This window comes from Orientia chuto str. Dubai, from assembly GCF_000964595.1.
Taxonomy (GTDB): domain Bacteria; phylum Pseudomonadota; class Alphaproteobacteria; order Rickettsiales; family Rickettsiaceae; genus Orientia; species Orientia mediorientalis.
Map to the genome: position 1 here is coordinate 1 of NZ_LANP01000005.1, position 52,019 is coordinate 52,019.

The 52,019-nt window shown below is 28.2% G+C and carries 38 protein-coding genes, 3 tRNA genes and 3 pseudogenes; 30 read left to right on the forward strand and 14 right to left on the reverse strand.

Features of this window, described 5'->3' with window-relative positions; translation table 11 throughout:
• Positions 1 to 338, reverse strand: a pseudogene (locus tag OCHUTO_RS01120) (hypothetical protein); the annotation flags it as partial.
• A 704-nt stretch (positions 339 to 1,042) separates the two neighbouring features.
• Here OCHUTO_RS01120 and OCHUTO_RS01125 point away from each other — a divergent pair.
• The 6 genes from OCHUTO_RS01125 (at position 1,043) to OCHUTO_RS01145 (ending at position 10,876) form a co-directional block, all read left to right on the forward strand.
• On the forward strand, positions 1,043 to 2,311 hold the full coding sequence (locus tag OCHUTO_RS01125; protein ID WP_045797036.1) for an HlyC/CorC family transporter: 1,269 nt from the start codon (positions 1,043 to 1,045) through the stop codon (positions 2,309 to 2,311).
• Positions 2,301 to 4,163: a heme lyase CcmF/NrfE family subunit gene (locus OCHUTO_RS01130; protein WP_052694607.1), complete on the forward strand. Its 1,863-nt coding sequence runs from the start codon at positions 2,301 to 2,303 to the stop codon at positions 4,161 to 4,163. Before OCHUTO_RS01125 ends, OCHUTO_RS01130 begins: the two co-directional genes overlap by 11 nt.
• Positions 4,164 to 4,407: 244 nt before the next feature.
• Positions 4,408 to 4,995, forward strand: coding sequence for a hypothetical protein (locus OCHUTO_RS01135; protein WP_156961260.1), 588 nt, complete (start codon positions 4,408 to 4,410; stop codon positions 4,993 to 4,995).
• Positions 4,992 to 6,107, forward strand: coding sequence for a hypothetical protein (locus OCHUTO_RS01140; protein ID WP_045797038.1), 1,116 nt, complete (start codon positions 4,992 to 4,994; stop codon positions 6,105 to 6,107). The genes OCHUTO_RS01135 and OCHUTO_RS01140 overlap by 4 nt, the downstream gene beginning before the upstream one ends.
• Positions 6,108 to 6,962: 855 nt before the next feature.
• Entirely contained in the window at positions 6,963 to 7,142 is a 180-nt protein-coding gene (locus OCHUTO_RS06230; protein ID WP_232296911.1) for a hypothetical protein, read from the forward strand.
• A 50-nt stretch (positions 7,143 to 7,192) separates the two neighbouring features.
• Complete coding sequence (locus OCHUTO_RS01145) at positions 7,193 to 10,876, forward strand: pentapeptide repeat-containing protein (RefSeq protein WP_045797039.1); 3,684 nt, start codon at positions 7,193 to 7,195, stop codon at positions 10,874 to 10,876.
• A 45-nt stretch (positions 10,877 to 10,921) separates the two neighbouring features.
• Here the strand turns inward: OCHUTO_RS01145 and OCHUTO_RS01150 are convergent, their stop codons facing one another.
• The 7 genes from OCHUTO_RS01150 to tolQ all read right to left on the reverse strand — a co-directional run bounded on the left by OCHUTO_RS01150 (position 10,922) and on the right by tolQ (position 19,933).
• Positions 10,922 to 11,956, reverse strand: a complete 1,035-nt coding sequence (locus OCHUTO_RS01150; protein WP_052694608.1) for a polyprenyl synthetase family protein — start codon at positions 11,954 to 11,956, stop codon at positions 10,922 to 10,924.
• Positions 11,957 to 11,964: 8 nt separating this feature from the next.
• Positions 11,965 to 13,740, reverse strand: a complete 1,776-nt coding sequence (locus OCHUTO_RS01155; protein ID WP_045797040.1) for a hypothetical protein — start codon at positions 13,738 to 13,740, stop codon at positions 11,965 to 11,967.
• A complete protein-coding gene (locus OCHUTO_RS01160) occupies positions 13,722 to 15,272 on the reverse strand; it encodes an Npt1/Npt2 family nucleotide transporter (protein WP_045797041.1) in 1,551 nt (516 codons plus the stop codon). The genes OCHUTO_RS01155 and OCHUTO_RS01160 overlap by 19 nt, the downstream gene beginning before the upstream one ends.
• A 129-nt stretch (positions 15,273 to 15,401) precedes the next feature.
• Positions 15,402 to 16,955, reverse strand: coding sequence for an Npt1/Npt2 family nucleotide transporter (locus OCHUTO_RS01165; RefSeq protein ID WP_045797042.1), 1,554 nt, complete (start codon positions 16,953 to 16,955; stop codon positions 15,402 to 15,404).
• Positions 16,956 to 17,907: 952 nt separating this feature from the next.
• A complete protein-coding gene (locus tag OCHUTO_RS01170) occupies positions 17,908 to 18,792 on the reverse strand; it encodes a hypothetical protein (protein WP_045797043.1) in 885 nt (294 codons plus the stop codon).
• Positions 18,779 to 19,237, reverse strand: a complete 459-nt coding sequence (gene tolR / locus OCHUTO_RS01175) for a protein TolR (protein ID WP_045797044.1) — start codon at positions 19,235 to 19,237, stop codon at positions 18,779 to 18,781. Before tolR ends, OCHUTO_RS01170 begins: the two co-directional genes overlap by 14 nt.
• Before the next feature lie 6 nt (positions 19,238 to 19,243).
• On the reverse strand, positions 19,244 to 19,933 hold the full coding sequence (gene tolQ, locus OCHUTO_RS01180; RefSeq protein ID WP_045797045.1) for a protein TolQ: 690 nt from the start codon (positions 19,931 to 19,933) through the stop codon (positions 19,244 to 19,246).
• Positions 19,934 to 20,142: 209 nt separating this feature from the next.
• Between tolQ and hemB the strand changes: the two genes are divergently transcribed.
• Entirely contained in the window at positions 20,143 to 21,150 is a 1,008-nt protein-coding gene (hemB, locus tag OCHUTO_RS01185; RefSeq protein ID WP_045797046.1) for a porphobilinogen synthase, read from the forward strand.
• 154 nt (positions 21,151 to 21,304) lie between these two features.
• Entirely contained in the window at positions 21,305 to 21,472 is a 168-nt protein-coding gene (tatA, locus tag OCHUTO_RS01190; RefSeq protein ID WP_045797047.1) for a twin-arginine translocase TatA, read from the forward strand.
• Between the two features lie 3 nt (positions 21,473 to 21,475).
• Here the strand turns inward: tatA and OCHUTO_RS01195 are convergent, their stop codons facing one another.
• Positions 21,476 to 22,678, reverse strand: a complete 1,203-nt coding sequence (locus OCHUTO_RS01195) for a pyridoxal phosphate-dependent aminotransferase (RefSeq protein ID WP_045797048.1) — start codon at positions 22,676 to 22,678, stop codon at positions 21,476 to 21,478.
• 171 nt (positions 22,679 to 22,849) lie between these two features.
• Here OCHUTO_RS01195 and OCHUTO_RS01200 point away from each other — a divergent pair, with 171 nt between their 5' ends.
• The 6 genes from OCHUTO_RS01200 to OCHUTO_RS01225 all read left to right on the forward strand — a co-directional run bounded on the left by OCHUTO_RS01200 (position 22,850) and on the right by OCHUTO_RS01225 (position 29,584).
• A complete protein-coding gene (locus OCHUTO_RS01200) occupies positions 22,850 to 23,824 on the forward strand; it encodes a methyltransferase domain-containing protein (protein ID WP_232296912.1) in 975 nt (324 codons plus the stop codon).
• Positions 23,825 to 23,890: 66 nt separating this feature from the next.
• Positions 23,891 to 24,733 (forward strand): MlaA family lipoprotein, encoded by an 843-nt coding sequence (locus OCHUTO_RS01205; protein ID WP_232296913.1) that lies wholly within the window; start codon positions 23,891 to 23,893, stop codon positions 24,731 to 24,733.
• Between the two features lie 5 nt (positions 24,734 to 24,738).
• The gene (locus tag OCHUTO_RS01210; protein WP_232296914.1) at positions 24,739 to 25,320 is read left to right on the forward strand and encodes an MlaC/ttg2D family ABC transporter substrate-binding protein; all 582 of its coding nucleotides are present in this window, start codon (positions 24,739 to 24,741) and stop codon (positions 25,318 to 25,320) included.
• Between the two features lie 13 nt (positions 25,321 to 25,333).
• Positions 25,334 to 26,536, forward strand: a complete 1,203-nt coding sequence (gene hemW / locus OCHUTO_RS01215) for a radical SAM family heme chaperone HemW (protein ID WP_045797051.1) — start codon at positions 25,334 to 25,336, stop codon at positions 26,534 to 26,536.
• The gene (locus OCHUTO_RS01220; protein ID WP_045797052.1) at positions 26,533 to 27,045 is read left to right on the forward strand and encodes a pyrimidine dimer DNA glycosylase/endonuclease V; all 513 of its coding nucleotides are present in this window, start codon (positions 26,533 to 26,535) and stop codon (positions 27,043 to 27,045) included. The genes hemW and OCHUTO_RS01220 overlap by 4 nt, the downstream gene beginning before the upstream one ends.
• A gap of 2,083 nt (positions 27,046 to 29,128) precedes the next feature.
• Complete coding sequence (locus tag OCHUTO_RS01225) at positions 29,129 to 29,584, forward strand: hypothetical protein (protein WP_045797053.1); 456 nt, start codon at positions 29,129 to 29,131, stop codon at positions 29,582 to 29,584.
• On the opposite strand, the gene OCHUTO_RS01230 is transcribed toward OCHUTO_RS01225, so the two are convergent.
• Positions 29,568 to 30,743: a hypothetical protein gene (locus OCHUTO_RS01230; RefSeq protein ID WP_156961261.1), complete on the reverse strand. Its 1,176-nt coding sequence runs from the start codon at positions 30,741 to 30,743 to the stop codon at positions 29,568 to 29,570. The genes OCHUTO_RS01225 and OCHUTO_RS01230 overlap by 17 nt on opposite strands.
• Here OCHUTO_RS01230 and OCHUTO_RS01235 point away from each other — a divergent pair.
• Both OCHUTO_RS01235 and OCHUTO_RS05715 read left to right on the forward strand, forming a co-directional pair.
• On the forward strand, positions 30,721 to 31,887 hold the full coding sequence (locus tag OCHUTO_RS01235; protein WP_156961262.1) for a hypothetical protein: 1,167 nt from the start codon (positions 30,721 to 30,723) through the stop codon (positions 31,885 to 31,887). The genes OCHUTO_RS01230 and OCHUTO_RS01235 overlap by 23 nt on opposite strands.
• A gap of 181 nt (positions 31,888 to 32,068) precedes the next feature.
• Positions 32,069 to 32,398 (forward strand): annotated as a pseudogene (locus OCHUTO_RS05715) (DNA adenine methylase); the annotation flags it as partial.
• Positions 32,399 to 33,095: 697 nt separating this feature from the next.
• Here OCHUTO_RS05715 and OCHUTO_RS01240 read toward each other — a convergent pair.
• The 4 genes from OCHUTO_RS01240 to OCHUTO_RS01255 all read right to left on the reverse strand — a co-directional run bounded on the left by OCHUTO_RS01240 (position 33,096) and on the right by OCHUTO_RS01255 (position 36,489).
• A complete protein-coding gene (locus OCHUTO_RS01240) occupies positions 33,096 to 33,800 on the reverse strand; it encodes a ComF family protein (RefSeq protein WP_232296915.1) in 705 nt (234 codons plus the stop codon).
• 25 nt (positions 33,801 to 33,825) lie between these two features.
• Positions 33,826 to 34,860: a tRNA (adenosine(37)-N6)-dimethylallyltransferase gene (locus OCHUTO_RS01245; RefSeq protein ID WP_045797057.1), complete on the reverse strand. Its 1,035-nt coding sequence runs from the start codon at positions 34,858 to 34,860 to the stop codon at positions 33,826 to 33,828.
• A gap of 353 nt (positions 34,861 to 35,213) precedes the next feature.
• On the reverse strand, positions 35,214 to 35,867 hold the full coding sequence (locus tag OCHUTO_RS01250; RefSeq protein ID WP_045797058.1) for a septal ring lytic transglycosylase RlpA family protein: 654 nt from the start codon (positions 35,865 to 35,867) through the stop codon (positions 35,214 to 35,216).
• A 97-nt stretch (positions 35,868 to 35,964) separates the two neighbouring features.
• On the reverse strand, positions 35,965 to 36,489 hold the full coding sequence (locus OCHUTO_RS01255) for a VUT family protein (protein WP_045797059.1): 525 nt from the start codon (positions 36,487 to 36,489) through the stop codon (positions 35,965 to 35,967).
• 133 nt (positions 36,490 to 36,622) lie between these two features.
• Here OCHUTO_RS01255 and OCHUTO_RS01260 point away from each other — a divergent pair, with 133 nt between their 5' ends.
• The 14 genes and pseudogenes from OCHUTO_RS01260 (at position 36,623) to OCHUTO_RS01315 (ending at position 51,492) form a co-directional block, all read left to right on the forward strand.
• Entirely contained in the window at positions 36,623 to 38,056 is a 1,434-nt protein-coding gene (locus tag OCHUTO_RS01260; RefSeq protein ID WP_045797060.1) for an amino acid permease, read from the forward strand.
• Positions 38,056 to 38,132: transfer RNA gene (locus tag OCHUTO_RS01265), tRNA-Val, on the forward strand. The genes OCHUTO_RS01260 and OCHUTO_RS01265 overlap by 1 nt, the downstream gene beginning before the upstream one ends.
• Entirely contained in the window at positions 38,106 to 38,261 is a 156-nt protein-coding gene (locus OCHUTO_RS05720) for a hypothetical protein (protein ID WP_156961263.1), read from the forward strand. Before OCHUTO_RS01265 ends, OCHUTO_RS05720 begins: the two co-directional genes overlap by 27 nt.
• 900 nt (positions 38,262 to 39,161) lie before the next feature.
• Positions 39,162 to 39,608, forward strand: coding sequence for a dUTP diphosphatase (gene dut / locus OCHUTO_RS01270; RefSeq protein ID WP_045797061.1), 447 nt, complete (start codon positions 39,162 to 39,164; stop codon positions 39,606 to 39,608).
• Between the two features lie 80 nt (positions 39,609 to 39,688).
• Complete coding sequence (gene atpH, locus OCHUTO_RS01275) at positions 39,689 to 40,237, forward strand: ATP synthase F1 subunit delta (RefSeq protein ID WP_045797070.1); 549 nt, start codon at positions 39,689 to 39,691, stop codon at positions 40,235 to 40,237.
• 35 nt (positions 40,238 to 40,272) lie between these two features.
• Positions 40,273 to 41,814 carry a F0F1 ATP synthase subunit alpha gene (gene atpA, locus OCHUTO_RS01280; RefSeq protein ID WP_045797062.1) on the forward strand — a complete coding sequence of 514 codons (1,542 nt, stop codon included), beginning with the start codon at positions 40,273 to 40,275 and terminating at the stop codon, positions 41,812 to 41,814.
• Complete coding sequence (locus OCHUTO_RS01285; RefSeq protein WP_045797063.1) at positions 41,811 to 42,701, forward strand: F0F1 ATP synthase subunit gamma; 891 nt, start codon at positions 41,811 to 41,813, stop codon at positions 42,699 to 42,701. Before atpA ends, OCHUTO_RS01285 begins: the two co-directional genes overlap by 4 nt.
• A 1,518-nt stretch (positions 42,702 to 44,219) precedes the next feature.
• Positions 44,220 to 44,296: transfer RNA gene (locus OCHUTO_RS01290), tRNA-Arg, on the forward strand.
• 327 nt (positions 44,297 to 44,623) lie between these two features.
• A complete protein-coding gene (leuS, locus tag OCHUTO_RS01295; protein ID WP_045797064.1) occupies positions 44,624 to 47,137 on the forward strand; it encodes a leucine--tRNA ligase in 2,514 nt (837 codons plus the stop codon).
• Between the two features lie 18 nt (positions 47,138 to 47,155).
• Positions 47,156 to 48,160 carry a DNA polymerase III subunit delta gene (gene holA, locus OCHUTO_RS01300; RefSeq protein WP_045797065.1) on the forward strand — a complete coding sequence of 335 codons (1,005 nt, stop codon included), beginning with the start codon at positions 47,156 to 47,158 and terminating at the stop codon, positions 48,158 to 48,160.
• A gap of 70 nt (positions 48,161 to 48,230) precedes the next feature.
• Positions 48,231 to 48,321 (forward strand) — tRNA-Leu (locus OCHUTO_RS01305).
• 152 nt (positions 48,322 to 48,473) lie between these two features.
• Positions 48,474 to 49,717, forward strand: a pseudogene (mgtE, locus tag OCHUTO_RS01310) (magnesium transporter).
• A gap of 279 nt (positions 49,718 to 49,996) precedes the next feature.
• Complete coding sequence (locus tag OCHUTO_RS06755) at positions 49,997 to 50,131, forward strand: hypothetical protein (RefSeq protein WP_269745471.1); 135 nt, start codon at positions 49,997 to 49,999, stop codon at positions 50,129 to 50,131.
• Between the two features lie 971 nt (positions 50,132 to 51,102).
• Positions 51,103 to 51,492 carry a hypothetical protein gene (locus tag OCHUTO_RS01315; protein WP_045797066.1) on the forward strand — a complete coding sequence of 130 codons (390 nt, stop codon included), beginning with the start codon at positions 51,103 to 51,105 and terminating at the stop codon, positions 51,490 to 51,492.
• Positions 51,493 to 52,019 lie beyond the last annotated feature (527 nt).

Below are 52,019 nucleotides of genomic sequence, written 5' to 3' on the forward strand. Positions count from 1 at the left end.
GTCCTATTTTCAACCTCAATAAAACCAGCGTCTCTTAATTCTACTAGGCATTGTCTAACCCTGCGTTGACCAACATTTAACTTATCCTCAAAAAGCTTATAACTCTCCTGTAATTCCTCTATATCGTTGTTATAATAGCGCTGCAGTCTAAATACTATGAATGATAGGAGTTGTTTAGAGGTTTTACTTAAAGCTTTTTTATTATCTCCAATCAGATCCTTCCACTCTGCTGGTATAAAATTTCCAATAAAATGGTAAAAAATTGTGTCATTATTGGCACTGTTATTTTTAGTAAAATTACAACCATTGGTTAGAATATCGCGTACTATATGTTGCACTTTTTGCCTCCAAAAATACAGCTATAGCAGGTAGTTTTAGAAAATAATTTTTTATAAATTATTCTAAAATTTTTATTCAAAAGGTCGAATATAGGGAGCATAATTATTCTTATACAAAACCTATTTTTATCTTCATACTGATTCTATCTGCCTTACAAGACCAGTTTTACCTATAGGGAATGATACTCCATGATAAAACTTATTAAAAATTTTCAACATGTTAGTAACTTCAAAAAAGAGTCAACAGAAAAAAAATTTTGGCTTGAACTTGAAAAAAGTTGCAAGTTCATATAAGGTTATAAACAATAAAGATTTCATCAAAAAATATCTCAAAAAGCTCTGCAATATTTGTTATTACTAGCGTTAAGGCTTATTTTTTGCTTAATCTATAACAGAGCTTTTTCTAAAGCAAATTGATTTTATTATTTATAAACCATTTTGTTAAGCTACTTTTTCACAATTTACTTCTCTAGGATATCTACCTAATAGAAAGCTGAGATTTTTTGTAATATATATTTTTTTATCTATTATAATCTTAATGCTTTAAGCTATGATTTTAGATAATATAGTCGTTCAAGGTTGCTTATACGATAAATTAACTATTATAATATAAAAAGTATAATAGAATTTTCTAAAGTGCCTATAATAATCTAATACAAAATGTACTAGGCAGTATTTAGTGTTATAATAATTAAATTGAAATTATGTTATTAGAAACAGTAATTGTAATCTTATTAATTGTTTTTTCCTCAGTTTTATCAGCTATTGAAACAGCTGTTACTGCAACATCCATAGGTAAAGTACAGCAACTAAAATCTACTGGTGTTTTAAAAACAGAGTTACTGTTAAAATTAATAAAAAATAAGGAGCAGGTTATTAGTACCTTGCTCATTGCTAATAGTATAATAAATACAGTTGCTACTACTGTTGGTACTAGTATTGCAATAGCAATTTATAAAGAATTAGGCACTATTATTTCATCTATAGTAATGTCGGGAATAATAATAGTATTTGCTGAAGTAGTACCAAAAGCCATTGCAGTTTCTAAAGCTGAAACAATAGCTTTATTAGCTGTTGATATTATCCAATTCCTTTTAACGTTTTTAGCTCCTATTAGTTACTTGTTATCACGTATCATTAATTTTATCTGTTGGATGTTTAATATTAATCTTGCTAGTAGAGTTTCTGGTACAGAAGAAATTAGAGGGTTAATTGAGCATCAACATCAAGAAGGAAATGTTTTTGATAAAATGGATCGGGATATGCTTGGTGGAGTGCTGGATATTAAGGATATGGAAGTATCGCAAATTATGGTTCATAGAAGTAAAATGTGCACAATTAACTTTGATCTACCAATAGAAGAATTTATTGCTAAAGCGATTACTTTACAGTACTCTAAAATTCCTGTATGGAAAGAAAGTAGTGAAAATATTATAGGTATATTATACGTTTGGGATTTAATAAAAGAACTGCACAGTAATAAGTATAATGCTCAGTCTATAAAATTAAGAGATCTAATAGCTGATCCGTGTTTTATTCCTGAAAATGCTTTAGTATCTAATCAGTTGAGTAAATTTAAGGAAAAATATAGCAATATAGCATTAGTAGTTGATGAGTATGGAGTATTGCAAGGAATGATTACTAGACAAGATATCTTAGAAGAAATAGTTGGCCCAATTTTTGACAAGACTATCAATAATATTATTAACTTTAATAATACAACTTATATTATTGATGGTAGTAGCTCAATTAGAGACATAAATCGTAAGCTAAACTGGAACTTACCTGATGATGCAACTACTATTGCTGGTTTGATAATTCATCATATTCAAAAAATTCCACAGCAAGGTGACATATATTATTTGTTTGGCCTTAAAATAGAAATTGATAAAATGCATGCTCATTATATTCAATCGGTTAAAGTAGAAGTAGTAAATATAGATAATAATATGGAATTACATAATGTTAGCTAGTAGTATTGGTTCTTATTTATTAATTAGTGCAATAGTGCTTTATTCTATAAATTTAGGATATTTTTTTTTATGTACTAATATTAACCTGTTAAAAATTATCCATATTGTAGCTAGTGTAAATGTTATTTTAGCATTTTGTATTTTAGTTTTTAGTTTTATTATTTCTGATTTTACTATTCAAAATGTATTATTGAACTCCAGCGTAATTATGCCTTTAGTTTATAAGATATCTGGGGCTTGGGCAAGCCATGAAGGATCAATGTTATTATGGTCATCATTTTTGTGTATAGCTAGTATTTATTCGTTATTTACTTGTTATTTCAAATTTCAATGTGAAAAATTGGTTATTGCGTACCAAGGCTTGATTATACTTGTGTTCACTGGTTTAGTATACTTTGCTTTTAATCCTTTTATAGGTAAGTTATCTCGTAATGAAATTGGATTAGGGCTAAATCCTATATTACAAGATATAGGACTAGTATTTCATCCTCTAATTCTTTTTTTTGCTTATGCTTGTTATTTAATACCATTTGTTTATAATGTTATAGCTCTTTTATGTTATGACCACGCTCTAGTATTAATAGATAAAGCTATTTTGTTTTCTAAAATTGGTTGGTTATCTCTCACTGTAAGTATTGCTTTAGGGAGCTGGTGGGCCTATCGAGAACTTGGCTGGGGTGGATATTGGTTTTTTGATCCAGTGGAAAATATTTCTTTGATGCCATGGTTATCAGCTACTATCTATCACCATTCATTATTATACGCGCGATTCAATAATATACTGCTGCGATGCTCTATTTTATCGGCTATTACAACATTTTTACTTTGTATATTAGGTACATTTTTAGTTAGAAGTGACATATTAATTTCTGTCCATTCTTTTTCTCTAACTGATTCGAAAGTTAATTTTATATTAATTTTCTTTATTGTTTTGTCTGTTTCTAGTTTAGGGTTATATATCTTAAGAATTAGTAAATTTTTCAGTAATACTAATACTAGTCTTAGTATTAAAGAATTATTAATACTGTTAGGCAATGTTTTATGGTTATCAGCTCTGATAGTAATTTTAATTTCTATATTTTATCCCATATTTTATAAATTGATTTATGGCAATAAAATATCAATAGGATACTCTTATTTTATTAGTACTTTTATTCCGATAATATTACTAACAGCTTTATTAGCTGGTAGTATCTACAGTCAAAAATCTAATTATTATAGAGTTATAATTGCTCTTAGTATATCAGGAATAATTATTTATTTTAGCTACAGAAATTTAAGTATTGCTAGCCTAGCAATATTTTGCTCAATATATCTTATTCAAGAATCATTATGTTATTTAATAAAATCTTGCAATTACTTTACAATTAAAATTCCTTATAAAGTATTAGTTGTTACTATTAGCCATTTAGGATTTGGTATTCTTATATTATCTATTAGCCTTAATGCTAACTTTCAGCATGATACTGATTTTATTGGTAAAATTGGTAGTACAATTCATAATAATGGCTTAAGTATTACTTTAAGAAATATTAGCTATGCTAAAGGTCCTAACTATTTTAAGCAAATAGCGGAATTTTGGGTTGAAAACGATAAGGAAATATTTATATTAAAACCTGAAAATAGATATTATATTGTTGAGAGTATTGCAGTACCTGAAAGTGATATATATAGTACTTTACTATATGATATATATGTAGTTCTTAGCAAAGTAGATACTGATACAGTATATGCTAAAATATACTATCGTCCATTCATGGCTATGTTATGGATAGGAGTTGCTTTAATATCAATTGGAATGTTGTTTTCCGTAACTACTACTAGAAAAAATCCCAAATTTGATTCTAATTGAGCAACATAGTAAAATATTTATTTTACATATCTGAATTTATATAAACACATAAAATGTGTTATTTTTTTTAAAGATTGATAAAAAGGTATGATGATTTAGGTTATTATTTGTTTAGAAGGGGTTTTTATGTGTATTGAAGATGAACTCCAAGAAATATATCAAAGGTTAAAAATCTACTCTTATGAAAGCAATCTAGTACAACATTTTGAGTCTATTGATCGCTCAGGTAAGATAGACAATATAGATGTTGATGGAAGTTGGAGTTTGTCACACGTTATGTGGGTATAGAGCGCTTATTGATTGCTATCGAGTTTTATATAATAAAAATGATGTAGAGCTTCGGAAAATGAGTTTTCATCTTAAAGAAATGTTTAAAGCAAATTTTCCACTTGCAATGTTGAGGGAAAATTCTGAATTCCAAAAAGAACAGATAGCAAAAAAAATAATGGAAAATTTAAATAATACTGGAGTAGCATATATTTGTTGTAATGATTTTAAAGGTGCTGCTCATCAAACCATTGTTAAAATGGTTAAGAATGACACAGATAAATATTGTGTAACTCTTTATAATGCAGGTTTTGGAGCTCATAATGCAGAGCTGACAGATCTAGATGAATTATTGAAAATGAACGGTATTACTAATTATAGGACACAATCACTATATAATAGAATTAAATATTATATAAATGCATATTGGTATCATGAAAAACAACCTATATATAGTGGAATCAAATATTATATAGATGATATACCTCAACCTAAAGATCTAATCGAATCTGTAATATTACGTCAGACAAATAGTGTGAGTATAGATATATATATTCTGGTATGAAAGCAGAACCTGCAGAAGTAAAAAAATTAGTAGCTCCGCAGCGATATGGCAATTGTACTACCAGATCTATCAGAGAGATGTTAAGAGATAATCTTCCTGATAGTACATTTAGGGAATTATATGATTTTATTACTCTAGTCCGCTATTCAATTAAGTTAGAAATGTTGGAGATGGCTATAGGTAGATCGCAAAAGATAGCTGATCCTGTTTTAGGAAATTATACTGAGTTCTTTTCTTTTGAGAAAAGAGATGAAAAATTTTTCAGCATATTTCAACATAAGGTAAACAGTATTTTGGGTGTTGAGCCTAGCACTCCTATTCAAAATTTGCAAGCTATTGAATTTCTTGGCGGAAATAAGACAGTATTTAGTGAAAAAGATCTGCAATTCTTAGCAGAAATATATGCTAGAAAATATGTTGATGCTGAGTTAATAAAGTTAAATTCAGAGAAATCTCAAGCAATAGTACATTCTACAGTTGCATCCGATAATTCAAAATTTTGGGTAAGTGAAGTTTTGTATGACGAAGACGGATATAATGCTATTACTAAGCAGCAGTTGCTTATGGATGTCTTTATACCCATAAATACAACAAGCTCAAAATCTAGAGTTAGAAGTGTACTTGAACGTATCTTACCATTAAGTTACCATCCTCTGGATTGGGACTCTATATGTTTAAGTGATCAAATTGGTATTGTAAACGAAGTGTTCTTTGATGCAGTACAAGATTGTGATGCATATTTAACTCAACCATTGCTTTTACCAGTTAAGGAGAAACTTCTTCAATGTGTTAAACAATACTATAAAAGTGATTTGGTAGAAAATTCTTCGCTACCACCTAATATACGAAAGCATATTATTGACTCTTGGCGTGAATCTTGTTTGCAAGATCCAAAAATTAATCTTATTATTAAGGCTGCAATTACTCCCAATAAGTATTATTTTCATAACTACAAAATAGCTAGTGAAAGTTCTTTTGAAGATAAATTACAGACTTTAAAAAAGCGCGAAAGGTTAAATATTGAAACAAAAGTAATACCCAAAGGGCATGTAGCAAGAATAAAGCGTGAGCTGGAGTCTAAGCAGCTTGATAGAGCGATAAAAGGTAGGTAATTGTGTAAATGAAAATACTCAAAAAAATTCTCAGAGAAAATATCATGAAAGAAGATCTAACAAGTCTATATTGTTTTGTAGATTTAAATATCAATGAATTAATAGCTCATATTTATATGAAGAAATTCTACTATAATACCTGACATAAGTTATTCAGAAACTCTATAGCAGCAATTATTGTTATATCATCAGTTGATCTCAAATATATAAAGCATATACTCAAATATATAAAGCATATACTCAAATATATAAAGCATATACTCAATATATAATGCCTTCATTCATATATTATCTTCTTTAGTTGCTTATTGCTTTAGGCCTACTAAACCGTATATTAATTTTAAAATCCTTTATAATGCAATACTGAGGTTAGAAAATACTGTTATATTAAATTTCAGTCTTTTCTGCTATGTTTAAAGTAGTCTTCATTGCTACTGTTTTTAGCATTGATGTGTATTAATTATTTCATTTATAAAAGAGGAGGAATTTTTCTATTGGTGTAGCATTCTTGGAAGATGTTATTTTTTGATCATCAATATGCCAATAGGTATTATTATTTTCATATCTTTCAATTTTTTCTAGTTTTTCTGCCTGGAAAAGCCTTGGTAATGTTGCAAAGAGAGATCATATCCTAGTGAAAAAGGTTGAAAGTCATAATTCAATCTAAAGAATAAGGGAAGTTAATTTTTATTAACTTTCACACTTTATAGTTAATAGTATTATTAAATAGCAGTCATATTAAACTAGGCTTATTATCTATAGTTACAGGTGTTATATTATGTTATAGCTTTAAGAAATTTAAAAAGGTTTCAGATTTTGTTAAATAGTTGTTAATTGATAGAGCCTGATCGCAAAATGGTAGTATCGTCAAATAGCTATCATGAGACTTATTTAAAGGAATGTGCAATATCTGTAATGAAGGGATTATATTTATTACCTAATCAACTCTCTAATCTAAAACTGAAGTTATTAGAGATAAATATTGAGAGAAGAAAAAATTTATCGCTTGATTTATTGTTTTTGATAGTAATATAAATAATACTATACTAATAATAACACGGTAAGGTTGACGTTAACGATAAATTATGAATAGAATACTTCAGATTGATGTTTGCTTATCGAAGCAATTAAAAGCTCATTCTTATGCGTTACTACAGAATGCTTTTGAGCAAAATAATAACGGATTTACAGTAGATCATAGATTAAATTTAAAATCATTACAGAAAAATTTAGATTTATATCTAGAAAATGAAGATTTTAGGTCCAAAATGGAAGAGCAGTTTGGCTATTCTGATAAAAATCGTCTTAAAATGGTTATCAGCCAAATTCCTACCAATAGTGCTGAAAACGAAAATTATGAACTTGATAGTAAATATTTAAAACTCCAAAAAGGATTACGTAAATTTTTATATGAACCAGAGGATGGAATTGAATTATTATTAGAGTATCAAGAAAAATGTAGTAATGAACAGACGAATATTCCATTTAATGACTTTCTATCTGAGAAATTAAAAAATGTAAAGAACATATCAGAATTAGCGCAATCTCCTAGCCTTTATAGGAAAATTACATCATCTTATAAAGATATTGAATCATTACATAAAGATCTTCAAAATAGCACTGTAGTTGCTAATATTTGTCATAAACCTCAAGTGATGGCTGATGGTACACAGCAAATGCTTAATGATGATTTTCTTTTTGATGAGGTTCCAACAGTAGATTTTCAAACTCATATTTTAACTGGTACTGAAGATTTTCAGCCAGGAGCTAATGAGTGTCGTAAAGAGTTGTTTAATGGTGGTAATTTTCAAGGATCAACATTTCGTAATATTGAATTTGACTTTTCTCCTGAAGATATTAATTTCCGAAACTGCTTGTTTGATACAGTAGCTTTTAGCAATCATTCAATTAAAAACTTAGATTTAAGAGGAGTAAAATTACAAAAATTACTATTTAGTAATAATGGTTTAATAGACAATGTTTTCTTTGATGTTCAGGATCATAAAGTCTTAAAACAACTTGGCGTTCTTAGATTGGAGCAATCTGTAATCGAAGAACAAGTGCTACGTCAGAATAATACACAATATTATACTGAAGATAAATATACTCAAGATTTACAAGATTTAACTAAGCGTACTGCTGAAAAATTAGCGGCTCTTAAACCAGCTCCAGCTACTGGTTGGTATGGAAGTAGTATATTTAGCTATGTTCAATCTGCAATGAATTATTTGCAATCAGAAAAACCAAGTATTCAAACGCTTCAAGTATCTATAGAGAAAAACCTGCAAGAAATTGAAGCTGAACTTCAAAAATCTGGAAAACAGGATCCAGATTATAGTATTATGGTTGCTCATTATAATCAATTACAAAATTTGTATCATGCAAATAAAAGGCGTCAACAGCAAGAAGTTAATGCTGCTAAGGAAGTAACAATTACAAATGTTGTAAATGATCCAACATACTGCTGTAATCAATCAGAAGATCAGACATATAAAGTTAAAATTAAAGTTAATCGTCATGATCTTGAAGAATTTATAAAAAAAGGCGCAGGTCAAAGCTGCTGTGAATTTTTATCTAATAAATATGCTAGTGATATTCAAAATAAGAAAAATTCTATTAAAGAAGAAATAGGTGCTACAGATATAAAAATTGTTATGGTTCCTGATTTTTCTGGAGAAAATTTAAGCGGATTGGATTTTAGTGATAAAAATATGTCTGCTCTTAATTTAGCATATTGTGATTTAACATTTTGTAAATTTTCTAAAGCAAATTTAGATAGTAGCTGTTTAGAAGGGGCAAAAGTTACTGGTGCTAGCTTTTATAAAGCTAATTTAAATAATGCTAATTTGATAAAAGTATCTGGTAGTGGGGCTATATTTGATAAAGCTAAGGGAAATAATGTTAGGCTAATGGGAGCTGAATTAGGTACTGTTACTAATGGTGTTGGTTCAGTACCAGCTACATTTAAAGGAGCTCAATTATTTACTGTAGATAGCTCTTTTGCAGATATGAGTGGTTGTAATATGGAAGCAGCTATCTTAGAACAGGCAGATTTTAGCCAAGCTAATATGATGGGAGTGAAAGCAATTCAGGCTCAAATGCCAAATTCCACTTTTGAGCAAGCTGTTGCTAGTAGTATTAATCTATCAAATTCTAATCTAACAAACAGCTCATTTAAAGAAGCAGAAATGATTAATGCTAACTGCTCAAAAACTATATTACAAGATGCATGTTTAAAACAAGCGGATGCTAGATTAGCAACATTTGATGAATCTAATATGAAGGGGGTTATTGCCACAGAAGCGAATTTTACTGAAGCTAAAGCTAATAAAATTAGTGCCCAAAATGCTAACTTTGAAGGTGCTATTATGGAATGTATGCAAATGAATAGTGCAAATTTAGCTAATGCAAATATGAGCAAAGTACAGGCTAGAGAAGCTAGTTTTAATAATGCTAATTTAACTTCAGTTAATGCACAACAATCTAATTTTGTGGCAGCAAGCTTTATGGCAGCTAATCTGAATCAGATGAATATTGAAGGTAGTAACTTATCAGGCTCTGATTTAAGAGATGCAAATCTGAAGGATGTAATATTTTCTCCTACTACTATTTTAGTTGATTCTAATATAGAAGGTGCTGAAAACGTTAGTGAGGAATTAAAACAACATATAAGAGATCAAGACCAGAGGTTACTAACAGGGCTAGGATTAAATAGTAGATATCCAAGATGTACTCTTGTTGATACAGATGGCGTGAATATGAGGCTTAAGGCGCAAAGATTAGCATATGCATTGTTAGTTTCAATGCCAAAAGAAGCAGTTTCTTCTCTACCAGAAGCAATAAAGCTTTTACTGCCAAAATATATGGGATTTTCTGCGTTGGGTACTAGGAAAAGTATGCGTGAATTGATAGATAGTTTGATTTTTGCAATTGAGCATGGTGATGAAGGATTACCGCTTTCAGCGCAAGATAAAAAAGTTGGTTATATTGATAGTGCATATGGAGACTGGTTGGCATATGTTGGTGCTAATGCGCAGGCTATGATTAGTAATACTTTAGCAGAATGTACTAATTTAAAGACTTTAATTGGAGATAATTGGAATAAAGAAGGATTTCGCTTTGTTATAGGCGATGGTAATCAATCAGTAGTATCAAAAACATTAACTAACATATCATCTAAGTTACTAAATAAAGCATGGGAAGGAATTTTACAAAAAAAAATAAATCCAGAGTTGCCAGAGACAAGATATGCAAAAGCAAGCAAAATATGGAATAGAAAAATACCTATGGTTAAGCATCTACTGAATGGAGAATATATAAAATTGCTAGCACATACATGTAAAGAGTTCTGGCGTGAGAGTAAAGCAAAAACCAGATTAGCTGTTGTGGGTGCAGCTGTTGGAATAACAACTGCAGCAATAGTATGTGCTGTACCAGCATCATTAGCTTTGCTTTCATATAAAACTGTAAAGAAACTTAGTTCTGTAGTTGGCAGCATCAAAAATAAGCTAGTATCGTCACAATCAGCAAGTAGTACAATAAGTCAAATAGCAGATAATCATCAAGCTAAAAACACTGGGTTAGGTGCTAAAGATGATATAGCTGATGTAGATTTAGAAGTTAATCACAGGGGTAAGATTGCAGACATTAGCAAACAAGACCTTGAGATTATAAGGAATAGCATTGATAGCATTAGTTTTATTGATGAAACAATAATAATCCCACCTTTGTCAAGTAAACAGAAAAATAGATCAGTAAAGCAAAAATAAATTAATCAGTGTTATTGCTATTTTTATAGCTTTAAACTCAAATCATTAGTTTTGAAGGAGATCTATCCTGTTAATAATATATTTCATAAAATTAGCTAAATGATTTTTATATTCTGATGTTATATTTAACTTAGTAATAATATCATATGCTTGTTTTTCTAACTGAGTAATTTTTTGTTTTATTAATGCTAAAATGTTATGTGTATATAAAAAATTCAAAGCAGACTTAAAGTCTTCTGTTTGTTTCTCTTGATTTAAGAATACTCTATGCCAAAAATCTTTCTCATTCTGAGTAATTGCACAATTATATGCTATAATTACTGGTAATGTTACTTTGCTTTCTATAAAATCATCTCCAATATTTTTGCCTAAGCTATTAGAATTACCAAAATAATCTAATGTATCATCTATAATTTGAAAAATTAGTCCTAAATTAATGCCAAATGTTTTTACTAGCAAGCATGTTTGCTCACTCTGATTAGAAATTATAGCAGCAATTTCACATGAAGTTCCAAATAGCTCTGCTGTTTTAGCATGTATTATTTTAAAATATTCATCTTCAGTAATTATTTTTTTGCTGTGTAATTGTGTTAACTGTTTTACTTCTCCTGTAATAATAGTATTAAATGAAGATGAAAAACTTTTAAGTGCTTTCATAGAATTGCTTTTAATCATCATTTTAAATGATTGACTGAAAAGAAAATCACCAACTAGTATACTCGTTTTAGTATTCCACTTTAGATGAACAGTAGGCTGTGATCTACGCATTTTGCTTTCATCTACCACGTCATCATGTAATAAAGTAGCAGCATGAATAAGTTCTACGGCAGCTGCTAGATAATAGTGGGATAATCCTTGATAATTAAATAGCTTGCTAATAAGAACTGTTAACATAGGGCGTATTCTTTTTCCTCCTGCATTGAAAAAATATGTTCCTACTTGATGAATTAATGGCTCTTGAGATGAAAAAATACAATCTAATATTACATTATTTACTTCAGACATATCTTTATGTAGAAAGTTACTTAAATCGCTAATACTATTATAATCATTATTTACTTGCTTTCCCTTTAAGTTCATATACTTTTTTATTGCTTAATATTATCTGATTCTAGTAATGTTCCTAAAATTTCCATCCATAATTCTTGAGTTATAATTTCTGGAGAACGATTTATCTTATCTATTAAGTTAGTTTTTTTCTGCAGCTGAGGTAAAACTTTTAGTATCAGTATATTAGGAGTAATAGATTGATCAACTATCTTACGTACTTGATTGTATAGAGTTTTATAATATAATTTTCTTATTGCTAGCAAATCCAAGTTACTAATTCTTATTTTATTAGATATATACTGACAATTAATAGCTCTAATATTAGGAGAACTATGCAATGGCTTTGAAATTTTTGATAAAAAAGATTTTAAAATATCCTTACTAAGTGCGGTAAATGACTGATTTTCTTGTAATATACTGTCATCTATTTTTTGATTATCTGCTTGAAACTGATTTTCAATAATTGTTTTAATGTTATAAAAGTCAATAATAAAATCAATTAGATCCTTAAAATCTGATATATAAAAATTAGTAATAAATTTTGGATTAGTTGTATCATAGAGAAAGTCTTTAATATTAATTCCGAAATTATTTAATAAAATTTTTAAGACATTGAGTCTAAAAATATTACTTTTTCTATTGAAAGATAATTCAAAATCTAGATCAAATGTTATTTGTTTAGGTAAATTAATTGTATTAATTATATTATCAAAAAAATCTAATTTAGTTAAATATTTCTTTTCTGGGAATCTGTTATTATCAGCATATGTAAGCACAATGTTTTGTAAGGCTGTTCTATAATCAAAATTTGCAATTCCTTGTAATAACACAGTAAGATCAAAATTTGATTTTTTTGTCTCTGCTATACTTAAAATACTAGCGAGTAAAATTTTAGCAAAATATAACTTATCTTTTATAGTTATAAAATAAGATGTTGCTAGTTTATTGTCTTTATTTTCTCTATGAGCTAGATTTTGATAATCTAATTTACTGGTTACTGCTAACTTGTTATCCTCATAAGATAGTTTTTCGATATTTAATCTACCATTAAAGCTATTTTGTTCTATATTCTTTATTATAGAAGACCAAGAAACTTTTGGTAGTAAAAAGTGCAATGTTGATGTAAATTCAAAACTCCGATGTGTAGATGAATAATTCATATAGTCTACTGTAATTTTACTATCTACAGTATATTTTTTAGGTATATCGTTTTCAAAGTCATTAACATTGTAATAATATGGATGATTATCAAAACTAAAGTGAAAATGTGACTCTAGTACTTTGTTTTTTAGTAGATTTTTAACATTATCATAATCAGAAAACTCTCTAACACTAAATTTAAAATCATTTATGTAATTTATTAACTCAAATAAATTATGCTTTGTAACTATTTGAAATAGCCTCTTAGATAATGTTAGCTTACTGGAGATTGTAGCATCTATTTTAATAATATTATTGTTAAAATTTGATTCTTGAGTATACCTATAACATTGCCCCTTATACTCTATTAGCAAAATTTTAGATATTAGACTATATTTTATCTTAATTGGTTCAGTGCATCTTATTATTTCAGATATACTACTTATAGTAACATCTGAAACATTGAATCCTACACTAAATGGTGTGGTTGCTGCTGTAACATTTGAAAAACTAATCGTTGTACGAGATCCATCTTGTTGATACACAATAATATCTTGTTTTCCATATGTTTTAGTAATTTGATTGGCAAATATTTTCCATATTGCATACCAACTAATAAGTAAAAGCAATAATATTACAATACTAGTAATAAAAATTAGATATATTCTTCGCATCGTTTGCCTCTGAGTTTTTGTAAGTCATTATATTTATGATAAAGACTTACAACGTCAATCAACCAGATTAAAATGACTACTATAAATACTTTTATTAACACTGTTGAAATAGAGCTAATTGTTGATTCTGGATATAATGTTAAAATAAGAAATTGTATAAATGCTCCGCCTGATTTGCCAAGTTTAACTCCTACTACCTCAACTGCAGCTTTGCCTTTAATTTTTGTTTCTATGTCAAGTGGAATATATGCAATTTCTTTAGTTGCATCAAATAGAGAGTACTTACTTGATTTGCTTAAAATATTTTGTAGTGCTCCAACTAAAACAGCTAAATAGATAGGATTATAACTAATAGAGCTAAAAATTATACTTTTGCTTTCTCCGGCAATTATTAGCAGAAAGAATATTATTCCAGTAATTCCAATAATTAAAGGAGTAATTATTGCAGGAAATAGCCAGTTAAATTTATGCAATATACTACTACTTATTCCCATAAATAAAACACAAGTTATTCCCATAACAACATTGAACCTTCCCATAAAAGTAATGTACTCCTGTGTTGTTGGATATAATTCTTTAATTTGAGCTTTCCATGGGCCTTCTAAAATATTAATTGCCAAACCATAGCAAATTACCATAACTGCTATGCAACTAATATATTTAGATTTTAGAATTAACTTTATACTATCGTTTAAAGATAATTTAGTTCTACTATAATTATATAACTTAAAATTAGTTATTAGATTATTTTTGCTATGCATTATAGTAGTTTTACTTAATATTAGGTTATTTAAGTATTTAAAGGTAATCATTGCTATAATACCAGAAAAAGTAACAACAATAATAATATGTTGAAAAATTGTTTCAGAATTTTTTGTACAGCTACTGTCAATTGTAAAAATATCTGATATTCCTGAAGCACTAGCACACGATATTAATATATTACCAGCAACTATTAACCCTAGATTGCCAACCATTCCTAAAGCTGGATAAAACCTCTTTGCATCTTCAATATTAAACATATTATTTGCAAATTGCCAGTACATTAGATTAATTACTATAACGCTCCATAGCTCACAAATAATATACATTACAGCGTAACTCCATTTTCCACAAATCATAATAATCCATTGTAAATGTGGATAATTATATATTATCTCTTTAATCAATTCTTCAGATGGATGTAATAACACTTCATTTGGATAAATAATAAAAGCAAATAGTATAAAGAATGTTAAGAAAAATATTACTACCATATAAAAGATATTTTCCATAGAGTAGATATTAGATAATTTGATATATATTACAGTGAATATAATTGCAGAAGGTAATACTAACCATAATTTTAGAAAACTAATTACCTCAGCCCCTACTGAAGGTACTACTAAGCTATCTTTTACTGCTCTTAAAGTACCAAAGTTAAATAATAAGCAAAATATGATTAAGGCCATTGGCATAAATAGCTTCATTTCTTGAAACTCAATAGGCCATATAATCTTTGCAAATTTTTTCAAAATATTAATTACTGACATTGTATTAAATTAATTTGATAAAACAATAAGGAATAAATTTACTTTTACACCATAGAAATAAAAACAACATTGTAAAATGTATATTATTTTATAATGTTGCTAGGCTATAAATTTAATGTCAAATAAACATTACATTTCATAAGTGCTATTAGTGAGTTTTAAATATTCTTTATTGAGTTCTCTAATTACTAACATCCATACTATACATATTACAATAAATATCAGCATTAAATAAGGAGTTATAGACTGATAAGTAGCAGTAGGGATGAGCATAAAAATTAAAGATTGAACTAATGCACTTGCAGATTTACCAAGTTTTACTCCCATTACATCAGCTGTAGCTTTTCCCTTACTTTTTAATTCATTATTAAGTGGAACATATGCCATTTCTTTAGTTGAGTCAAAGAAAGTATATTTACTAGATTTTGTTAAAATATTTAATGTTACTCCAGTAGTAATTGCTATGTTCAGTGGATCGATTGTAGGCCAGAGTAACTCAAAGAATGATGAAAATGAAGTATCAAAGCTTGAGGCTATAAAAAATACTATACCTGTTAAGGATAACATAATAGGAGTAATCATTGCTGCTGTTTTCCAACCACAATATCGCACAATATTTGATCCAACTAAAACAAATAATATTGTACAAATTCCGGTATAACTTAAGTAAGAACCAACAAAAGCATTATATTCTTCTGGGGTATGATATAAAGTGCCTGCTTTATATTTCCAAGGTGCTTCAACTAGGTTAATTGCTACACCATAACATATTAGTAGAGTAATTACAAGCCTAATATAACGTGATTCAAGAGCTATTTTTATACCATCAAATATCGACATTTTATTAGACTTAACCTTAAAATTTATATCATCAATTTTAATTATATAAGCGTTTAATATTGCAAAAATAACCATAGATATACCACCTAATAGTAAAACTATTCCCATTATGATTTGAATATAAATAGTAGTTTTGCTGCATTGTAAATCATAGTTATTAATAAAGTAATTGCTTAAAGATGGCAAAAATGATATTAGTGTGCCGGAGATATATAACCCAGTTTGGCCAAATAAGCTAAATAGTACGTAAAATCTTCTAGACTGTTCAACTGTAGTTACCATATTAACAAATTGCCAGTATAATAGTGAAAAAACAGCATTAGGCCATAATTCAGCGATAATATAAAAAAGTGAGAAGCTCCACTTTGCTAACATTAAGATAATCCAGCGAAAATTTGGAAATTGGAAGATCAATTTTTTTATACTTTGATCGTTCAAATGTAAATATTGATAATTTGGAAAAATAACAAAACCAAAAGCAAAAAAAAATATTAAAAATGCTAACAATATTATATAGAATACTTTTTCGTTTTTAACGACATTTACTAATTTAATATAAACTATTGTCATTAAACATGCAGCTGGTAGTACGCCCCAGATTTTTAAAAAAGAAGTAGTTTCAGTACCAATCATAGTAATTACTATGCTATCTTTTAGAGCTCTAATTAGATTTTGAATTAAAAGTATACAAAACATTAGAGCAGTCATTAGTAAAAACCTTGGTAACTCACATCGGTGCACTGGCCATATATGGTTAAATATTTTACTAAAGTTCAAAGAAATAGAGCGACTAATGTTAGCTAATGAAGGAATATAGTACAATAAGCAATGATAAAGTTTCATTCTTTGTAGTTTCAAGAATTAATCTCAGAAATTATTATCATATGGATTTATTTATTCAAGTTAATTGTGATAAATTACTAAATTTAATATTAATTAAAATTATAGATATGTATCTTAGGTACGATATAAAGTTATATATAATGCTTTAACATCAAGAGTAGAAAAAAAGTTGGGAATAATTTGCTGGAAATATCATTATAAAACTCAGTTTTGAATTAGGAAGTATTGGGGAGAGGGATTAGATAGATACATTATGAATACAAAGAGTTTTACAAATGTTTTACAAATGATAAGAAATACAAATTTATCAAAGGAAGAAAATTTATTATGATAAAAATATTTAAATATTACTTGAATGGTATGTTATCTTAGTAAAGCTACTTAGTTACTATGCATATACTCCACATCAATTGCTGTCTATTATTAAAAGATCTTTAAAATAAAGTATTGGGTAATATTGCAGCTCTTAATAAAGCTAGGAAATATTGGCTTAAAATTACATTTGTTAATTTAATAAATGAGGGAAAATGCAATGCCTTAAATTAACTAAAGGAGATATAGATGATAGAGTTTAGGTTCCTGAATTTACGAAGCATATTACTAATTTGTTATTTGATAGTACGTCTATTAAAACAAGAATTGTTTTCTAATCTTTGTGATGCAGAATTATAGTTAGTAACCGGTGTAAAGAAAAATATGAGAAAATAAACTCTTGCATGTAGTTGAAAAAAATTTACTACGTAAATGTGCAATTATTGAAACTGTATTTAGTGTATCAAAATGTTATTTTGAGCTCAAATATACAAGATACTGTTCAGTATGGAATGCTTTCAAGCCTATATCTTTATTAGTTATTTATTGTCTTAAGCTTACTAAACCTTTTATTAATTCAAAATCTTAATCTTAATTCAAAACTGAGGTTAAACTGATTTAACAAAAAATAAAATAACACTCAACCTTCTGGACTAAATTCCAAAACAAGCTGTTGCCATGTATTATATTCTTCCTTTGGTAACTCCTGAAATGGACTTGCTGCCCAGATTGCTCGTTTGATATTTTGAACGAATAAATTGCAAACTGTAGTGTTATTATCTGGGCAATTACAGCTAATATCTGTGATCTTTTCAATGTTACCATCTAATGCTATGTTTATCATTAATACTGTGCTGATACCAGGAATAAACCCTATTGTATGGTTCCAATGCGCTTGAATTTGATACTTTATTGCATCTGTATAGTTTGTACTGTCAATGTTACTAGCATTCTGCTTATTAGTAATATTTTTAGCTATGTGTTGCTGTGTAGTTATTTTGGTTTTAGTTGAAGACAGATTATAGTTTGTATTATTTTCTTGCGTAATTGAGTGCTTTATATTAGTAGTAGTGGTAACACTAGACTTAGGTTCAGTAGAACTACTTTTTGTGTCTGTAACATTATTAATTACAGGTGAAGGAATTGTGGATACAGTATTTGAATCTTGCTTAATCAGATTATTTTTTAAAGTTTGCTCTTCAACTTTAGGAGTCACAGTTGGTAGAGAATTAGTATTTTTTTTTGAAACAACGGTTGAATCATTAGTGGAATTACTTCTAATATTAGGTTGTTTTATATTAGTTTTGTAAAGATTGTTTTTTTTTACCTGAAAAGTAGTTTTATTGGCTTTATTATTGCTTGTTGTTTTATTAGATACTTTATTAATTTGAACTAGTTCTAGATTAATTATTTTATTATTAGGTTTATGTTGTTGTGAGGCAAAAAGTATAACTACATAACTTAATATCAGATGGCAACTAAATGATATAAGTAAGAAAACATAAAAGCGATTACTTAGTTTCATTATAATTATCTGTAATTAAAGCTACTTTTGTAAATCTAGCACTAGTAATTTCTGCAAGAAGATTTACTATTTCCCCATATGGTAAATCTTTATCTGCCTTGATAAAAATTCTAGTGTTAAATTTATCCTTAGTTCTAGTTAGGGCTTCAAGTTTATTGATTAATTGAGTTCTACTAATTTTAGTTTTGAATATATATATATTATTGTTTTTATCAATGCTAATAGTTAAAGGTTCGCTTTGTTCTGATAGTGGTTGGCTTGAACTAGCTTTAGGTAAATTAATGTTAACACCAAGAGTAAGCATTGGAGATGTAACCATAAATATAATTAATAATACCAACATTACATCAACTAAAGGTGTAACATTTATATTGCTAATTAATACTTTCCTAGAGTGCTTCTTAAAAAAAATATTATTAATAGCATTTATTGATTTGCTATCCATGATTTATTATTTTTTATCTATAGTTTTACATAATACAGTATAAAATTTTCTAATAAAATTCTCTAGTTGCCCTTCTATTAAAGATAATTTATGAGTTAATAGATTATAAAATATTCCAGCTGGAATAGCTGCAAATAATCCAATTGCAGTAGCTAGTAATGCTTCAGCTATTCCAGGTGCTACAACTACTATGCTAGTATTTTTTGTAGCTGCAATTGATTGAAAGCTATGCATAATGCCCCATACGGTTCCTAATAATCCTATAAACGGTGCTGTGGAACTAATTGTTGCAAGAATGATTAAGTAAGTTTCTAGCTGTTGTGATATTTTATTTTTTGTTAGCTCTATTATATGTAAAATTCTATCTTTCAAATTGTTGTGACTATCTGAAGTAACGTTATGCTCGTGTTTACATTCATGTAACACTGTTACGAACATTGATGATATGTAATTATCACTATTTTTGCTAACTCTACTATATAGTTCATCTATTTGTTGATTAGATTGTAATAGTTGATTAAACATATTTATTTCTTTTTTTATACTACTAAAATGGTAGTATTTATAAAAAACTATAGCCCAGGTCCAAATTGATGCTATGATCAATGTAATCATAACTATTTTACAGATTATATCTGCTGATAAAAAAGCTGAAATAATAGAAGTTTGAGAAGTTATAGGAGAATGTGTTAGCATTAAAATTACTTAAATTCAAACATTATTTTTATCTTTGTAATTGAGACAAGAATTACTATTAAGTATACTTAAAGTATTTTCAGCATGCAATAAAGATTTTGTTAAATATAATTGTGAAATTAATTTTTCTAATAAAAACTGTTCAAAAATCTAAACTTAATTACTTTTAATGTTTAATGATCAATTAATTACTAAAAAAGATATTTGTAATGAATTATTCAAGTTGCAAATTTGTAAGATTAAGACGTAACCGACAACATGAATGGCTAAGAGATTTAGTTGCAGAGACTAACATTTTGTCTTCGGATTTAATTTTACCAATTTTTATTACTGAAGGTATAAATCAGGAAATAACAATTAACACCATGCCAAGTGTTAAAATACTTTCATCTGATTTAGCATTAAAGCAAGTTCAAGAGGCTATGAATTATGGTATAAAAGCTGTTGCATTGTTTCCTAGAGTCTCTATAGAAAAAAAATGTAATAATGCAGAAGAGGCTTATAATACTAATAATCTTATTTGTAACACTATTAGATTATTAAAGGATAATTTTAGCGAAATTGGAATTATTGCTGATGTTGCATTGGATCCTTACACTATACATGGCCATGATGGATTATTAACAGATAATTGCTCGGATGTAGATAATGATAGGACTTTAGTAGTATTATGTAAACAGTCTTTGGAATTAGCTGATGCTGGAGCTGACATAATTGCTCCATCTGATATGATGGATGGTAGAGTTAAGGCAATACGTAGTTCTTTAAATGATAAAGGGTATCTTAATACTATTATTTTGTCTTATGCTGTTAAATATGCATCAAATTTTTATGGGCCATTTAGGGATGCAGTTGGATCTAGATTATCTTTTAATTCAATTTCAAAAAAAACTTATCAAATGGATTATCGTAATGCTAAGGAAGCACATAAAGCAGTAGAAATTAGCATTCAAGAGGGGGCAGATATGGTAATGGTTAAGCCAGCTATGACATACTTAGATATAGTTTATAGTGTTAGAAATAACTTTAATATTCCAGTTTTTGCTTATCAAACTAGTGGTGAATATTCTATGATAAAACATGCAGCACTTAATGGTTGTATGAATTTTGATCATGCGATGTTAGAGTCAGTACAATGTATAAAAAGAGCAGGAGCAACAGCAATTTTTACTTATGCAGCTCTTGAAATAGCCAAGTTTTTAGCTACCAATCATTAAAAAATATGTTTAGCTAAAATTATCATGTGTTTTTTATAATAAATTAAGTAGCGCAATAATTTAGACATAATTAACAGTTTATACAGGTTTAATATTGCAATGATATTATTTATGTTTTAATATAAATTAATGTTAAAAATTAAAATAAAATGTAATGGGTATTAGTTCTGCGCAGCTTCTTATTATATTATTGATCATTTTAGTGCTTTTTGGAGCAGGGCGTTTGCCTCAAGTAATGTCTGATTTAGGCAAAGGAATAAAAGCATTTAAGGATAGCTTAGACAACGATAATAAGAAAAAAAAAGATGATGAAGAAAGCTAATAATTATATTAGCTTTTCACAAGCTTCTTTGATTTGTAAGCATGCAATATTTAGATCTGTTGTGCTTACTGCATAAGATAATCTAAAATATCCATTTATACCAAAAGCCTCTCCTGGTACTACTGATACTTCTGCATACTCAAGTAAATAACAAGCAAAATCATTACTTGTGTTTATTTTTTGTCCAGTAGGAGTAATTTTATGCAACAGTTCTTGACAAGAAACAAATAGATAAAAAGTTCCTGCTGGCTTGTAGCACCTAAGTCCCATGATATTATTGAGGATATTAAACGCAAAATCTCGTTTTTTTTGTAAAACTGCTATGTTTTCTTGAATGTGATTTTTGTTGCCTGTCAATGCCTCAATTGCTGCAACTTGACTAATAGAACAAGGATTAGAAGTACTATGTGACTGAATTTTAATCATTGCTTTTATAATGTTCTTATTGCCAGCTCCATAACCAATACGCCATCCTGTCATTGCATATGCCTTGGAAACTCCATTAACAATAAATATTCTTTCCTTTAGGTTTGGAGCTACTGCTGCTAAAGCATGAAATTTATTATTATCAAACATAATATGTTCATAAATATCATCACACATTATATATATATTTTTATGTAAACTAAGTACTTCAGATAATAATTTTAACTCTTTGAGAGTATATACTGCACCAGTAGGATTATTAGGCGAATTTAGTAATAACCACTTAGTTTTATCAGTAATAGCATTATTAAGTTGAGTTGGAGTAACTTTAAAATTAGTACTTTCATAACAATTAATAAACTTACTAGTAGCCCCAGTTAACGATACAATATAAGGATATGAAACCCAATATGGCATTGGAATAATAACCTCATCCCCTTCGGCTAAAGTAGCTAATAGAGCATTATAAATAACTTGTTTAGCTCCAGAACTAACTATGATCTCGTCTAGTTGATAATCAAGATTATTTTCAGTTTTGAATTTTGTTTTAACTGCTTGTTTTAATTCTGGCATGCCATCAACATTAGTATATTTTGTCATACCGCGATTTATAGCATCAATAGCACGAATTTTAATATTACTTGGAGTATCAAAATCTAGCTCACCTACACTTAAGGAAATTATATTTTTACCTTGCTGCTTAAGTTCAGCTGCTTTTTGAGCAACCATCATGGTTGGAGAACTTTTTATGTGATTGATTCTATGAGTAATAAGTGACATAAATTAACTACATATAATGATATTTAAAGCTGTAGATTATTAAATTACATTGCTACAAAGCATAATATTATATTAAGTATATAATTAATTCAAATCAATATAATTATGTCAGTTGTTCAAAGAATAAGAAATATTTTTATAAATAGTCTTAATAAATTTAAGGAAGTTTTCTTGTTTATTATTTCATCCCCAACTTATATAAGCCAAATAGCTACTTTAGCTAAACAGCATATTTGGGAAGTAAAAATGAAATTAAAAAATTTAGGTGCTGCTAATATCGACTTAGGTATATATCATCTTCGTAATGGTAATTACAACGAGGCCATTATACGCTTTAAAATAGTGTTGATGTTGCTAAAGAAAGAAACAGATCAAGCAAACTATTGGTTATCCTTTACATATTTAATTAAAGGTAACTATACAAAATCATTACAATATGCAAAGCTAGTAAAACAACAAGATACAGCTGAGTTACAAACAGTTTTAGAAAATCATCAAATGTTAAATTCTGTACCAAAGCAAATCTGGAGTATATATAAAAATATTACTTTTGAATATTATAGTTCAAGGTTTATTGGAAAAAATGTCAATCTTGCACAAGAATTTGTTAATACTTTATTGGAGGTAGTAGAAGAGTTGCCACAAGACTGTAAAATACTAGATTATGGTTGTGGAAATGGAATTATTGGATATATTCTCTCTGAAAAAATTGCTCAAAAGTTTACCCTTATAGGGGTAGAGTGCCATAATAGATTAAGTGAAGTTGCAAATGCACATAATCATATCTATGATCAAGTTATATCATTATGGCCACAAGATTTTGTAGAAAAAAAATGCGAAAAAGATCAGTTTAATATTATCATTATTTTTGCTAGTATTTCCTACAGCGTTGATCTTCAGTCAATAATAACAAAATTTTACAAAGTTTTGTCACCAGGTGGATATCTTGGCATAGTATTGCCTTCCAACAGAAGTAAAACGACTTTTGATTTACAATATTTATGGTTCTCTTATAATATATGCGATGTAGAAAAAACTCTGCAGAACATAAATGAGCATGGTCAGTTTAATTTAGTAAGGGCAAGAGAGATAAAAATCCCAGATCAAAATTTATCTTATAGTATTTTGATACTTAAAAAAAATTAGGTATTTAAGAGTAAATTAATTATATTAATATGTAGTTCTCTAAATGTAGTCATCTAATAAAAATAAATGATGCGTATTATATCTGCTGTAATAATTACTTGTGCAACTATTTTAATGGTAAAAGCTGATGTTTTACTAGTTCAAAATAGCGATAATATAGAGAACATTGATAAAACTAAAGAAGATTCTTACTTAGATTCAGGTAACATTTACTTAGATATTGATGAAGATACCTGTTTAAGAGCTTTTGATCCTTTTGAGAGAATTAATAGAAAAATCTTTTACTTTAATTTAATTCTTGATTACCTTATTTTAAGGCCAATATCTAATGCCTATAATAAAGCAGCTCCTCAGGATATGAAAAATGCGGTAGAAAGTCTTGTTGGTAATAGCGTTGTACCATTTACATTCATAAACAGTATTTTACAATTAAATTTTAAGAATTCTATCGTGAGCTTGTGGCAATTTATAGTAAACACAATTTTAGGTGTTGGAGGTTTACATAATATTGCAGCAGAATTTGATTTACAAGCTCAACCGTTAGATTTTAGCAGTACATTAGCTAGATATGGTATTAAATCTGGACCATATATTATTTTGCCAATTTTTGGAGGTATGAATTTTAGAGATGTCAGTAATATAGCTTTTGCACAGCTAAGTCCATTACAGTATTTTTTTGATAAAATCCATGCTGAAAAATTAATTAATATGAACATTTTCTTTAATAAGAAATTTGCTACAGGAATTAAGATAATCGACAAAATACATCAAAGAGCTAAATTATTTGGTAATGCTGAATTTATCATGAAAAACTCGATAGATCCTTATTCTATATATAGAAATGATTCATACAAAAAATCATATTATTTTCAAAAATGTCGAGCTAATATAAATTTACTAAAAAGATGATCACTATGCCATTAAAAAGAAACATTATTATTTTCTTATTTTTCATATTTAATAGTTTATCTGCTTATGCTTCACAGGATGTAAAAGAATATGTTGATAGTGTAATGCAAGAAACAATGTCTATAATAAAAGATCAATCCTTTCAACAAAAAGATAAAAGCATAAAATTAAGATTGTTATTAGAAAGAAACTTTGATCTTAATTCAATGGTAAGTTCAATATTAGGCAGAAATAAGGTTAAACTATCTAGCGTTCAAATAGAGGAATTTAATAAAGTATGTGAGAATTACATATTAACATATTGTAGTAAAATGCTTGCAAATTACAATGCCATTGCTATTAATATTAGAACAGTATCTGCTAGTGGCTCTCTGGGCTATATAGTAAGAACTGAAATTATACAGCAGAATAATCAAGTACTTAAGATTGATTTTTTAGTGAAAAAATTAGATCAGGAATATAAAATCGTCAATATAATAATTGAAGGAATAAGCTTAATTACTACTCATGCTATTGAAATCACGAATGTGATTAGAGATAAAGGGTTTAATTATTTAATTAATAATCTAAAAGATAAGAGTTCATAAATTAAGTAATATTTTGGTTTTTCCTGATAATTTAGCTGATAAAGATATATCTATTTATATTCATTGGCCTTTTTGTTTATCAAAATGCCCTTATTGTGATTTTAACTCACATGTTGCTACTACCAAAGTTAATTTTAATAATTGGCAACTAGCTTTTCATAAGTCAATTAAATATTTTGAAACTTTACTAGCTGGTAAAACAATTAAGTCTGTATTTTTTGGTGGAGGAACTCCATCATTAATGGATCCACAGTTAGTATCTAGTATCCTTAATTTACTTTCTAGTTTAGCTAAATTCAGCAAGACAATTGAAGTTACTCTTGAAGCTAATCCAACATCTGTTGAGGCTACAAAGTTTAAATTATTTAGGTTAGCTGGTATAAATAGGGTATCTCTTGGTATACAATCTTTGAGGTTTAATAACTTACAATTTCTTGGTCGGACTCATGATGTAGAATCGGCAAAACAAGCTGCTATTTTAGCGAGAACAATATTTCCTAAATTTTCATTTGATTTAATTTATGCTATGGCTGGGCAAGATATTGAAGCATGGAAAGAAGAATTACAAGAAGCAATGCTAATTGCTGGTGATCATATTTCACTTTATCAATTAACTGTTGAAAAAGGAACTAGGTTTTTTAGTGATTATCTTAAAGGTAAATTTTTGTTACCTAATGATAAAGTGGCAGCTAATCTTTATAATTATACTAACTATTATTTGAAAAATCTTGGTTATTATCGCTATGAAATTTCAAATTATAGTAAAATTGGGGCTGAATGTTATCATAATATAAATTATTGGAATTATGGCAGCTATTTAGGAATAGGACCAGGGGCACATAGTCGTATTGTTTATTATGATCAGAAAACTAGAAAAAAATCAGTTAAAGCCATTACTATGCAGTATAATCCTCAAAAATGGTTAGATTCTGTTCTAATACCTCATGGTAATGGCATTAAAGATTTATATAGTCTAACTAATAAAGAAGTTATTCAGGAAGTCATAATAATGGGTCTACGTCTATCTACAGGTATATCACAAGATAGACTATTAGAATTAACTGAGTATAATTTTCAACAAGCGCTAAACATGGAATACATTCAACAGTTACAAGATACTGGCTATATTATTATGAATAATAATATCATAAAACTAACAAGCAAGGCAATGATGGTGTATAACTATATAGTTAATAAAATAATTCCAGATAAATGAATATTTTTGTCTTACATAAGGATTCACAAATTGCAGCAGAAATGCTTTGTGATAAGCACATAGTAAAAATGCCATTAGAAACTGCTCAGCTATTATGTAGTGTATTTTTAGTAGCATTAAGCAATTCTAATTCCTTAGTTAGCACTACAAATTGTGATATTATAGTACCATATAAGCTTACTCATTGTAATCATCCTTGTTCTATATGGGCTAGGAGCTCACGAGGAAATTTTAATTGGTTAAGGAAGCATGGTCGGGCTTTGTGTAAAGAATATACTTATCGATATAAAAAAAAACATAAATCAGAAACTGTAATAGATTGGTGTGATAGTAATAAGGATGTATTAATTTTTCAAATAGATGAAATACAGGATTTTGTACAAGCATTACCAGAACACTACAAGTGTAGTGATGCTGTAAGTGCTTATAGAGAATATTACTTACATGAAAAATTAAGATTTGCTAGATGGGAAAAATGTAGAAAAGCACCAAATTGGATTACAATATAGCTTGATTATCGATAGCTTTTAAATAGCTTCATGGAGAATAAAAATTTGGAAGATTTTGCACTGATTTTCAATCTAAAGATTAAACTTATGATCTATAAATATATACAGCTCAATATTACACTTAGTTAAACAGATGATCTATGCTTTTTTTTATAGCAATGTGTGTTTGTGCTAATTTATTTATAATACACTTAGCATGTGTTTTACTAAGAAACTATAGATTTCTAATCTTTTTCCATGATTTTCTCTATAATCTTTGCGTTGTAATAACATTTACAAGAGTGAGTTGGATTATCAATAGTTATACGCTGAGCTTGATTAAACTACTCCTTTAATGCTTTGATGTTTTGTGATCATGGTCCTACTTACTTATCAACGTAGAAGTAGAGTAATTGAGCTTATGATTTAACTTATACTACTACGCTATTTATCAGCTTGCCATATGTTATTCTGCATTATAAACTTGTTAACTTATGCTTTAATCAGGTTTGTCCTAATATCATAGGAAGGATACTACTATCATAACTCATCTAGCATTTGCTATCTTTTCAAAAGATCTATTTTGGAATTATTAATCCATTTGTTGTTAATGTTGGCGAAATTATTTCTCAAAACAAGGATGTTATATATTTCTTCACAGGTACTCTTTAAATATATAACATTGTCTAATGAAAAAGGTTGAAAGTCATATTCAATATAAAGAAGAAGAAAAGTTAACTTTCATTAACTTTTACACTTTATAGAACCTACTATTAACTTGTGTTAATTTTTATTAATTTTTCAATATTCAGCCTTAACTGTAATTAAATTTGCAAAATTTGTCAATATTATAAAAAAATTAATGCAAAAGGTCGAATATAAGGAGAATAAAAATTTAGGAAATTTAGCGCTAATTTTAAATTCAGAACAAGTCCTCTTTTGATCTCTATAAACTGTGTTTTCATTCGGAGTCTACTTAGTAATCTATTTGTAAACTTTAATGCTATTGAAATTACTATATAATTGATATTATTAATAAATACTGTGGTTAATAACTGATCAAATAATTATGCTTGTTTTATAGCAATTTTTTTATATTAATTCATTCATAATACATCTGAATTGAAAAACGCTTGATTTACCCTTAGGTTGTATGCGTTTCTTAATCATTAGTTTAACTTCTGAATTAAAAATTAGCGCTAAATTTCCTAAATTTGTATTCTCCTTATATTCGACCTTTTGCATTAATTTTTTTGTAATATTGACAAATTTTGCAAATTTAATTACAGTTAAGGTTGAATATTGAAAAATTAATAAAAGTTAACACAAGTTAATAGTAGGTTCTATAAAGTGCGAAAGTTAACAAAAATTAACTTCCCTTCTTCTTTAGATTGAATATGACTTTCAACCTTTTTCACTAGGATATGATCTCTGTAGGCTTATTGTATGTAATTTCTCCTTTTATTTCTTGAAGGATTAGCTTAACAAAGGTTAGTCCTAATCCCAGTGCGTTATCTTGATTCTAATCCTTAAGGTACTATTTATTTTTTCTTCTACACTTGTTCCATTATCATGAATTGTGAGTTGTAGTATTTTGTCTGGTATTACACTTAATTTTAGTATTTGTTTTGTAAGCTTTGGAAAGTCTCATTCTACTAAATATTGAAGTAATAATTGTACATTTTTTTGATACTTTTCGTTTTTCATATTAAGTTTTTAATCTCTAGAGAACATTATCTAACCCTAAATCTCAGATAACATCAGGTATACAGCAATAATTTTATCAGTACATGCTTTCTTGTAATATTAAAATTTTGCATAATATTAAACACTGATGCGAAATTATCGCATTTATAAAGGTAGTTAGATTGACTATTAGGATAGTCTACTTTGCAGAAAAGTACAAAATAAGTTATCTAAACATTATCGAACAAAATACTTAACAAATTTTAAAATATAATTAAAAATAGTTTCATTTTATTAAGAAATTAACTTGACTCTGAATCGAGATATACTATATTAATTTTTATTGTTTATTTAGAAAATGAGTATCAGCGAGTGGTTTAATGGGGCTATTATCTTAAACTAATAAATAGTCTGTAATATGAATCCACATACTAAAACAAAACAACAAACTGTTAGCTCTTTTGACAGATATTGTGATAAAAAATCTGACTTTAAATCTTGTCCAAAAGCTACAAGTTTTTTCCGTAGCATGTTTGAGAAGTTCAATTACTCAGAAGATAATTTTGATTATGTGTTTGATTACTTTAAAAATCCAGACAACTTAACAAAATTTAATGAACTAATTGAACCAGTTAAAATTCAGGTTAGTAGTATTCGTAGCATAATATTACTTCAAAATATTAATCATGATAAATTAGTTACTTTGCAAGTAGTACTGCAACAATTATTGCTCAACGTAGAAAAATTAGAAACATTAAAAACATTAGGGATAAAATTTTCTAATATCTCCTGTATATTAAGTGGTACAGGAAATAATGCTCCAAAGGCTTTGGGAGAATTATTAAAGGCAATAGATGCTACAAAAAAATATTAGAAAAATTAAAAATACCATTTTCTAGTATCTCAGGTATATTAGGTGGTGCAAGAAAAGATGCCCCAAAGGCTTTTGAAGAATTATTAAAAGCAATAGATGCTAACAAAAAAATATTAGAAAAATTAAAAATACCATTTTCTAATATCTCAGGTATATTACATAAGATAGGAAAAAATGCCCCAAAGGCTTTTGAAGAATTATTAAAAGCAATAGATGCTAACAAAAAAATATTAGAAAAATTAAAAATACCATTTTCTAATATCGCCAGTATATTACATGGTGCAGGAAAAAATGCCCCAAAGGCTTTTGAAGAATTATTAAAAGCAATAGATGCTAACAAAAAAATATTAGAAAAATTAAAAATACCATTTTCTAATATCTCAGGTATATTAGCTGGTGCAATAAATAATGCCCCAAAGGCTTTTGAAGAATTATTAAAAGCAATAGATGCTAACAAAAAAATATTAGAAAAATTAAAAATACCATTTTCTAATATCTCAGGTATATTACATAAGATAGGAAAAAATACCCCGAAGGTTTTTGAAGAATTATTAAAAGCAATAGATGCTAACAAAAAAATATTAGAAAAATTAAAAATACCATTTTCTAATATCTCAGGTATATTAAATGGTGCAGGAAATAATGCCCCGAAGGCTTTTGAAGAATTATTAAAAGCAATAGATGCTAACAAAAAAATATTAGAAACATCAGGAATAAAATTTTCTAATATCTCCAATATATTACATGGTGCAGGAAAAAATGCCCCAAAGGCTTTTGAAGAATTATTAAAAGCAATAGATGCTAACAAAGAAATATTAGAAACATCAGGAATAAAATTTTCTAATATCGCCAGTATATTAAATGGTGCAGGAAATAATGCCCCGAAGGCTTTTGAAGAATTATTAAAAGCAATAGATGCTAACAAAGAAATATTAGAAACATCAGGAATAAAATTTTCTAATATCGCCAGTATATTAAATGGTGCAGGAAAAAATGCCCCAAAGGCTTTTGAAGAATTATTGAAAGCAATAGATGCTAACAAAGAAATATTAGAAACATCAGGAATAAAATTTTCTAATATCGCCAGTATATTAAATGGTGCAGGAAAAAATGCCCCAAAGGCTTTTGAAGAATTATTGAAAGCAATAGATGCTAACAAAGAAATATTAAGAACGTTACATCCTGATGTCCTCGATAAATTACGTAGTGAAGGAAAATATATTCCAAAGGCTTTGGAAAAATTATTAAAGCAAAACCCTTGTATACTAAAAGATGATTATGATACTGCTATCGAGGAAAGCACTAGTAGTCAAACTAACATAATATATGTAATATATGCTGCACCAGATACAGATGTTGTTAACAACCAACCTTGCTTTACTGAAGCAAACGAAGGTTACCATAATGACAGCATTCAAGAGCTGCAAGTAGCCCAAGTTAGTCATGAAAATGCTATACAATATGAAGAACAGTTAGATCAGCAAGATTATAACTATGATAATTTAACTACATCAAGTGAAATTGTTAGTAATGAATATTATAATCAGATAGCAATGGTGAATAATGTAGCAGAATCTGCTAATCATAATATACCAATAATCAGCAACGATTTGCAGACGACCATAATATTCCGTGATCACAAAGAGATATCTAATGATCCTGATATATCGCAACTATTAGACGATATTTACAAAGATAGTGGAGTAAAAAGAAAATTAGATCAGTCAGAAGATTTTCATGTGCAGAAACATCATTGTAATTATGATAACTTATCAAGTAATACATTAGAAGATCCAGAAACCATAGGTGTTAATAATAAAGATGATTATGATACTGCTATCGAGGAAAGCACTAGTAGTCAAACTAACATAATATATGCTGCGCTAGATACAAATGTTGTTAACAACCAACCTTGCTTTACTGAAGCAAACGAAGGCTACCATGATGACAGCATTCAAGAGCTGCAAGTAGCCCAAGTTAGTCATGAAAATGCTATACAACATGAATATTATAATCAGATAGCAATGGTGAATAATGTAGCAGAATCTGCTAATCATAATATACCAATAATCAACAACGATTTGCAGCAGACGACCATAATATTCCGTGATCACAAAGAGATATTTGATGATCCTAATATATCGCAACTATTAGATGATATTCACAAAGGTAGTGGAGTAAAAAGAAAGTTAGATCAGTCAGAAGATTTTTACGGGCAGAAACATCATTGTAATTATGATAACTTATCAAGTAATACATTAGAAGATCCAGAAATCATAGGTGTTAATAATATGTATGATTAAATCTTACATTTATTGTATAGATTTAATTTAGTATTTTAGGCAAGAGTAAGCTATGCAATAAAAAGTTGTAAATAACACATTAAAAACACATATAAAAAAAGCTCTGTAACAGTTATTATTACTGGTATTAATGCTTATTTTCTGCTATAATCTGTAGCAGAGATATTTATAAGTAAAAATTGTGTCAGTAGCAACTGCTAATAAGCTTTTCCTGCATTGGGTTGGTAGTAAAAGGAGAATTATTAATACATTATTAGAGCATCTTACTTCAGGCTCATACTATAATTAAACCTGGTGGAGGTGCTTTTCAAGTTAAGCATCTTTTTAAAAAATGTTTTTTGTCTGATATTAATCTTGATTTAATTACCAGCTATCACGCTGTAAAAAAAGAATCCAGAAGAGGTTAATAGATTACTGAATCTATATCACGAAACCCATTCAGAAAATTATTACTATAGAATAAATTATTATAGTAATGACCCTAGATATAACGGCAAAATTTATGTCCCTGAAAATTCTTTCGCGTTGAAGCAAAAATTTTTTGCTGGTAAGGCTTCTTCTTTGCCTTTTTTACTATACTCTGAAAATTTTTAATAAGTTTTATACACGGAGTATTACGCCATTTAAGATTATTTTTAATTGTTGTCCTATTTTCAACCTCAATAAAACCAGCGTCTCTTAATTTTACTAGGCATTACCTAACCCTGCGTTGACGAACATTTAACTTATCCTCAAAAAAAAGCTTATAACTCTCCTGTAATTCCTCTATATTGTTGTTATAATAGCGCTGCAGTCTAAATACTATGAATGATAGGAGTTGTTTAGAGGTTTTGCTTAAAGCTTTTCTATTATCTCCAATCAGATCCTTCCACTCTGCTGGTAAAAAATTATGTCATTATTGGCACTGTTATTTTTAGTAAAATTACAACTATTGGTTAAAATATTGCGTACTATATGCTGCACTTTTTGCCTCCAAAAATACAGCTATAGCAGGTAGTTTTAGAATATTTTTATAAATTATTCTAAAATTGTTATCAAAAGGTCAAATATAGGGAGCATAATCATTCTTATGCAAAACATATTTTTATCTTCATACTGATTCTATCTGCCTTACAAGACCAGTTTTTCTATAGGCAATATTAAGATATAAATAAAACTAATAGATCTAGAGAAGTTTGTACCTCAAACCCTTATCTTACCGTTAAGTACTAAGTGTATGCAATACAAAGTACAAATATACTTCTTGCTCCAGCACTTTTTAAAATTTTGCTGCATAAATTAACTGTTGTTCCAGTTGTAACAACATCATCTAGCAATATTATTTTTTTGTTTTTTATAATTTCTGGGTTATTAATTTTAAAACTTCCATTAATATTTTTAATACGATCTTTTTTGGCTAATTTAGTCTGAGATTTAGTCCATTTATATTTGATCAATACGTTAGATTTCATAGGTAAATTAGCAACATTAGATAAATATTTACCTAAAACCTGTGCTTGATTATAACCACGTAATAAAAGTTTAAATCTATGTATAGGTACTGGTATTATGTAATCTGCAGTTAAAATATCGCTTTGATAGCGTATATACAGTAATTGTGCTATCATCATTGCAATTAAAGGCTTATTATAATACTTGAAAGCATGAATAAAAAATTTGCTATTCTTGTCAAAAATCAATAACGCTCTTGCTAATTTATAATTAGGTTCAATATAATAACATTTAAGACAGATTATACTACCACCGTAATCATAAGGTAGGGTTTTGCCGCATTTTTGACAAAATGGTAAAGTAACAAAGTTAATTTTGTTCCAGCAAGTTGAACATAATCCAGCTGGTAGAGAACTCTGAATAAGATGTAAGCATGTTAAGCACTTTTTTGGAAAAAAATAATCCAATAGTATTATTAACAAATAGGTAATTATTTTTGACCAATATCTAATTAAAAAGAGCATTATTTAATTGAATTTTATGAAACTCATCCATACTTACATAATGTAATACATGTCCATTAATGGATTGATTTCTAAACCAAGTCAATTGCCTTTTAGCATATTGTCTAATTTTCTGCTGAGCTATAGTTATAGCTTCATCAATAGTTAGTTTACCATTAAGATATGATATTATCTCATTAATACCTAGTGCTTTTTTAGCTGAAATGCTAATGTAGTCATAATAAGGTTTTATTTTAGCTATTTCTTCTATCAATTCTCCTTTAGTGGCTAGCTTAGAAAATCTTTGATTACAATTCTGATATAAAAGTTGTCTATCTGGTAATAGTATTAACTTCTTTACATTGAATTCTTTAAGTGGAGAAACTAGCTTAGAATTATAGTAACTAAAAATTGATCTATTAGTTTGTAACATAACTTCATAGGCTCTAATCATTCGTTGAGAATCATTTGAGCTAATATAGAATTTGGAAATAGGATCTAAATCTACCAATTTTTGATAAAATTCTTGTTTACTTAATTTTTGATAAAGATTTTGTACTTGATCACGAATCTCACAGGTTATCTCAGGAATATAATGAATACCATAAACCAGCGCCTTAATATACATTCCACTGCCACCAACAATTATTATTTTTTTTTTAAGTACATTTATGACACTTCTGATAGCTTGACAAGCTTCTTGTACATACTGTGCTACTGAATATTTCCTGTTTGTTAAGCTTTTAATTACAGTTTTTTGTAGGTATTCATTACAATTAGAATTTATAACTTTAGAACTATTATTGTTGAAAAAATATTCAACTGCCTTGGAAGAGAAAATTGATATGTAATTATATAAATAGTGATCAATCTGCTGTTTTTCTATAATAGTAGGAGAAGCTGTAATTATTGGAATTTCCTTATATATTTGCATTGAATCAGCATTAATAATAACTCCATTAAATTTATAAGCTAATAACATCGCTAGCTCAGATTTGCCACTTGCTGTAGGACCAGTAACTATAAATATATCTGTCATTATTGATTATGTAGATTTAGTACTGTAAAATTCTAATTCAAGATTTAGTATAATACATTCAGAAATTTTTTCAGTTTAAAATAATAGATGGTTTTCAATATTCTAAAATGTTGAAAATTTTGATAATTTTTTTAATCTTGTATTAAAATATCTTTTTATCCTTTGTAAACTATTTTATTCACAATTTACCTCTCTAAAATTCTATATCTAATTTGTCCTAATCCAAAATTGAGGTCATAAAGGGGAAATAATAATTATTATAATAAGAAAAACAATCACAAGTTCAAGCCACTACTTATGGTATATGTGTAAGTTATTTTACTATAAAGTTTATATATTTAGTGCAAAGTTATTTATATAAAATTTTCTTTTTTTTTTACAGTTGCCTGTTGTGTAAAGTATGAAGTTCGATATTTTATGTTTAGTGATTTTATATAATAATTAGTACTATGTAGGCTATTTTTAGCCATTATTCTTTTTGGCGTGTTAAATAAAACCATATTTAGTAGTTTTTGAGTTTCAGAATGCATAAGTTCAATTTTAACCTTTGTTACACCTTGACGTTTAAATCCTAATAATTCTGCACTGTAACTTGATACATCTAAAATTCTATGTTTCGCAAATGGACCACGATCATTTACCATTAGAATTAAAGTGCGATTATTTTGCAGATTAGTTACTCTTATTATACTTGGCATAGGTAATATCTGATGAGCTGCTGTCAAATAAAGCGAATTAAAAGTATCAGAATTTGCAGTTTTACAATTTCCGCTCTTGCAATTATACCAAGATGCATAACCAACCTGCTGAAAATTTTTTGAAACTCGCTTAGGAATATATACTTTTCCATTTTTTTTATAAGGTTTACCTACCTTATAATGCCCCTCAGACATTATTGGTAATTTGACCTTATTAATTCGTATAGTTGAATTATTTTGGGCTGTAGTGTTTGTAGAAAAAGTAATACATAGTAATATACTTACAATAATCAAAACAAAAAGTCGCATATTTGCTTTTTTGATAAGACTATAACTTTAATTTCTATTATGAAAGAATTAAAAAAATACTAAATATATTCTAGTAAATGTTTTAATAAACACCTTACTAACTAAATTTGTTAATAGTGTTTATTTTTCTTAAAGTTTGTATCAAATATAGCATTACGTATATACAAAAAGTTATTAATGATGCATATGCTAGCTTAAAAAGCCAATCTTTAAGTAATATTTCTAAAACCTTATTAACTGAAAACCTATTCAACAAAGCAGTAGAAACAATTGCGCTATCAATTGGTGCCGCTATAGTAGCACTAATAAAGTTACTAACTAAAAACGACAATGCAAACTTTCTATGCAGAATATTGAATATATATGTGCTACAAAACAAGGACGTAATAATTGCTAAATAAGACCCTAAAAATAGAATATTAATGTTATACCAATTCAATGCAACATTTCCTAGCACACACAGGGCAACGATACCAATCGTGTTAGCTGTATGATATTTTGCTATAAGATTAGTTATCAAGACTGACAATACAAATAAGAACGAGCAAATTATCAGCTTATTGGTAATATTCAATCCTAAGATACAAGTAAATAATCCTACTGGTAAAATTTGTGGCAACATAATTTTCTCCAAAAAATTGTTGATAACAATTTCATTGTCATTGTTATCATTAGATATACCTCAAAAATTATATTCTTGCAATATAGAATAGTTATACTTATATTATAGCTTATTCTTATAGGGCATGGTTTGTATGAGTATATTTAGAAAAAAGTACTTTGATTTAACTAAATCTAAAAATAATAGCAATAATTTCAAAAAAAGCTTTAATGCATTTGATCTAGTATTGTTAGGTCTTGGCGCTATTATCGGTACTGGAGTATTTTCTCTGACTGGTATGGTAGCTGCTCAACATTCTGGCCCTGCAGTAACAATATCTTATATTATAGCTGGAATTGTTTGTATGTTAGTAGCGCTAGCATATACTGAGCTTGCAGTTATGATTCCTACATCTGGTAGCATTTATACTTATTCTTATGTAGCACTTGGTGAAATCTTTGCTTGGATAATGGGTAGTGTAATAATTCTAGAATTAACATTTGGAGCCGCTACAGTTGCAGCTAGTTGGTCAGCATATACTCAAGGTATATTAGAAGCAGGAGGAATAATTATACCTAAAACTTATGCAACAACTCCATTTGAAGGTGGGATTATAAATTTACCTGCAGTATTGATAGTTGCCTTTGTTAGCTTTGTTTTATATTTAGGAACCCGTGATAGCAAGAGATTAAATGTAATCTTAGTTATTATAAAACTTTTATCAGTAGGAATTTTTATAATAGTTTCAGCTCCGCATTTTCAATCAAAGAATTGGGACAATTTTATGCCTTTTAAACTAAATAGCACTTTAGTTGGGGCATCAATTCTGTTTTTTGCATTTACTGGGTTTAGTGTGTTAGCTACAGCTGCTGAGGAGTGTAAAAATCCTACAAAAGATTTAACAGTTGGAATTATAGGTTCGCTAGTAATTTCAACAATAGTTTATGTTATTATTGCTGGATTGCTAACTGGTATAGCTCCATTTGATCAGCTTGACAATGCTCAACCTTTAGCTTATGCTTTAAAGCTTAATGGTAGTACTATTGGTTCAGCTATAGTTGCTGTAGGAGCAGTTAGTGGTATGACTACAGTTTTAATGTTAAATATTTATGGGCAGTCAAGAATATTCTTTGCAATTGCTAGAGATGGCTTATTACCAGGGATATTTCAAAAAGTGCATCCTAAATATGATAGTCCATATGTTGCTATTTTGTTTTTCTCTCTAGTAGTAGCACTAATTGGGGGTTTTTTTCCTTATCAAACAATAGCACAATTATCAAGCATGGGCGCCCTTATTGATTACATAGTAGTATCTATAATAGTAATGCTGCTTAGAATTAAAATGCCTGATGCTGTTAGAACATTTAAGTGTCCTGCTGTATTTGTTATTGCTCCAGTATCAGTAGTATCTTGTATTTATCTATTGTTTAAGCAAATTCTTGATGAACATGGTAATTTGCTTGATACTGGAAGAATAATTATTGTTTGGATACTGATAGTATTAGTATTATATTTTATCTTCTATTATATAAAACAAAATTGTCAAACATCAGTTTGTCAGAGTCAAAACAATGAATTAAATAAATAGGGCGATTAGCTCAGTTGGTTAGAGCATTACGTTGACGTCGTAAGGGTCAGTGGTTCAAATCCTCTATCGCCCACCAAGAGACATTGTTATTGTACTAGCAGTTTTAACTAGCAATTCTAATTATACAACAACCAGTGATCTTAGAAAAAAATTTTTTGCTAATGACTCTCCAAAGTGCTCATCAAACAATATGTTGCTTAGTTAATTTTCAAAATATAATTTAAATAAATTTATTAAAAAACTTTTGTTATAGCAGGCATATTATGAAATATTTTACACAATTCAAGACGGAGCTATTGCAAGAATAGTTGTATAACTGTAAAAATAATAGCTATAATAATATCTTGTTATAATTATATTGGAATTTTTATTCCATAGAATAGAGAGCACTAACTATAATCAATGTGAAAAACTTTAATAAAAACTAACAAAATAGTACTAAAATACTAACTATGAGTTACAAGTATAAGTTAATAGTGTGCTTATTAATTTTTAGAGAATTAAAACTAATGTGGAAGTTATGTGAACGGAATGCATTGCAAAAAAAAAGCAAGAATCTATTTCCCATATTTTTTTATACCAGTGATTAATTTTAATAGCCTTTATCACCAAAATACTTTATTTCTAAAAACTGCTTTAAATAACAGGTAGCAATTAATTGTAGAGTATATATGCTAAGCTAGCAACTTTATTAAGATTACAAGCCGTTATTAAGTAAAAAATATTTAATAGTTTTTTGGCTTTGAGTGCAGTAAAACAGTATTATAAAGGTATATTAAGATCAGATTTGTATAATTGTAAATAGCTCATATAAAAATATTTAAAGTTGCCGCAAGGAAAAGAAAGATTGATGATATATAATAATAATACTATTGTTAGAATCTGTGAATAGTCTATTTTAGTAGTTCTAATGTTATTTAAATACACTATTAATCGATTGATTATTACTACTTACCAAGCCATCTACCTAATCATTTCTAATTCAAAACTGATGTTTATATGAAAAATTGATTTAAAATTCTTTATGTTAAATTTAAGCATATAATCTCAATAAGCCTTCGCAAAGCTTATTGACTAAAAAGCAAGGTAATGGTATAAGGAATAAATGAAAGTTAAAATAAAGCAAGTTTATAAATTTAAAGAGTTATCATTTCTACCTACTTATTCTACAAGTGGTAGTGCAGGTATGGATTTATATGCTGCAATAGCTAATTCTATAATAATTAAGCCTCATGAAACTGCCATTATTCCTACTGGTATTGCTATTTCGTTACCTCATGGGTATGAGGCGCAGGTTCGTTCTAGATCTGGCCTTGCTAGTAAGTTTAGTGTAATAGTGTTAAATTCACCAGGTACTATTGATTCAGATTATCGTGGAGAAGTAAAGGTTATTATGATCAACCTAGGACAAAATGAGTTTCAAGTAACTCCAGCTATGCGAATCGCTCAAATGATAATAACTAAATATGAAGTTATTAGTTGGAAATTAGTAGATGATTTAGATGAAACAGAAAGAGGGGAGAAAGGATTTGGTTCTAGTGGATGGAAATAAAACTATATTTAGAAACTTTAGTTGGAAGATTTAATAACACAATATTTAAAAGTTTAGGTAGTTTATCTAGGAATTCTAAAATGCATAAGATAAATAATGTTGCTGTACTTTATGCAAAAATTTTATTTGAAAAAGCAATGAAGCTTAGTATTATAAGCAAAGTCAAGCAAGACTTAAAGTCATTAAATAAATTTAATCAAATTTTGGAAAAGCACAACATTTCTTTGCAACTCATTTCTTTGAGGCAAACTAATCTAATAGACTTTATATCCAGTATATATCAATTTAATTCTTTAACTCATCTACTCCTAAAGCTTCTTCAGAATAAAAACAGGCTTGACTATTTGTCAAGTATAATTATAGAATTTAATGCCCAGGTTAGAAACTACGAAGGTATAACTTTAGGATATCTTATTACTGCTGTTAAATGGTCTAGATCTGCAATCAACGACGCTAAAACTATATTTGAGCGTAAGCTAAAGAGGAAATTTGTTTTATCTAATATAGTAGATAAGTCAATTACAGGAGGAGTAATATTAAGATACGACAATTATGAATATGATTTTTCTATACTTGGAGCCATAAACAGGATAAAATCCAGAATCAAGTCAAACTATCAAATAATATAAAAAAAAAGAATTATTTTTAAAAAGATAGGTATTAAATGCAACTAAAAGCCTCAGAGGTTTATGAAGCGTTAAAGAAACAACTAGAAGATTTTGATGAATTATCAGAATTATCTGAAGTAGGATATGTAATATCTATTAGTGATGGTATTGCTAAAGTTTATGGTCTTAGTAATGCTTATTTGGGTGAAGTTTTACAATTTTCTGTAGGTACTAGAGGTATAGTTTTTAGTTTAAAGGAGAATTTAATAGAAGTAGTAGTTATTGGTAATGACAACCAGATTAAGCAAGGAAGTCAAGTAAAGCGTACTAAGTCAGCACTTAGAATACCTACAGGAAAAGAGTTGCTAGGAAGGGTGGTTAATGCTTTAGGTGATCCTATAGATGGCAAGGGAGAATTTATTAATCCTACATATTCAGATATTGAAGTTAATGCTCCAAGTGTCATGTGTCGAGATAGTGTTAATGAGCCTATGTACACTGGTATTAAGGCTATTGATGCTTTAATACCTATTGGTAAAGGACAAAGAGAACTAATTATTGGTGATAGACAAACAGGAAAAACAGCAATCGCTATTGATGTCATTTTAAATCAAAGAAGATTTCATCTTCTAAATCAAGAAAACGAAAAAATTTATTGTATTTATGTAGCAATTGGACAAAAGCGTTCGACAGTTGCTCATTTGGTTAAAAAATTACAAGAAGCAGGTGCAATGGCTTATACTATAGTTGTAGTATCTAGTGCATCAGACTCAGCCTCATTACAATATTTAGCCCCTTATACTGGTTGCACTATGGGGGAGTTTTTTAGAAATAATGGTATGCATGCTCTAGTTATCTATGATGATTTAAGCAAGCATGCTATAGCTTATAGACAAATATCATTATTATTAAGAAGGCCTCCAGCTCGAGAAGCTTATCCAGGCGATGTGTTTTATCTTCACTCTAGATTATTAGAAAGAGCTGCAAAATTAAATAAAGCTAATGGTGGAGGATCATTAACCGCATTGCCTATTGTTGAAACTCAAGATAGCGATGTATCAGCCTATATTCCTACTAATATTATTTCTATTACTGATGGACAAATTTTTCTAGAAAGTGAATTATTTTATAAAGGTATAAGGCCAGCATTAAATATTGGTATCTCTGTTAGTAGAGTTGGAGCTGCTGCTCAAATTGAAGCAATGAAAAATATAGCTGGTACTGTTAAGCTAGAACTTGCTCAATATAATGAAATGGAAGCTTTTTCTCAGTTTGGAGCAGATCTTGATGCTAGCAGTATACAATTAATAGATAGAGGCAGGAGGTTAAGCGAATTGCTAAAGCAGCCTCAATGTTGCCCACTTCCAATTGAAGAACAAATTATTATATTGTTTGCTGGAATAAATGGTTATTTAGATAAGATTACAGTAAGCAAAGTAAAGGAATTTGAATATAGTATGCTTGAATATTTTAGGATTCACCATCAAGATATTATTAATGACATTGCTGGTACAAAAAAGATTACTGAGATTATTAGCAGTAACCTACACCAGCTTTTGCAAAGATTTATTAAAAATAATGAACATAAACTTATATGACAGTTCTTAAACAATTACGAGACAGAATTAAGGCTGTTAGCTCTACTCAAAAAATTACTAAAGCAATGCAATTAATTGCTAGTTCAAGATTTAGAAAGTTTGAAAGCATTATACTTGAAGCTGAAAATTATCTGCAAGTAGCCATAGAAATCTTAGTTGGCGGATTAAATAGTAGTAATTATAGCAATCTAGGAATTAAAGAACAGTTTTTACTTGGAATTGCTAAACAAGATTCTCAAATTAATAATAAAGCAGCAATAATTTTGTTAATAGTACTATCATCTGAACAAGGATTATGCGGTGGTTTTAACAGTACTATATTAAAAGAATTAAGGCGTGATATTAACAACATACAGCTTCAAGGGCATGACTTTAGATTAGTTATATTAGGTAAAAAGGCTTATGATAACTTAAGGCCAGATTTTACAAATAAAATTATTAGTTACAATGATTTGCACCATATTAAAATCTCTACTATAGTAAATCTTCAACAAGAAATACAGAAGTTTGTTATTGAAAATAATAGTGTTAGTATATGCAAAGTGTATTACAATAAATTTATTAATATAGCAAAGCAAAAGTTAGATAAATTAATACTATTTCCAATAACAGATTTACCTTCAAGCAACACAAAACATTATTATGAATTAGAAGGACAGCATCTTATTAGCCAAGCAATAGATTGGTATCTAATAGCAAAACTATTTCACATTGTTACTTTACATAAAGCTAGCGAAGAAATAGCTCGCATAGCTGCTATGGAGGCGGCAACTATTAATGCAAATGATGTCATTGCAAAGTTGACTATACAACTTAATAGGTCAAGACAAGCTGCAGTAACTAAAGAATTAATAGAAGTAATATCAAGCGCTGAAGCTATAACTTAGTATTAGAAAAACAGTATAGCTCTGAGATTTATTGTATATTATAAATTTGTAAATTTGGTTCTGTATTTATTATCTAAGTTATATGATATGCTATTTACTATATTAGCAAGGCACTTGAAGTATTTCAAAGATTTTTACTTCTCACTTGAAATAATAATGTTATTTATATATATGAGATGCAGATTTAAGTTATAAAGAACTTGAAGAGATGGATAGCTAATATTAGCCAAGAAGCAATTGCAAATATAAGGAATCAAGAATTGTATTTTTTTACTAATTATTTGATTATATAATCATAGCTATGAAAGAACTTATGTGATTAGATATAGCTGTGAAATAGAGTAAATACTAACAACTTGGTTACTTGAGTTGAGTAAGTAGAAGACACTTTAAATTAGGTAAAGAAAGAATCTCATAAAATTATATAACAGCTCTATATTGTTTTGTAGGTAATTTTATAGAAGAATCATATCAATGGATTAATAGCTCATAACACTTGATAGAATCTTGTTGTTTAAATAGGTCTCAACAAGTTATCGGATAAATAATAGTTATAGATTACTATTGTTGATACTATCTATCAAGGTTTGCATAGCGTTTTCTATTTTTAATCATAGCTGTAATGCTTATTATTACTCTTTCTATATAGTTTAACCTATTCCATATATCATATTAAGATGCTGCATTGAGCATTAACTTATGCCTGTAACTCTTTTATTTTCCATATTTTTTATTGAACTAATGTGATTTAATAACCTAAGCTTTGAATTAGAATAGTTAGGTATAATATTTAGAGAAGGCACAATATAAAAATTGTTTAATGATAAAGCTTCAAAAAATATATAAAGCGTAAAAGTTAATAAAAATCAACTTTAATGCTTTATAGAACTTACTATTAACTTATGTTAACTTTTATAATTAATATTTAATGATTTTAACTATAACTATATTTGTAATATTGATCAATATTACAGATATAATTTTGCTATATAGCAAAAAGATAGGACCATATCCAGATTTATCTGTTAGAGAAGCGAGAAAGATAGCAATAAATTACAGATATTAATATTAATCTGAGGGAAATAAGACGTAAACAAAAAATATATGGAAAAAAATAAGAAGCGTATAAAAGAAGGAGAAAATAGCTAATTAGATGAATTAAAGAGCTGTATAATAAGTATAGCAAATATTATATATACCGTGAGTTAGAAAGAATACGTAATTATGCATTATTTAGGCATACAATTTTGTAGCTGCAGAAATAAATATATGCTAACTTTTCCTAATTCTGTTATCAGTTATCTTTGCTCTGCCAATATCAACATCTATTGCTAAACCAATTAGGAATTAATATATGGCATTATTACGGGATTGTTATAATATCTAAGATTAGCAGCAATCATATCTAATCCAAACAAACTCAGGTTTATATGATTGAACAGTAGCTATTTTAGCTATTGCGTATACATAATTTTAATGTATTATTAAGGCTTAAGATTATTTTATAAAATAATTAATGCGTCCTTAGCTCAGTTGAATAGAGCAATAGACTTCTAATCTGTAGGTCAGAGGTTTGAGTCCTCTAGGACGCGCCAAGTCCAGTCAATATAAATTATTAAATATAGTTCATAGTTAGCATTAAGCTATGATTGTTCTGTAGTTAATCATCTTGTTACTAAAAAAATCAATTGTACATATAATTATATTCTATTACTCCAATTGGAGTGAGGCTGCCAAATATTAGGCTAGTAAATCTTAATTTAAAAATTCTCTAAAGAATATTGAAGATATGAGTAAAATAATTTATAAAGTCTTTGTTTATTTAAAATATATTATTATGGTATTATTCTTAAGATAATTAGCAAATGTAATACCTCGGTATTGTATATTCAAAATATAGCTTCTTATAGAAAGAAAATTTTATGGACTTTTTAACAATTGAAAAAAAATGGCAAAATATTTGGGCGAAGGAGAAAGTATTTAATACAAGTAATAATTTGGACAGGCCTAAATATTATATATTAGAAATGTTTCCTTATCCTTCTGGGAAGATTCATGTAGGACATTTACGCAACTATACAATAGGTGATGTTATTGCAAGATTTAAGCATTCTCAAGGTTATAATATATTACATCCTATGGGTTGGGATGCATTTGGATTGCCAGCTGAAAATGCTGCTATGCAAAATAATACTCACCCCAATCATTGGGTCAATAAAAATATTGAAACTATGAAAAGCCAGCTCAAAGCAATTGGATTATTTTATGATTGGAATCGCGAAGTAATCACCTGCTCTCCTGAATATTATGTTTATGAACAGAAATTTTTTCTTGAAATGATGAAAAAAGGACTTGTTTATCAGAAAGAATCATTAGTTAATTGGGATCCAGTTGATCAAACAGTGCTTGCTAATGAGCAGGTAGTTAACGGCAGAGGATGGCGATCTGGAGCAGTAATTGAATATCGTAATTTAAAACAATGGTTTATTAAAATCACTAATTATGCTGATGCTCTACTGAATGGACTTGATAAGTTAATAAGTTGGCCAGAAAGTGTAAAGACAATGCAAAAAAAGTGGATTGGTAAATCTACAGGGGTTAACATAGATTTTCAGCTTAAGGGAATATGGAGTTCAATCAAAGTTTTTTCAACTAAGCCAGAAACTTTATTTGGAGCTTCTTTTATTGCTTTAAGCTATAACCATCATTTAATACAACAATATGTAAATATTACACCAGAAATTCAAGAATTTTTAGATAAATGCTATAATACTGGAACTTCTAATATTAATTTTGATAAAATGGATAAAATTGCAGTGATAACTAATCTTAAAGTAATTCATCCACTTAATCACAGTATAGAATTGCCAGTTATTATTAGCAATTTTGTATTAACAGATTACGGTACTGGTGCACTATTTGGCTGTCCTGCTCATGATGAACGAGATCATATTGTTGCAAAATTATTGAAGTTAAATATTAAACAAGTAATCACTTCAACTGAGCAAAATATTGATGTATTTCAAACGCCATATGTAGGAGAAGGAATAATGATTAACTCATTTCATTTAAACGGGTTAACTACTATTCAAGCTCGGCAGAGTATCATTAATGAGCTCCAACAAAAAGGTATAGGTCAATCTGTTATAAATTATAAATTAAAAGATTGGGGAATTTCACGGCAAAGATTTTGGGGGTGTCCAATTCCAATTATACACTGTCAAAATTGTGGAATAGTATCAGTACCTGATGAAGATTTACCAGTAACATTACCAGAACAAGATGTTGAATTTACTGGAAAAGGCAATCCATTAGATAATCACCCAACTTGGAAATATGTTAAATGTCCTCAATGTTCTTCAAATGCTGTTCGAGAAACAGATACATTTGATACTTTCTTTGAATCATCTTGGTACTTTGCTAGATTTTGTAATCCTACAAGCAATGTAATGGTTGATTTTGAGGCTGCAAAATACTGGCTACCTGTAGATCAATATATTGGTGGTATTGAGCATGCAATAATGCATTTACTCTATGCTAGATTCATAACTATGGTAATGTATGATTTTAACTATATAGATGTTCAAGAACCTTTTACATCTCTGATAACGCAAGGTATGGTATTACATAGAACTTATAAAAATCAAAATAATAATTGGTTATATCCAGATGAAATTGAGATTAATGAGAAAGGAAAATTAGTGTGCAAATCAAATTCTCAGCCAGTTATAGTAGGCAAGTTAGAAAAGATGAGCAAATCTAAAAAAAATATTGTTGATTTAGAATCAATACTCAAATTATATGGCGCTGATGTAGTTCGTATGTTTGTTTTATCAGACACTCCTCCAGAAAAGGATCTAGAATGGTCAACTGAAGGGATTGAAGGCTGTTATAGATTTCTTCAAAAATTATACAATTTTGCATTAATACTTAAAGGTACAAGCTTAAAGAATAGTAAAAATGATGAAATTTTAAGAAGCAAAACTCATCAAACGATTAAAAATGTTACTCAAGATATTGCAAATTGTAGACTAAATAAAGCTATAGCTAGATTAAGAGAATTATATAATCTCGTGTCAAAGATATCAGAGTTAACAATTCAGGTAAGAGAAAGTTTTTTAATTTTAATAAAACTATTTAACCCATTTATTCCTCATTTATCAGAGGAAATATGGAGCATATTCTTTGAAGGAGAAATGCTTATTCAAGCATCATGGCCTAAATACAATGAAGAATATATTCATGAAGAGCATGTTAATATTGCAATACAGATTAATGGTAAGTTTAGGGCATTATATAACTGTATGATTGATACTTCAGAACAAGAGGTTCAATCTGCAGCTTTAAAATTAGAGCAAGTAAAAAAATATCTTGCTAATCAACAAATAAAAAAATGTATTTTTATTCCTAATAAGTTGATTAATATAATTATATAACATGCTAGATGATAAACAGTGAAATTTACATCTTATAATATTGCTACATTATGGCCTGCTATTAAGAAAGGAAATATTAGAGCTGCAATAATTTATGGTAATGATCAGGGATTAATTAACCATCGCTGCCAAGAAATTACTAAGTTGCTTGATGCTAATATCAGAACATATGATTATCAAGAGCTTACAGTAGCTGATTTTTCTTTTATATTGAACTCTAGCAATTTGTTTTCTAAACATGAAATAGTAAAAATATATAATGCTCCTAGTAATATTAATATAGCACTGAAAGAAGCTTTAGCATTTAACAATAAAAACTTTTTAATAATCTTAGGCAGTGAATTTTCAACTTCTTCTACAATTAGACAATGGTTTGAAACCCAAAAATATCTTGCTGCATTAGGATGCTATACAGAAAGTAGCAAAGATATGCATCAGTTACTATTAAAAACTATTAACCAAGCAGGCAAAGATATTACTGCAGAAGCGGCAGCCAATTTTTCTAAAACTATTTATGGTAATAAGGATTTTTATATTAATGAAATTAATAAGCTCATACTATATTGTCATGATTGTGATACTATTAGTAACCAAGATGTAAATAAATGCATTAGTACAGAAATCCTTGGAACAGCTGATCTTATGTTTATATATTTTGCTAAGGGATTAGCAATAAGTTTCTTTAAAGAAGTGGAAAAGCTAAAGAATAATAACATACCAGATGTTTGGATATTAAGAGCACTAGTTAGATACTATATTAACCTCTATGTTGTTCTAATGAAAAAAGAAAATGGAGTTAAAATTGATCAAGCTATTAAATCAATTCATCCACCTATATTTTTTAAATATGCTCAAGATTTTCAACTAATAGCACAAACTAAAACATTACATGAAGTATTACATACATTAAATATATTATATATGGCAGAATTATCAGTTAAAACAACCAATCATTATACTAATAACAGTGCAACAATTTTTCTGCAAATCAGTCATAAGTTGCATTTAAATTTAATAAATTAATATGATTTGCTACAAAAAAACATATATAATAGTTGATTGTTAGTTAATAATTTGATATCTAATGATTCAAGCGGTTGTGGCGGAACCGGTAGACGCACAGCATTGAGGGTGCTGTTCCTAGTCAATCAGGAGTGGAAGTTCGAGTCTTCTCAGCCGCACCATTCCTTATCTTACAAAGTAAGTAAAGATTTTTATGGTAAGTCAAGATAGTTGTAACAATATAGCGCTTTCTCAAAGCTCTAGGGATTACAATAAGATTTACAATTTAATCATGCACAATGATCTTGCTGAAGTTAAGCTTAAGCTGCAAGATATGCATTATGCAGATTTTGTTGAACTTTTTGACCAAGCCCCTGTTAAGCTTCATAAAAAAATCCTTGATTTAGCACCTGATGATCTTAAAAAACAGGCATTGGAAGGACTAAGCTATGATAGTAGAATCTCTATTGTAAAAATATTAGGATTTCAAAAAACTGCTAGTTTACTAAAGGAACTTGAAACTCAAGATATTATAGGATTTATTGAAGATCTTGATGATGACATAATACAAAATATTATAATTCATCTTAGCACCGATAAGAAAAAGCATGTTATAGAAGGGTTAACTTATCCAGAAAATACAGCTGGCAGAGTAATGGAAAAGCAATATGTCAGCTTGCCAGAGCATTGGACTGTTGCTCAATCGATTAACTATGTTGCATCTGATAATACTAGTAAAAATTTTTATGCTGCCATTGTCGTAGATACAAAACAACGTCCCGTTGGTAACTTACCGTTATTTAAATTATTAAAATGTGCTTCTGATTGCTTAATTAATCAGGTTATGAATACCAATATAAAAGTAGATACTCTTACTGACTTAAATGAAGTATCATACATATTTAAGCATTATGAACTAACAATTGTACCTGTTGTTAGCAAAATAGGGAAACTAGTTGGGACTATTTCCATAAATAACATGCTATATATTCTTGAAGAACAGGCTGAAGAAGATATTATGCATCTTGCTGGGGTGCAAAAATATAGTCTTTTTGCTAATGTATTTAGCGCCGCAAAACATCGTCTACCATGGTTATTTTTTAATTTTATTACTGCTTTATCAGTTGCACAAACTATTACTCACTTTGAAGAAACTATCAGTAAATACATATTACTTGCTTCTACAATGCCTGTTATTGCCTCTATGGGAGGGAATACTGGGACTCAAGTTATGACTATTACTGTTAGAGCATTAACAAACAAATATATTAACTATTCTAACTTTTTTAAGGTTTTTATAAGAGAAATATTAATTTGCAGTTTTAATGGATTCCTGTTAGCATTAACAAGTTTTTTATGTATGATGATTATGCACAAAATCTTAATTTTAGTATTGCTTTTAGTGCAACAGTAGTAATTAATACTATTATTGCTGGTACATTAGGTTTTATCATCCCTATAACCCTACATAGTCTAAAATTAGATCCAGCAGCAGGATCTACAGTATTTTTAACAGCATTAACTGATTTTATAGGTTATATCACACTTTTATATATAGCATACTTATTTTTAGTATAAGAAAACTTTTAATTTGTATTTCTTTTCAAAAAAACTAAATTATATATTTACAATTAAATTCTAACTATCTTTACTACAGTTAGTATGTGTTTTACTAAATATCATTGTCTATAGGTAAAATTAGTCTTGTAAGGCAGATAGAATCAGTATGAAGATGAAAAATTTTGCATAAGAATGATTATGCCCCCTATATTCGACCTTTTGAATAAAAAAAATTTTAGAATAATTTATAAAAATATTCTAAAATCACTGCTATAGCTGTATTTTTGGAGGCGCAAAATGCAACATACAGTATACGATATTATAATGATTGTAATATTGCTAAAAATAACAGTAGCAATAATGGTACAATTTTTTTTTCCGTTTTATTGGAAATTTTATTCCCTCAGAATAGAGAAAGTTAACAGGAGATAATGGAAAAAACCTTAAGTAAAACATCTAAACAACTCCTTATCATTGATAGTATACAGGCTATAGATCTATTACAATAAAGATATAGAGGAATTACAGGAGAGTTATTACTTTTATTAAGGTTATTAGGACTTCGGCACAGAAGGGTTAGACAATGCTTAGTAGAATTACAAGATGCAGGTTTTATTGAACTTCATAATAGAACAATAATTAAAAATAATCTTAAGTGGCGTAATACTCCATGTGTCATACCCTAGTGAAAAAGGTTGAAAGTCATATTCAATCTAAAGAAGAAGAAAAGTTAATTTTTGTTAACTTTCGCACTTTATAGAACCTGCTATTAACTTGTGTTAACTTTTATTAATTTTTGTAATTAATATTCAACCTTAACTGTAATTAAATTTGCAAAATTTGTCAATATTATAAAAAAATTAATGCAAAAGGTCGAATATAAGGAGAATAAAATTTAGGAAATTTAGCACTAATTTTTAATTCAGAAGTTGAACTAATGATCAAGAAACGCATACAACCTAAGGGTAAATCAAGCGTTTTTCAATTCAGATGTATTATGAATGAATTAATATAAAAAAATTGCTATAAAACAAGCATAATTATTTGATCAGTTATTTAACCACAGTGTAATATTTATTAATAATATACATAAATTATATAGTAATTATGTCTTCAATAGTATTAAAGTTTACAAATAGATTACTAAGTAAAATAGAGACTCCGAGTGAAAACACAGTTTATAGAGATGAAAATGAAAGAGGACTTGTTTTAAGAGTGTAATATTGTCTATAGGTAAAACTGGTCTTGTAAGGCAGATAAAATCAGTATGAAGATAAAAATAGGTTTTGCATAAGAATAATTATGCTCCCTATATTCGACCTTTTGAATCAAAATTTTAGAATAATTTATAAAAAATTATTTTCTAAAACTACCTGCTATAGCTGTATTTTTGGAGGCAAAAAGTGCAACATATAGTACGCGATATTTTAACCAATGATTGTAATTTTACTAAAAATAACAGTGCCAATAATGACACAATTTTTTACCATTTTATTGGAAATTTTATACCAGCAGAGTGGAAGGATCTGATTGGAGATAATAAAAAAGCTTTAAGTAAAACCTCTAAACAACTCCTATCATTCATAGTATTTAGACTGCAGCGCTATTATAACAACGATATAGAGGAATTACAGGAGAGTTATAAGCTTTTTGAGGATAAGTTAAATGTTGGTCAACGCAGGGTTAGACAATGCCTAGTAGAATTAAGAGACGCTGGTTTTATTGAGGTTGAAAATAGGACAACAATTAAAAATAATCTTAAATGGCGTAATATTCCATGTGTCATACCCTAGTGAAAAAGGTTGAAAGTCATATTCAATCTAAAAAGAAGAAAAGTTAATTTTTGTTAACTTTCGCACTTTATAGAACCTGCTATTAACTTGTGTTAACTTTTATTAATTTTTGTAATTAATATTCAACCTTAACTGTAATTAAATTTGCAAAATTTGTCAATATTATAAAAAAATTAATGCAAAAGGTCGAATATAAGGAGAATAAAATTTAGGAATTTAGCCTAATTTTTAATTCAGAAGTTGAACTAATGATCAAGAAACGCATACAACCTAAGGGTAAATCAAGCGTTTTTCAATTCAGATGTATTATGAATGAATTAATATAAAAAAATTGCTATAAAACAAGCATAATTATTTGATCAGTTATTTAACTACAGTGTAATATTTATTAATAATATACATAAATTATATAGTAATTATGTCTTCAATAGTATTAAAGTTTACAAATAGATTACTAAGTAAAATAGACACTCCAAATGAAAAAATAACAATAGTTTATAGAGATGAAACTGAAAGAGGACTTGTTT

Excerpts from the sequence above, each read along its gene's own strand:
- OCHUTO_RS01165 (WP_045797042.1), bottom strand. The coding sequence starts at position 16,955 with ATGAAACTTTATCATTGCTTATTGTACTATATTCCTTCATTAGCTAAC.
- OCHUTO_RS01140 (WP_045797038.1), top strand. The coding sequence starts at position 4,992 with ATGAAAGCAGAACCTGCAGAAGTAAAAAAATTAGTAGCTCCGCAGCGA.
- dut (WP_045797061.1), top strand. The coding sequence starts at position 39,162 with ATGAAAGTTAAAATAAAGCAAGTTTATAAATTTAAAGAGTTATCATTT.
- atpH (WP_045797070.1), top strand. The coding sequence starts at position 39,689 with ATGCATAAGATAAATAATGTTGCTGTACTTTATGCAAAAATTTTATTT.
- OCHUTO_RS01170 (WP_045797043.1), bottom strand. The coding sequence starts at position 18,792 with ATGAAACTAAGTAATCGCTTTTATGTTTTCTTACTTATATCATTTAGT.
- OCHUTO_RS01250 (WP_045797058.1), bottom strand. The coding sequence starts at position 35,867 with ATGCGACTTTTTGTTTTGATTATTGTAAGTATATTACTATGTATTACT.
- leuS (WP_045797064.1), top strand. The coding sequence starts at position 44,624 with ATGGACTTTTTAACAATTGAAAAAAAATGGCAAAATATTTGGGCGAAG.
- OCHUTO_RS01160 (WP_045797041.1), bottom strand. The coding sequence starts at position 15,272 with ATGTCAGTAATTAATATTTTGAAAAAATTTGCAAAGATTATATGGCCT.
- OCHUTO_RS01150 (WP_052694608.1), bottom strand. The coding sequence starts at position 11,956 with ATGAACTTAAAGGGAAAGCAAGTAAATAATGATTATAATAGTATTAGC.
- OCHUTO_RS01260 (WP_045797060.1), top strand. The coding sequence starts at position 36,623 with ATGAGTATATTTAGAAAAAAGTACTTTGATTTAACTAAATCTAAAAAT.
- OCHUTO_RS01255 (WP_045797059.1), bottom strand. The coding sequence starts at position 36,489 with ATGTTGCCACAAATTTTACCAGTAGGATTATTTACTTGTATCTTAGGA.
- OCHUTO_RS01135 (WP_156961260.1), top strand. The coding sequence starts at position 4,408 with ATGTTGATGGAAGTTGGAGTTTGTCACACGTTATGTGGGTATAGAGCG.
- tatA (WP_045797047.1), top strand. The coding sequence starts at position 21,305 with ATGGGTATTAGTTCTGCGCAGCTTCTTATTATATTATTGATCATTTTA.
- OCHUTO_RS01245 (WP_045797057.1), bottom strand. The coding sequence starts at position 34,860 with ATGACAGATATATTTATAGTTACTGGTCCTACAGCAAGTGGCAAATCT.
- OCHUTO_RS01130 (WP_052694607.1), top strand. The coding sequence starts at position 2,301 with ATGTTAGCTAGTAGTATTGGTTCTTATTTATTAATTAGTGCAATAGTG.
- atpA (WP_045797062.1), top strand. The coding sequence starts at position 40,273 with ATGCAACTAAAAGCCTCAGAGGTTTATGAAGCGTTAAAGAAACAACTA.
- hemB (WP_045797046.1), top strand. The coding sequence starts at position 20,143 with ATGAATTATTCAAGTTGCAAATTTGTAAGATTAAGACGTAACCGACAA.
- OCHUTO_RS01285 (WP_045797063.1), top strand. The coding sequence starts at position 41,811 with ATGACAGTTCTTAAACAATTACGAGACAGAATTAAGGCTGTTAGCTCT.
- OCHUTO_RS01155 (WP_045797040.1), bottom strand. The coding sequence starts at position 13,740 with ATGCGAAGAATATATCTAATTTTTATTACTAGTATTGTAATATTATTG.
- OCHUTO_RS06230 (WP_232296911.1), top strand. The coding sequence starts at position 6,963 with ATGGTAGTATCGTCAAATAGCTATCATGAGACTTATTTAAAGGAATGT.
- tolQ (WP_045797045.1), bottom strand. The coding sequence starts at position 19,933 with ATGCTAACACATTCTCCTATAACTTCTCAAACTTCTATTATTTCAGCT.
- OCHUTO_RS01210 (WP_232296914.1), top strand. The coding sequence starts at position 24,739 with ATGCCATTAAAAAGAAACATTATTATTTTCTTATTTTTCATATTTAAT.
- OCHUTO_RS01220 (WP_045797052.1), top strand. The coding sequence starts at position 26,533 with ATGAATATTTTTGTCTTACATAAGGATTCACAAATTGCAGCAGAAATG.
- tolR (WP_045797044.1), bottom strand. The coding sequence starts at position 19,237 with ATGGATAGCAAATCAATAAATGCTATTAATAATATTTTTTTTAAGAAG.
- OCHUTO_RS01205 (WP_232296913.1), top strand. The coding sequence starts at position 23,891 with ATGATGCGTATTATATCTGCTGTAATAATTACTTGTGCAACTATTTTA.
- OCHUTO_RS06755 (WP_269745471.1), top strand. The coding sequence starts at position 49,997 with ATGCAACATACAGTATACGATATTATAATGATTGTAATATTGCTAAAA.
- OCHUTO_RS01125 (WP_045797036.1), top strand. The coding sequence starts at position 1,043 with ATGTTATTAGAAACAGTAATTGTAATCTTATTAATTGTTTTTTCCTCA.
- OCHUTO_RS01195 (WP_045797048.1), bottom strand. The coding sequence starts at position 22,678 with ATGTCACTTATTACTCATAGAATCAATCACATAAAAAGTTCTCCAACC.
- OCHUTO_RS01225 (WP_045797053.1), top strand. The coding sequence starts at position 29,129 with ATGAATCCACATACTAAAACAAAACAACAAACTGTTAGCTCTTTTGAC.
- OCHUTO_RS01145 (WP_045797039.1), top strand. The coding sequence starts at position 7,193 with ATGAATAGAATACTTCAGATTGATGTTTGCTTATCGAAGCAATTAAAA.